The organism is Mesorhizobium sp. M0772 (genome assembly GCF_040320135.1).
Classification (GTDB): Bacteria; Pseudomonadota; Alphaproteobacteria; order Rhizobiales; family Rhizobiaceae; genus Mesorhizobium.
Window position 1 is genome coordinate 114,408 of record NZ_JAMYPB010000004.1, and the last position, 54,512, is coordinate 168,919.

A 54,512-nucleotide genomic window follows, 5' to 3' on the forward strand; every position below is an offset into this window, starting at 1 on the left:
GCGATGGCTCGGCCGACGTGATCCAGATCGCGCCCGGCCAGAAGAAAGCGCCGAACCTCGTCAGCCTGCTCCGCAACCGCGGCATATCGAAACTGTTCCACTACGGCCGTTTCGACCTCGCCGTGCTCTACAACGCCTTCGGCGTCATGCCGGAGCCGGTGTTCTGCACCAAGATCGCCTCGCGGCTGACCCGCACTTATACCGACCGGCACGGCTTGAAGGACATCTGCTTCGAACTGCTTGGCGTCGGCCTGTCGAAGGCGCAGCAATCGTCGGACTGGGCGGCCGAGACCCTGTCGCCCGAACAGCTCGAATATGCCGCTTCCGACGTTCTCTATCTGCACCGTCTGCGCGAGGTGCTGGCTGGACGCCTGGCGCGGGACGGGCGCACCAAGGAAGCCGACGCCTGCTTCCGCTTCCTGCCGACGCGTGCCAAGCTCGATTTGATGGGTTGGGACGAAGAGGATATTTTTGCCCACAGCTGATGGCCTTCGGATAACGCTTCCGGCAGCCTTGCAACCAGACACGCGTCGTGGCGTTCTGTCGACTCAATGAGGGGGATGACGTGGCAGACCGCAAACCGATAGCGACCGCCCCGACGGATGGATCCAAGGTCACTGTTCTGTGGAAGGACGGCGCCGGCGTCGTCAGCGAATCCGTCGGGCAATATCGCGACGGCGCCTGGTGGGTCTACACCGACAGCGATACCCAGAAAAAGGTCGACCCGACCAGCTGGCGGCCAGTCTCCAGCGACGATGACGACGATCAATGAGCGCCGCTGGCGGGTGCAACTGCTTTCGCATAGCCTGAAGTCGTTGATATGGAGGCCGATTCGGGGCCTTCCGCTCCGTAGCCTCTCTTCCTGGAGGAACGCGTCATGGGCATCGAAAGCCTTCTCATCTTCATCATAATCGGCGCCATTGCCGGCTGGCTCGCCGGCCTCATCGTCTCGGGCTTCGGCTTCGGCCTCATCGGCAACATCATCGTCGGCATTATCGGCGCCCTGATCGCCGGCTGGCTATTTCCAAGGCTCGGCTTCGCTATCGGCGGCGGCATTCTGGCTGCCATCATCAACGCCACGATCGGCGCCGTCATCCTGCTGGTGCTGGTCAAGGTTCTGAAGCGAGCTTGACGCTCTAAGTTTTCATTCAACGCAATTCCTCAGGAGAAAGCCTGTGCTTTCCTGGAATTGCTGCCAAAGGAGCGCGCCGTGAAACAGAACACTCTCTATCTCCTTGTCGGCGCGCTCGTTGTCGTGGTCATCGCGCTCCGGTGCATATGTCTATCACGAACAGACCAAGCCCAAGGGCGTCGAACTGAAGATCGACGACAAGGGCATTTCGATCCAGCAGAATTGAAATATTCGGGGTAGCCAGGGCCTCTGCCTTTTGCGGCAGACAGGCCGCGAGGATGCGCCTTTCGGACCCAGTTGGCGGCAGCGGATTTTAGAAATTCTTAAGGAATTCCAGAAGGGTGCATAAACCCTGCTTTAACGCGCCCTTAAACCGCCGCATCTACCCTCCAACCCGAGCGCCATTGATACCGGGAAGACAGCGCAACGCATGGCGAACCGCAGAGACAGTCGCATCGAACCCAGCTTCGAGGGATCGCCAAAGGCGAAATCCGCGGCCGGTTTTTCGGTGAACGAGGAGGATCGGGTCGTGCCGGCCAATCGCAAATCATCTTCGGCGCGCAAAACCTCCAAGGCAAAATCATCGTCACGCGGCAAGCGAGGCAAAGCCCGGCGCGGCCTTTTCGGCGTGATGGCCCGGATGTTCTACTGGTGCTTCGTGCTCTGCATCTGGGGCGGCATCGCCGTGGCCGGCATCGTCGTCTATTACGGCGCCAAGATGCCGGCGGCGACCACCTGGTCGATCCCCGACCGTGCGCCCAACATCAAGATCGTCTCGGTCGACGGGCAACTGCTTGCCAACCGCGGCATGAGCGGCGGCGAGGCGGTCGGCCTGCACGAAATGTCGCCCTACATTCCGGAAGCCGTCATCGCCATCGAGGACCGCCGCTTCTATTCGCATTTCGGCATCGACCCGATCGGCCTGTCACGCGCCATGGTGACCAATGTTCTGGGCCGGCGTTTCTCGCAGGGCGGCTCGACGCTGACCCAGCAACTGGCCAAGAACCTGTTCCTGAAGCCCGATCGCACGCTGGAGCGCAAGGTGCAGGAAGTGCTGCTGGCGCTGTGGCTGGAGCACAAGCATACCAAGGACCAGATCCTCGAAATGTACCTCAACCGGGTCTATTTCGGCTCCGGCGCCTATGGCGTCGAGGCGGCCTCGCGCCGCTATTTCGGCAAGAGCGCGCGCGATGTCACTCTGTCGGAGGCGGCCCTTCTCGCCGGCCTCTTGAAGGCGCCGTCGCGACTGTCGCCGGCGCGGGATCCGAAGGCGGCGGAGGAGCGTTCGCAGCTGGTGCTCGCCGCCATGCGCGACGAAGGCAAGATCAGCGCCAAGGAACTGGCCTCGGCGATGAGCGCGCCGGCAACGCGCGCGCCATCCTACTGGACCGGTTCGGAAAACTACGTCGCCGACACCATCATGGAAGAGCTGCCCGATTTGATCGGCGACGTGCGCAGCGACATCGTCGTCGACACCACCGTCGACCTCAACCTGCAGAAGCTCGCCGAAGAGTCGATCCGCCGGCTGATCGACGAGAGCGGCAAGAAGCTCAATGTCAGCCAAGGCGCGCTGGTCTCGATCGACAATTCCGGCGCCGTGCGCGCCATGGTCGGCGGCTACGACTATTCGACGAGCCAGTTCGACCGCGCCTCCGAAGCACGCCGTCAACCGGGCTCGGCGTTCAAGCCGTTCGTCTATATGGCCGCGCTGGAAGCTGGTCGCACGCCCGACAGCGTGCGCAACGACGCACCGATCAAGATCGGCAAGTGGACACCGGACAATTACGGCGGCAAATATTTCGGCAAGGTGACGCTGGCGACCGCGCTGGCGAAATCGCTGAATTCTGTCGCGGCACAGCTGACCATGGAGGTCGGCCCCGACGCGGTGGTCGAGGCGGCGCACCGCATGGGCATCCAGTCCGATCTGATCGCCAACACCTCGATCGCGCTCGGCACTTCGGAAGTGACGCCGCTGGAGCTGACATCGGCCTATGTGCCGTTCGCCAATGGCGGCTACAAGCCCGACATCCATTTCATCCGCCGCATCACCACGACCGAAGGCAAGGTGCTCTATGACGACAATGGCGGCAGCGCGCCGCGCGTCGTCAAGCAGAACATTGTCGGCATGATGAACTCGATGATGACTGGCACGGTCGAGATCGGCACGGCGAAGAAGGCGGCCTTCGCCTGGCCGTCTGCCGGCAAGACCGGAACCAGCCAGAATTCGCGCGACGCCTGGTTCGTCGGTTACACCGCAAACCTCACCACCGGCGTATGGTTCGGCAATGATGACGGCACGCCGATGAAGAAGGTCACCGGTGGCGCGTTGCCGGCACAGGCCTGGCACGAATTCATGGTGGCGGCGCATGAAGGCGTGCCGGTCAGGCCGCTGCCCGGGACCTGGAAATCGACGCCTCCAGATACCATCGTGCCCGACGATATTCCGTCAGTCGATAACAATCAGGCGGCGCCGTTGCCTGCCGTGGCCGTCAGCCGTTCGGAGCCTGCTGCCGCGCCGGCACCTGCTGCTGCACCGGCACAAGCACCGGTCCGCCGTCCGGCCGAAACGGTCGATGCCGACGGTTTCAACATGCCGGGCGACGGCGGCACCACGGCCTCGATCAAGCACCCGGTACCGCCGGGCAGCGTCGGCGGCCCGGCCAAGAAGCGGAAAACCTCAATCCTGGATATTCTCGGCGGCGGCTGAGCGGCTCGTCATTCTGGCTTCAAACCAATGGCTAGCTGGCAATCCGTTCCTCATATGAGAGCTGCGGTGACAATTCGGCCTCTCGCCACCTCCGCGGCATTCGGCTACATCTCCGGCCGGAGTGACAGACATGGCTGAGACCGACACCAGAAAAACCATCGTGCTGACCGGAGCCAGCCGCGGCATCGGACATGCTACGGTCAAGCGCTTTTCGCGTGAGGGTTGGCGCGTCATCACCTGTTCGCGCCAGGCCTTTGCCGAGGATTGTCCGTGGCCGGCCGGTCCGGAAGATCACATCAAGGTCGATCTCGCCGACCAGGAAGATGTCGGCATCGCCGTCTCGGAGATCCGTCACCGGCTCGAGGCGCATGGCGGCCAGTTGCACGCTCTGGTCAACAATGCCGGCATCTCGCCAAAGCTCAAGGACGGCAACAGCCGGATGGATTCGATCGACACGCCGATGCATGTCTGGCGCGACGTGTTCCAGGTCAATTTCTTCGCGCCGATCATGCTGGCGCGTGGCCTCTTCAAGGAGCTTGCTGCAGCGAAAGGCTCGATCGTCAACGTCACCTCGATCGCCGGCACGCGCGTGCATCCTTTTGCCGGCACCGCCTATGCGACCTCGAAGGCGGCACTCGGCTCGCTGACGCGCGAGATGGCGCATGATTTCGGCCCGCACGGCATCCGCGTCAATGCGATTGCGCCGGGCGAGATCGACACCGCGATCCTGTCGCCTGGCACCGACAAGATCGTCGAGACGATCCCACTCAGGCGCCTTGGCGCCACCTCGGAAGTCGCCGACATCATCTTCTTCCTGTGCTCGCAGCAGGCGTCCTATGTGACGGGCTCGGAAATCCACATCAATGGCGGCCAGCACGTCTGAGCACTGACAGACTGCTCATTCAGCGATGGTGAGAACAGCCTTGCCGCCGAAGCTGCGCTGTCGCAGGGCGTCCAGAGCCCGGGCGATGTCTGTCCACGGCACGGTCATGGACACACGGGTTTCCAGCCGGCCAGCCGCGACCAGAGCGAGCAGCGAGGCGATGTCCGCGCCAATGGCTGGACCGGATGTGTAGTAGGCGAAAGTCTGAAGCCTCGCTCCCTCATGGCCCGGAACGAACTGTCTGAAGCCAACCGGCGTGAATTCGCCGCTGCTCGAACCGAACATGACGATGGTGCCGCCGGGGGCGACGCGTTCGATGGCATGGGCGAGGCTTTGGCCGCCGACCGACTCGGTGATCAGAGAGAATGGCCCTTCGGCCAGTTCGATCGACTCGACGACTTCGTGAGCACCAAGACCGCGGAGATCCTCGGCGTGCCGGGCGGCGGCGATTGCAGTCACCGCGGCGCCTTGCTCGCGGGCGATCTGGATCTGGAAACGGCCGACCGCGCCGCTGGCGCCGGTGATCAACACCTGCTGTCCCGCGAGGTCGCCGCCATGGCGCAAGACCCTGAGCGCCGTCGTGCCCGCGACCGGAAGCGTGGCGGCGGACCCGAAGCTGACCTCGTCCGGGATGACGGCGAGACGGTCGGTCGGAACGGCCGCCCGTTCGGCCCAGCCGGCCTCGTCGACCAAAGCCACAACCCGGGCGCCGATGGCAGGCCCGGAGCCATCGGCTGCCGCCCGCTTGATCACTCCAACCACGTCCTGGCCAGGTATCCAGCCTTCCGGGCGTATGGTGAGCAGGCGCAGTTCACCGCGGTTCAACGAGGTAGCGTGGACTGAGACAAGCGCTTCGTTGGGGAGGGGCCGAGGGTCCTCGACCTCGGCGAGCGTCAGTCTGGTGGGGTTGTCGGGAGACATGACGAGCGCGCGCATGGGAAGCCCTCCTGATACTTTGTGACATGCCAGCCACGAACCGGAGCCTATCGACTTCCCGCATCAAAGAATTTAGCTATCATGGCGAATGGTCGCTAAAATCGGTCAATTGTGAGACAGCCTCTCCGCTACCCCTGGGTCGATTTCGATGTCGATGATGTGATCGCTCCTGCAATTGCGGTTCGCGTCGATGTCACCGAAACCAAAGCGGAAGTGGCGACCCATTGGCACCGCAAGGGCCAACTCGTCTTCGCGCTCGGCGGTGGCGTCACATGCCGCGTCCCGAGCGGCCTGTGGATGGTGCCGCCACATTGCGGGGTGTGGATTCCCGGCGGCATGGAACACAGCAATATCGCGACCGCCAATGCGCGGATTTTCTTCGTCTATATCGAGCCGGGAGCCGCCGATCTGCCGGACCGGTGCTGCACGCTGTCGATCTCGCCGCTGCTGCGCGAATTGGTCATCGAGCTGGCCGACCGCATGGAGGAAGACGAAGGGAAGGACGCGCTTTTGACTGGGATGCTGCTCTCCGAACTGCCGCGCATGCCTGTCCAGCAACTGCATCTGCCGATCTCCGCCGAGCCGCGCTTGCGGCGGATCGCGGAAGCATTGGCGCAGGACCCTGCCGATCGCAGCACGCTTGCAGAGTGGGCCAGTCGCGTCGCGCTCTCAGAAAGCAGTCTCGCCCGTCTTGTGGTGAAGCAGACCGGACTGAGCTTCGGCCGCTGGCGCCAGCAATTGCACCTGATCGTCGCCATACGGGAGCTGGCCTCCGGTGCGAGTGTCCAGCAGGTTTCGGGCGATCTCGGCTACGCCTCCGTCACCGCCTTCATCACCATGTTCAAGAAAGCGCTCGGCAAGCCGCCGGCAAAGTATCTCGCCAGCGTCGCGCACAATGGCGGCTCCGCCTTCGTGGCGTGATCAACGCGCCTGTGGGCAAGCCTCAGGCCGGGGAGGGCTCAATGGCTTCGGGACGCGGCATCGGCTTTTGCTCCAGCACTTCTTGCACGATGCCGCGGGCGATTTCGCGTTCGCCCATGATGACGGCGTCGGCGCCGAGGCCTTTGAGATGCTCGACCTCGGCATCGGAATGGGCCCTCGCTATGACGTTGATGCCGGGATTCGCGGCGCGTGCCCTGAGCACGATCTGCCCGGCCTCGAACGCGTTGGGGATGGCAAGGATCAAGCGTTTGGCCCCCTGCGGATTGGCGGCGGCAAACACGCCCCCATTGGCCGCATTGCCGGAGACGATTTCGACGCCGTCGTCTCTGAGCCTCGCCAGCGTCTTGTCGGCGTCCTCGATGACCAGGAAGGGCAGCGATGCCTGTTTCAGCGCCGCGCCGACCAGGCTGCCGACGCGGCCGTAGCCGATCAGGATGGTGTGGCCCGAAAGCGTCGTGCGCGGCGGCGGGCCATTCTCTTTTGCCGCGGCGGCCACCGAGGCCACTTGTCCGGGCTGCGTCGCCGGGCCGACCGGCTTGGCCTCTTCCGGTGGTGCTGCCTTGGCGGCGCGCGCGTCCAGCCATGGCTTCATCCAGTCGAGGGCGAGGAACATCAGCGGATTGACCAGGATCGACAGGATGGCGCCTGCCAGGATCAGGTCGCGTCCCTGTTCGGGCAACAGCTTCAGCCCGACGCCGAGCTCCGCCAGGATGAAGGAGAATTCGCCGATCTGCGCCAGGCTGGCCGAGATCATCAAGGCGGTTCCCAGCGGATAGCGGAAGGCGATGACGATAACGAAGGCGGCCAGCGACTTGCCGATGACGATGATGGCCAGCGTCGCCAGGATCGGCCAGCCATTGCTCATCAGGCTGAACGGATCGAACAGCATGCCGACCGAGACGAAGAACAGCACCGAGAAGGCGTCGCGCAGCGGCAGTGATTCCTCCGCCGCGCGGTGGCTGAGCTCGGATTCGCTCATGATCATGCCGGCGAAGAAGGCACCGAGCGCCAGCGAGACGCCGAACAGTTTGGCGGCGCCGAAGGCGACGCCGAGCGCGATCGCCAGCACCGCCAGCCGGAACAGTTCGCGCGAGCCGGTATGGGCGACGTAATGCAGGATCCACGGAATGACGCGGCGGCCAACCACCAGCATGACGATGACGAAGGCGACGACCTTGGCCAGCGTGAGGCCGACGACGCCCCAGATGCCGAAGCTGGCCGGCAGCAACAAAAGGCTCGCATGGTCATCGACCTGCAGCTGGCCGCCGAGCACGCCGGCCAACGCCGGCAAAAGCACCAGCGCCAGCACCATGGCGAGGTCCTCGACGATCAGCCAGCCGACGGCGATGCGGCCGCGCTCGGTCTCGATCAGCCGTCGCTCCTGCAACGCGCGCAACAGCACCACTGTGGACGCGACGGAAAGCGCCAGGCCGAAGACGAGGCCTGCGCCCATCGACCAGCCGAGCATCCAGGCAAGGCCGGCGCCCAGCGCGGTGGCAAAGCCGATCTGGACGATGGCGCCGGGTACGGCGATGGCGCGGACGGAGAGAAGATCCTTCAGCGAGAAATGCAGGCCGACGCCGAACATGAGCAGGATGACGCCGATTTCGGCCAGCTCATTGGCAAGACCGGCATCGGCGACGAAACCCGGCGTGTTCGGTCCAACCAGCACGCCGGCGACGAGATAGCCGACCAGCGGCGGGATGCGAAAACGGTTGGCGAGCGCCCCGAAGATGAATGCCAGCCCCAGACCGGCGACGATGGTGGCGATAAGGGGCGTGTCATGCGGCATTGTCTATAGAGCGCCTTTCGGGAAATGTCGGGTGTGCGCCGCCCGCAGCCGCCGCCTTTGCAATATGGTGGAGGGAGTGCGGGCGACGCAACCCGCGAGACGTAAATTGGTGGCCAGAGGCGCCGAAAAACCAAAGGCGCGCGCACCGAAAACGCTGCGCGCGCGAATGATCTATGAGATAGCGTCAGGCTGCCTGCTGCAGCATGGCCTCGATGTCGATCAGCGGGCGGTTGGTCAGTGTCTTTGGGATCTCCGCCTGCACCTTGTCGGTGACTTCCTTGTGCAATTTCTTGCGCATGGTGCCGAGCACCAGCGGTGGCGCGACCAGCACGATGTCGTCGAAGACGCCGTGATGGGCGAGCTTGTAGAGCCGGTCCGCGATCTCTTCGGCAAAGCGTTCCTTGCCCTGCCGGTGCCAGTCGGTTTCCTCAACCGCGCTGCGATGCACGGAGGGGCCGTCATTGTAGCGGCCGGGACTGTCGCTGCCTTGTTCGCGCGTTGCCGGATTGTCCTGGTTCATCTCTTGGAAGAGCTGCAGGTGCGGATAGAGATTGTCGCCCTCGTTCTTCAGGAACAGCGCTTTCTCGCCATCGGCCACCATGACCAGAAGGCCATGTTTCAGGTTGATCTTGCTCATTTGCGGGCTCCTGCTTGAAGGTTCAAATCCAGCCGACGATTGTCTGTTACGGCAGGGGCAGAACGCGTGGCGAAGCGGGAACGTTCCACTTCGTTCGCCGAGATCGCACGCAGCCACATCGAGCCCGATCTATCGTCCATCGGAGCAATGTCCGAGGTGACGGCTTTAATCTACTAAATTGGTAGAATTTAGAAAAAACAATTTTGCAGCTTGGCCGCCTGCCGATAAAAGAGCCGCACAACAAGGCCTGCGGCAGCAGCTTGAATCCGCCTGGTATGCGGATGTGGAATATTTTTCTCTTGGCCCTTTGGCTTGCGGAAAAGCGATTGCCTCCCGCAAGGGGATGCGCGAGTGGGTTCCTTCAGCTTTTTCGCGTCCGCGCCTAAAACTGCCGAATTGTTCCGGAATCTGTTCGTCATGCCGCACGCCAATCCCAAGCTCACCGCGTTCCCGGTCTTCATGCGGGTCGAAGGCGAAGCCGTGGCCATCGTCGGCGGCGGCGTCGAAGCGTTGGCCAAGGCGCGGCTACTTGATCAGTCGAGTGCTGTGCTTCGCATCATCGCCGATGTTGCCGACGCCGAATTGCTGAGCTTCATCGCCGCGACCGGCGCCATCCGTATCGACGCCCCCTACGACGCCGCGCATCTCGAAGGCGCGGTCCTGGTGTTTGCCGCCAGCGGCGACGAGAGGCTCGACCGCCGCGTCGCCGACGATGCGCGCCGCCTTGGCATTCCGGTCAATGCCGTCGACCGGCCGGAGCTGTGCGATTTCTTCACCCCGGCGCTGGTCAACCGCGCTCCGGTCGCCATCGCCATCGGCACGGAAGGCGCGGGTCCGGTGCTGGCGCAGATGCTGCGCAGCCGCATCGACCGCATGCTGTCGCCGTCGCTCGGGCCGCTGGCAGCGCTCGCCGCCTCGTTCCGGGGTGCCGCCGAAAAGCTGCTGCCGAAAGGCAACGCCCGCCGCCAGTTCTGGAGCAGTTTTTTCCAGGGTGCACCGGCGCGTGCCGTCGAAGCCGGCGAGCTTTCGCAGGCGCATGACGCCGCCGCCGATCTGTTGCTGTCGAAGGCTCCGGCTTCGGGCCATATCGCGTTGGTTGGCGCCGGGCCAGGTGCTGAGGATCTTCTGACGCTGCGCGCGCATCGGCTTTTGATGGAAGCCGACGTCATCGTCTATGACGCGCTGGTGCCGGAGGCGATCGTCGCCATGGGCCGCCGCGACGCCGAGCGGCTGCCGGTCGGAAAACGCAAGGGATGCCACACCAAGAGCCAGGCCGAGATCAATGCGCTGCTGGTCGATCTCGGCAGGCAGGGCAAGCGCGTCGTGCGGCTGAAGTCGGGCGACCCGCTGGTGTTCGGCCGCGCCGGCGAGGAGATGGCCGCACTGCGCGATGCCGGCATCGCCTATGATGTCGTTCCCGGGGTCACCGCCGCCTTTGCCGCCGCCGCCGATTTCGAGCTGCCGCTGACGCTGCGCGGCGTCTCCTCGTCGATGGTGTTCACCACCGGCCATGATCTGAAGGGCAATTCGCTGCCGGATTGGGCCAAGCTCGCCATTTCCGGCGCCACCGTAGCCGTTTATATGGGCCGCTCGGTCGCCGCCGAAGTCGCCGGACGGCTGATCGAGGCCGGCCTGTCGCCGGACACGGCGGTTGCCGTGGTCGAGAATGCCAGCTTGCAGAACCGCCGCCGTTTCCACGGCACACTGGCCGATTTGCCGTCGCTGGAAGAGCGCGCCGATCTGGCCGGTCCGGTGATGACCATCATCGGCGACGCGGTTGCCGGCGCCAACTTTGAACGTTCCGAGCCGCTCGCGGCACATAACTATGAGGGCGCCGCCAACGCGGCCGACGCAGAGGTCGAGCCATGAAGATACTGACCGCAAACCGCCTCTCCGACGGCATCGCCGTCTGGTATGCCGATGGCGGCTGGGCCGAGACGGTCGACCATGCCGACCTTGCCCATGGCCAAGCGGCAGAGGACAGGCTGGAAGCAATCGGCGCCAAGGCCAACGCCAACAATCAGGTTGTCGACGTGAATCTGATCGACGCTGAAGTCGTCAATGGCGTCGTCGTGCCGGTGCGGCTGCGCGAAAAGATCCGCGCCGCCGGCCCGACCATCCGGGAAGATCTGGGCAAGCAGGCTGCGCGGGCAGCTTAACAAAATACGGGCGGACGCGCCCTGAAAGACGAAACATGTACCGCTACGATGAGTTCGACCACGATTTTGTCCAGGCCCGCGTCGCCGAGTTCAGCGACCAGGTCGAACGCCGCCTGTCCGGCGAGATCACCGAGGATCAGTTCCGGCCGCTGCGGCTGATGAACGGCGTCTACCTGCAGCTGCACGCCTACATGCTGCGCATCGCGGTGCCCTATGGCACGCTGAACAGCGCGCAACTGCGCATGCTCGGCCACATCGCGCGCAAATACGACAAGGGCTACGGCCACTTCACCACGCGCCAGAACATCCAGTTCAACTGGCCGGCGCTGTCCGACATTCCGGCGATCCTGGCCGATCTCGCCAGCGTCGAGATGCATGCCATCCAGACCAGCGGCAATTGCATCCGCAACGTCACCGCCGACCATTTCGCCGGCGCCGCCGCCGACGAGGTCGCCGATCCGCGCCCCTATGCCGAGATCCTGCGGCAATGGTCGTCTGTGCATCCGGAATTCTCGTTCCTGCCGCGCAAGTTCAAGATCGCGGTGACCGGGGCCGAGCGCGACCGCGCCGCCATCCAGACGCATGATATCGGTCTGCATCTGAAGAAGAACGCCGCCGGCGAGCTCGGCTTTGCCGTCTATGTCGGTGGCGGCCAGGGCCGCACGCCGATGGTGGCGCGCAAGATCCGCGACTTCCTGCCGGAAGCCGACCTGCTTTCCTACTGCACGGCGATCCTGCGCGTGTACAACCTCTATGGCCGCCGCGACAACAAGTACAAGGCGCGCATCAAGATCCTCGTCCACGAGACAGGCGTCGAGGAAATCACCCGCCAGGTCGAGGCCGAATGGCAGGAGCTGAAGGACGCCGAGCTGAAGCTGCCGGAAGCCGACATCCGTGCCATCGACGCCTATTTCGCGCCGCCGGCACTGACCGCCCGGCCGGAAGGCGACGCGGCGATCAAGCTGGCGCGGCTCGATTCCAAAAGCTTCTCGGATTGGCTCGACCAGAATGTCGTGACGCATCGCCATCCTGACTATGCCGCGGTGACGATCTCGCTGAAAGGCATCGGCGAGGTGCCGGGCGATGCCACAGACAGCCAGATGGAAGCGGTCGCCGACATCGCCGAGAAATACGCGTTCGACGAACTGCGCGTCAGCCATGAGCAGAACCTGATCCTGCCGCATGTGGCGCGCGCCGATCTCAAGGCTGTCTATGATGCGCTGGTCGATATTGGTCTGGCGACGGCCAATTCCAACCTGATCAGCGATATTATCGCGTGCCCTGGCCTCGATTATTGCGCGCTGGCGACGGCGCGCTCGATCCCGATCGCGCAGGAGATTTCGCTTCGCTTCGCCTCGCTGGAGCGGCAGCGCGAGATCGGCGAATTGAAGCTGAAGATTTCGGGTTGCATCAATGCCTGCGGCCACCACCATGTCGGCCATATCGGTATCCTCGGCGTCGAGAAGAAGGGCTCCGAGCTCTACCAGGTGACGCTTGGCGGATCGGCCGACGAGAACACCTCGGTTGGCGAAATCATCGGCCGCGGCTTCTCTTCGGAAGAGATCACCGACGCCATCGAGCAGATCGTCGACACCTATCTCGGCCTTCGGCTCGGTCCCAGTGAACGTTTTATCGACGCCTACCGCCGTGTCGGTCCCGCGCCGTTCAAGGAGGCGCTCTATGCTGGCGAAACCAAGGCCGCTTGACCGCATCCTCGACGTCGACGACAGCATCGCCGCCAAAGCGGCGGGCTTCGACGCGCTGTATGGACATCTGAGCCCGCTCGACATCATCGAACGCGCGGCGAGCGAATTGTTTCATGACGAGATCGCCGCCGTGTCGTCCTTCGGCGCGGATTCCGCCGTCCTGCTGCATATGATCGCCAAGGTCGACCGCACGCTGCCGGTCATCTTCCTGGACACCGGCAAGCATTTCGAAGAGACGCTGGGCTACCGCGATGCGCTGGTCGCCGATTTCGGGCTGACCAACATCAGGGTGATCAAGCCCGAAGACGCAGCGCTCGAACGGGTCGATCCGACCGGCAATCTGCACCAGAGCAACACCGATGCCTGCTGCGACGTGCGCAAGGTCGAGCCGCTGGCGCGCGGCGTCGCCCCCTTCCGGGCCTGGCTGACCGGCCGCAAGCGCTTCCAGGCGGCGACGCGAGCCGCGCTGCCGGTGTTCGAGGCGGTCGGCCCGCGCGTACGCATCAATCCGCTGGCGCACTGGACGACATCCGATCAGGCCGACTACATGCGCGCGCATGCGCTGCGCGAAAATCCGCTGGTTGCGTACGGCTATCTGTCGATCGGCTGCTTCCCATGCACGCAGCCGGTGCAGCCGGGCGAGGATGCGCGAAGCGGACGCTGGGCCGGTCATGCCAAGACCGAGTGCGGCATCCATCTGTCGGGACTGGAAGTATCGCTGACCGACGCATCCCTTTAAGCTATGGTGATATTCAGGTGAGGCTGGCCTGCAACGGCGGCTTCCGCTCGGAGGCCGCCGGTTTCGTGTGGACCGGCTTTCGCGGACTTTCGATTTTTAGGGCTTTAGGAATTTTCTATGACTGAACAGACCACAGCGGAGACCCGCCTCTGGACCCGGACGGGGTTTCGCGAAGACGAGTGGACACATGCCGAAAGTGCGGATGCACTGGCGGGCAATGGCCGCTTCATCCTGCCGTTGCAGGCATTTCTCGGCCTTGATGCCGAGGTGCGGCGCTCGGCCAAGGAGCGGCTGGGCGTCGCATTGCTGCCGGGCGACCAGCTGGAAAAGATCGTGGATCTGCTCGACCAGCTGTCGCTGGTGGCGCTGGCCTTTCCGGCCTTCAGCGACGGCCGCTCGTTTTCCAAGGGCGAATTGCTGCGCAGCCGCTACGATTTCGAGGGCGCGGTCCGCGCCACGGGCCAGGTGCTCGTCGACCAGCTGCCGCATATGCTGCGCCTCGGCTTCGACGAGTTCGAGATCTCCAACCCGGTTCTGCTGAAGCGCCTCGAAGAAGGCCGCACAGGCGGGCTGGGCCTTTACTATCAGCCGACCGAAGCGTCGGAGCCGAAGGGGCCGAAATACTCCTGGCGGCGCGTTCGCAACAGCTGACGCGACGGTAATTCCGCCTGTCTTTACAAAGACTGTGATCGGGCCTTCTCCTGGCTGTCCGGACGGAAATATCCGCCGGGCGCGAGGGAGGAATCGGCGCTCATCGGCGGCAACACCAATGCACCGTCCATCATGATCGCCGAAAAGGCGCCTGACATGATCAGGGCTGCAAGGTCTGGATGCGCGAGGAGCGCAAGGCTGCCTGAGCCGGTTTTTGGGAGATGCCGCCGCGCCTTCGGTGCGGCGGTTTTTTTCTTTGTCTTACGGAATTCCCAAGCGAAAGCCCGGAAAACCGCCTCACACTTTGCTGGAATGCTTTCAGGCCAAGGCCCGCGCTTCGCGAAACGAGACCAGCTTGCGGCGGTTCTCGTCCCACAACGCAAGCTTGACGCAGCGCAGGCTGTCGAGGAGCGTGACGCGGCCGATGCCGCGCAGTTCGGGATAGTCGCGCAGCACTTCCTGCAGCCGGTAGCCCGGCACCTTGGCCGAGAGATGGTGCACGTGATGGACGCCGATATTGCCGGTGAACCAGTTCAGCACCGGCGGCAAATCATAATAGGACGAGCCGTGCAGGGCGGCACGCTGGAATTCCCACTCTTCGTCCTTCGCCCATTCCGTCTCCTCGAACTGGTGCTGGACGTAGAACAGCCAGATTCCGGCCGATCCGGCCAGGATCACGATCGGCAAATGGACGATCAGGAAAGCGCCGGGGCCGACCAGCCAGATAAGCAGCGCTGCCGCGACCGCGATGCCGAGATTGGTGGTCATCGACGACACCCAGGGCGTCAGGCCGCCGCGCATCATGCCGACCGGCAGCCTCTGCTCGAAGATGAACAGCCAGATCGGGCCAAGGCCGAACATCACCAGGGGATGGCGGTAGAGACGATAGGCAAGGCGTCCCCGCCAAGACAGCTGCCGGTATTCAGCAACCGTCAACGTCCTGATATCGCCCATGCCGCGCTCGTCAAGATTGCCGGCGCTGGCGTGATGGGTGGCGTGCGCGCGCCGCCAGCAATCGTAAGGGGTCAGCGTCAGCACGCCGAGCGCGCGGCCGATCCAGTCGTCGGCAGTGCGGTTGGCGAAGAAGGAGCCGTGGCCGCAATCGTGCTGGATCATGAAGATCCGCACCAGAAAACCGGCGGCGGGAAGGATCAGGATCAAGCCCCACCAGTGGCCATAGGAATAGGCTGCCGAAGACAGCGCCCACAGCGTAACGAAAGGAATAAGGGTGATGGCGAGTTCAAGAGTGCTGCGTCGCCGGTCGGGCTTCTTGTAGCGCGCCAGGATCTTCAACCAGGCGCGCTTGCTGTTGGCGGCCGTCTCGGGGGAAATCATGTTCATCAGGAAGCATAGGCGGGGCGTCCCGCTGCCGCAAGGAAAAGCTCACGCAAAATTACCGCGCGTAATTGTCGCGCGATTGCATCGCTATTGGCGGCGTTGGCCGCCGGCCATGCTGGCTTCTATGCCGTCCAGCCGGTCGAGCAGGTCCCGGAAACGGGCGGGAATGTCGGCCTCGGTGCGGAAGGCCGGCAAGGTGCGCAAGAAGCGCGTCGTCGCCTCGGTGCCGAACTGGCGCCTGATGTCGGCGGCGAGCTCTTCGCTTCTGTTGCCAGTATTGCGGTCCATTGTCTCAAATCCTGTGTCGGTTTCAAAACTCCTCCAAGCTTTGAATGGTTCCCCATAGCGGGGTATTGGCAAGCAAAGGCTGCCGTTACGGTAAAGTTTGAATTAATTTTGAACGTCCTTGCGCGCCGCACCAAGTCCGACGGGCAGCCCGCAACATTGCCTGCTGTTGGGCGTCCTCCTGGGCTTGCCCCTTGATTTTTGGCCGCCAAACCTCGATATCGGGCGCAAATCCAAACCATTCGAATGACGGGAAATGGCGATGAGCGACCAGACAAAAGACGAACGCGCGCCCGAGGATATCGAAACGGCCGAGGCCGAGCGCACGCAAGGCGGCATCGACGGCGACTATGAAGCGCTGGTGCGGCTGCTGAAGGAAAACGAGGAGCTGAAGGACCGCGCGCTGCGGGTCGCGGCCGAGATGGAGAATCTGCGCCGCCGCACCGCCCGCGACGTGCATGATGCGCGCGCCTATGCGGTGGCCAATTTCGCCCGCGACATGCTGTCGGTATCGGACAATCTGCGCCGCGCACTCGATGCTATCCCCGCCGAGGCGAAAGCGGCCGGAGATGCCGGCTTCAAGGCGCTGATCGACGGCGTCGAGATCACCGAGCGCGCCATGCTGTCGACGCTGGAACGGCATGGGGTGAAGAAGCTCGAACCGGAAGGTGAGAAGTTCGACCCGAATTTCCACCAGGCGATGTTCGAAGTGCCCAATCCCGATGTGCCGGCCAACACCGTCGTCCAGGTCGTGCAGCCGGGCTATTCGATCGGCGAGCGCGTGCTGCGGCCGGCCATGGTCGGGGTCGCCAAGGGCGGCCCCAAGATCGCGGCCACCGAAGCGCCGGTCGAGCCGGGGCCGGTGAACGAGCAGGCCGAGAAGGATGCGTGAGTAGGAATAGGCAGTAGGGGATAGGGAATAGGGAATAGGAATAGGGAATAGGGAATAGGGAATAGGGAATAGGGAATAGGGAATAGGGAATAGGGAATAGGGAGGCGTATCAATCGCGCGGCTTCGTGTTATTCATTCTTTCCCTAATTCCCAATCCCTACTACCTCATGTCCCTGACACCCATCGACCTCCTCGACTATGCTGGCGTCGCCGTCTTTGCCGCGACCGGGGCGTTGGCGGCTTCGCGCAAGCAGCTCGACATTATCGGCTTCCTGTTTCTGGCCAGCGTCACCGGCATTGGCGGCGGCACGCTTCGCGACGTCATCCTCAACCTGCCCGTCTTTTGGGTCGCCAACTCCGGCTATGTGCTGGTTTGCGCGGCGGTTGCGGTGCTGGTCTTCTTCATCGCCCACCGCGTCGAATCCCGCTGGAAATGGCTGCTCTGGCTCGACGCCATCGGATTGGCGGCCTTTTCCGTAATGGGCGCGGCCAAGGGGCTGGCCATCACCGGCTCGCCGGTCGTCTCCGTTGTTATGGGCGTGTTGACCGCCACATTTGGCGGCATCCTGCGCGATCTGCTGGCCGGCGAGCCATCGGTGCTGCTCAGGCCCGAAATCTACGTCACCGCCGCACTCGCGGGCGCCGGCCTCTACACACTTGGCGATCTTGCCGGCCTGCCGCCGCTCGCCTCGGATATCGCCGGCTTCGTCGCGGCTTTCCTGGTGCGCGGCGGCGCGCTGAAATTCGGCTGGACCTTTCCGTCCTACAAGAGCCGCCCGGGACGGCGACCGGAGGATATTCCGTAGGGAGAGGGATTAGGGAATAGGGAATAGGGAATAGGGAATAGGGAATAGTCGGTAGTCAGCAATTCGCGGCAGCCTTCACTACTGCCTACTGCCTACTGCCTACTGCCTACTGCCTCACGCCGCAAAGCGCTGCGCTTCCCCGCCATAATAGTTGACGTAGCGGGCGCCGATTTCCTTGACCGGCATCACCACGAACACATCGACGGTGGAGAACTCACGGTCGATGACGCAGCCGTCGCCGATGCGGGCGCCGACGCGCAGATAGCCCTTGACCAGCGGCGGCATGGCCGCGATCGCCGCCTTGGCGTTGACCGCCTCGATCGGCATCAGATCCATCGAGCAATAGCGGCCGGAGACCGCCCGCACATCCCAGGCGGAGTTGGTCCGGCAGTGATGGGCAAGGTAGGTGAGCGCCTCGGCATGCGCAGCCGGCACCGTGCCAGGGAACGAGGCACAACCGGTCATCACGCCGATCTCATAGTGGTTGATGTAGGCCCAGATGCCTTGCCACAGCGCCTCGATGGTGCGCTTCGAGCGGTATTCCGGCAGCACGCAGGAGCGGCCGAGCTCAAGGAAGCGCTGGCCAGGATGGCGGGCGATCAGCTTGGTCAGTTCGAACTCGCCTTCGGAATAGAAGCCGCCGGCGGTCGCGGCAATCTCTTGCCGCAGCAGGCGGTAAGTGCCGACGATGCGGCGATGCTCGGGGCCGGAGATCGAAGTGTCCAGCACGAGGAGATGGTCGCACAGCGGGTCGAAGCGGTCGGCGTCGCGCCGGTCCTGCGCCTGGAACAGGTCCTTCCTGGCGCCAAGCTCGTCATAAAACACCCGGTAGCGCACTTCCTGGGCGGCGGCGATTTCGGCCTCATTGCGGGCAAGCCGCACTTCGAGATTGCCGATACGGCCCAGCGGTGCGCCTGTTGCGACGGCATCGGCGTTCCGCGCGGCGAGCAAAGCGCCGCCTGCGCTGGGCCGAGTGTCACATTCCGGCATAACTGTATGCACGAGTGATTCTCCTTCGAGCCATCCCTCTTGGCACGGGGATACGGTGTAGGTGCAACAGGATTGTGACAGTACCGTGATACGGCGCGACGGGCAATACTTCGTCGGCTGGCGAAAACCCTCATTCGGCTACCTACGTGACGCGAGGATTGCGCCAGCGTCGCCTTGAAGCGCGTCGCGCTGGGACGATTCACGCGACGCGCTTCAAGTCTTTGTTTTGTGCATGTCGTCTTCTCAAAACCGGGGCCACTTTTGAGCGACATGAATTCAGGCGGCCACCTGGCCCTCGACGGCATGGACCAGCGCGTCGGGATCGAGCGGCTTGGTGACAAAGCCGCTGGCGCCATGGGCGAGCACGGTGTGGCGGGTCTTTTCCTGGCTGTCGGCCGAAAGCACCATGATCGGAACCGGCGGCACAGCCATTTCCTCCTCGTGGCGGCGGATGGCGGCGATCGCGTCCAGCCCGTCCATAACCGGCATGTGCAAATCCATCAGCACCACATCGAAGCGATTTTTCAGCCCGGCTTCGGTCACCGCCTCGACCGCGGCCTTGCCATTGCCGACCACTTTCACGCGATGTCCCGCCTTCAAAAGCGTGGCGCGGGCAAGCATGGCGTTGATGTCGTTGTCTTCGGCGATCAGCACCGACAAACCTTGCTGGCGCCCGCCATGGGCACGAAGCGAGGACGCGCCGGTCTTTTCCGGCTTGGGCGGCGGCAAGGCAGGGGCATGACTGGTCAGCAGCACGCGCAGCAGGGTTTCGCCGCGCACCGGCCTCGCCAAGAAGGTGGCGTAGCCGCTGGTGCGGAATTCGCCAAGCATGCCGCGGTCGGTCGGCGCGATCAGCGTGATCGCCTCGCAATCGGCAAAGCCACTCTGGCGCAGGCGCTTGAGCAGTCTGCCGTCGCCGTCCTCCAGGGCCGCGTCGATCAACAGCACATCGCAATGTTCGGCGAAGGGCGTCGCCTGGGAAGCGGTTGCGGCGACGTCGACGGCGCCGCCATGGGCGCGGATGGTGCGGGCGATGGCGTCGGCCTCGACGGCGTTCTTCGACACGATCACGGCGCGCCGGCCGGCCAGGATGTTCTGCCGGTTCTGCGGTGCTTCGGTTGCTCCTGCGGCCGGGATCTCGAAGACGAATTCCGATCCCTCGCCAAGCCGGCTCGACACCGAAATGGCACCGCCCATGGCGGCGACCAGGCGCCTCGATATGGCCAGACCGAGGCCGGCGCCGCCATGGGTGCGGGTCGAGGTGCCGTCGGACTGTTCGAACTCCTCGAAGATGCGCTCCATATCCTCTTCGCGCAGGCCAGGGCCGGTGTCGGCGACGGTGAAGCAGATGCGGTCGCTGGTCTCGGTGCGGGCCCGTGCAACCGAAACCAGCACGCCGCCGGTGTCGGTGAACTTGATCGCATTGCCGATCAGGTTGAGCAGCACCTGCCTGACTCTTCCCGGATCGGCCATGATCATCTGTGGCACGTCGGGCTCGACATGACAGCCGAGGCCGATGTTCTTGGCGAAGGCTTTCGCCGCCATCAGTTCGATGATGTTGTCGGCGATTTCGCGCAGCGATGTCGGCTGCGGCTCCGGGTCGAAACGGCCGGCCTCTATCTTGGAATAGTCGAGCAAATCCTCGATGAGCGCCAAAAGGGCGCTGGCCGAGGTCGAGACAGCGCCGACATAGGTGCGCTGCTCGGGCGACAGATTGGTGTCAGCCAGAAGCTTGGCCATGCCCATGATGCCGTTCATCGGCGTGCGGATCTCATGGCTGACGGTGGCGAGGAAGCGCGACTTGGCCTGGCTGGCATATTCGGCGCGCTCACGCGCGGTGATCAACGAGGATTCGGCGCGCTTGCGGGCGGTGATGTCACGGGCAATCGCCCGGTGCGAGACGGCGCCGCTATCCTTGTCGCGCACCGACAGTTCGATCCACGAGAACCAGCGCGGACCGTTCGGCGTGCGGATGGAGACGTCGGTGGAACTCAGGCATTCGTGATCCGAAAAGGCGGCGTCGGGAACGATACCGACATCGATGCCGAGGTCGGCCAGAGTCCTGCCGGCAAGGTCGCGCTGATCGGTTCCGACGAGGCCGGCGAAAACCATGTTGGCATAGACGATGTGGCCGTCGCGGTCGCGGTGGACGACGAGATCGCCGAGCGCATCGATCAGCCCGCGAAAACGCTCCTCGCTCTCCTGCATCTCCCACATGCGGTCGGCCAGCGTCTCGATCTCGGCGCGGCTGCGCGCGGCGGTTTCGTCGAGCAAGGCCGTCGCGCGGTGGACGGTGCGGCGGTTGCGCAGGTGCATGGCGACGCCGGCAACGCCTGTCGCCAGCAGGCCGAGGGTGATGAAGATCGGCGCACCGGTGAGGTGGGAGAGGCCCGCCAGCACGACACTGGCGACCACCGTCAGGAACGGCAGGCCCTCGGACGTGGGGCGCGGCAAATCCGGCGCCAGCGGCGGCGCGGCAACATGCTGCCGCTTGGGCGTCGCCGGGTTCGGCCCGTCGATGCTTTCGGCGCGGCTCTTCTCTTTCCTGGCGGACTCCGCGATCATGCGGAAATCCTTGCCAGATAGAGATTATGGAAAAGCGCGGCGGATCGTTCGAATTTTAGCGGTCATGCATTTTTGCCGCCCGTTCTGGCGGCTTCGGGGCCTCACATATCCACGACCATGCGCCCCCTGATCTTGCCCTCGACGATGTCGTGGGCGGCGGCGATGATGTCGTCGAAGCCGATGGTCGTCGACAGGCCGGCGAGCTTTTGCAGATCGAGATCGCTGCCGATGCGGCGCCAGGCTTCGAGGCGCACGGCCTTGGGCGCCATCACCGAATCGATGCCGAGCAGCGAGACGCCGCGCAGGATGAACGGGGCGACGCTCGACGGCAGATCCATGCCACCCGCCAGGCCGCAGGCGGCGACCGCGCCGCCATAGGCGGTCATCGACAGCACATTGGCCAGCGTGTGGCTGCCGACGGCATCGATGCCGCCGGCCCAGCGCTCCTTGGCCAGCGGCTTGGCCGGCTGGGAGAGTTCCTCGCGCGAAATCACTTCGGCGGCACCGAGGTCGATCAGATAGGAGCTTTCGGCGTTGCGGCCGGTCGAGGCGATGACGTGATAGCCAAGGCTGGACAGGATCGAGACCGCGACCGACCCAACGCCGCCGGCTGCACCCGTCACCACCACCGGGCCGCGATCCGGCAGGATGCCGTGCCGCTCCAGCGCCATGACGCTGAGCATGGCCGTATAGCCGGCGGTGCCGACCGCCATCGCATCGTGCGCGCTGATGCCGTCGGGCAACGGCACCAGCCAGTCGCCGTTGACGCGGGCGCGCCCGGCATAGGCGCCGAAATGCGTCTCGCCGACGCCCCAGCCATTGAGGATGACCTTGTCGCCCTTGCGCCAGTCGGCATGCGATGAGGAGAGGACGGTTCCGGCGAAATCGATGCCCGGCACCAGCGGCCAGCGGCGGATCACTGGCGCTTTCCCAGTGATGGCCAGCCCGTCCTTGTAGTTGACCGTCGTCGCCTCGACCGCGACGGTTACGTCGCCTTCCATCAGATCGGCTTCGCCGAAATCGACGATCTCGACCGACTGCTTCTTTTCGGCGTCGCGCGAAACGAGGATGGCTTTGAAGGTTTCAGGCATCTCTTCTCCTCGGCTTCGCAAAGGCTGGCTCTGGCCGAACTGTGCGGCGACCGTCCGGCGAGGTCAATTGGTCAAAAGAGTCGGGCCGTCAGGCTTCTGGGCCTTGCGGCTTGGCCTCGCGCCGCCAGCCGATGAACTCGTCGAAGACGACCAGCGCCGCGCCGGCCGAAATGAAGGCATCGGCGAGGTTGAAGACGGCGAAGGACCATACCGGCGTGTGGAACAATATATAGTCGATGACGTGGCCGTAGACGGCGCGGTCGATCAGATTGCCGATCGCGCCGCCGATGATCAGGGCAAAGCCGATGCGGGCCAGCACATGGCCGGATGGCGTACGCGTTGCCAGATAAAGCACGAAGGCGACGACGACGACCGCGATGACGACCAGGCCGGTGTCGCCGAAAGACGAGAACATCGAAAAGGCAATACCGGTATTGTAGGTGCGAAACAGCGCCAGGAACGGCATCAGGTCGAGCTTTTCCTGAAAGGCGAGGCCGGTCTCGATCAGATGCTTTATCCACTGGTCGAGCGCGATTGCCACCACCACCAGCAGCGCATAGGGAGACCATGATTTCACGATGTGGCGTCCTCGGGGGCAAGTTTCAGAGCGCCGCGCCGGATCTCGAACAGCATGATTCCGGTGGCGACCGCCAAATTGAGCGAATCGGCGCGGCCGGCCTGCGGAATCCGCAGCAGCCGGTCGCAGCTTTCCGTCAGATTGTCGGGCAGGCCCTGCTGCTCATTGCCCATCATCAAGAGCACCGGTCCTCGGGAGAAATCGACCGAGCGGTAGTCGACCGCACCCTTCAGATGGGTGCCGACCACCAGGCCCGAGAAGCTGTTTCGCCAAGCCAGAAATGCTTCCGGCGTCGCCTTGGTCACCGGCACGGCGAAGATCGAGCCCATGGTGGCGCGCACGGTCTCGACAGAAAAAGGATCGGTAGTCTCGCCGACCAGGATGACGCCCTTGGCGCCGACGGCATCGACGGTGCGGATGACGGTGCCGAGATTGCCGGGATCGCGCACCCGGTCGAGCGCCACCCAGACGTCGCCGTCGTGAGCGCGGATGTCTCTTAGCGGCAGCAGTTTTTGCCGGAAGACGCCGACCACCATTTGCGGATTGTCACGGCGGGTGATGGCGACCAGCACTTTTTCGGACACTTCGAGCACGGTGCCGCCGGCGGCAACCGTGCGCGCCGCCACCTTTTCGACCGCCGCATTGCCGCGTCCGGCCTTGGCGAAAACCAGCGTCCTGATCGACCAGCCGAGGTCGAGGGCGTCGATGACCAGCTTCAGCCCTTCGGCCATGAAGGCGTTCTGCTGGTCGCGGAATTTCTTCTGGGCGAGCGCCTTGATGTCCTTGATCAGCGGATTGGCAAGGCTGGTGACTTCCTTGACCTGCCCGGGCGCGCCGGCGTGCCGCTCATTCATTCGGGACTCCCGGGCATTCAGGTCTCCGGGGCATTCAGGCCACCCAGCGCGAAAACAGCGATGTCGACAGCGCCCGCCCGGCGGACTGCTCGCGGATGATCAGTTCGCCTGATTCAACCGTGCCGCCCATGCCGGCAAAGGTGTCGCGCATCAAGGCATGGATGGCGAAGAAGGAGGCGCGGATGGAATAGGCGGTCAGCACTATGGCGACCGGTTTCGGCGTCAGGATCGCGCGGCAAAGGTCGGTCAGGCCGGGCAGGTCCTCGAACAACTGCCAGACCTCGCCCTTGGGTCCGCGGCCATAGGCAGGCGGGTCGAACAGGATGATGTCGTAGCGGCTGCCGCGGCGCTCTTCGCGCTCGGCGAATTTCACTGCATCGTCGACGATCCAGCGGATCGGCTTGCTGCCGAGACCGGCCATTTCCTGGTTTTCGCGCGCCCAGCCGACCGCCTTCTTGGAGGCATCGACATGGGTGACCTCGGCGCCGGCGCGGGCGGCCACCAGAGACGCGAGCCCGGTATAGCCGAACAGGTTCAGCACCTTGATCGGGCGCTTGGCCGCCGCGATCAGGCTGGCCATATGGTCCCAGTGCGAAGCCTGCTCGGGGAAGACGCCGACATGGCGAAACGAGGTGAAGCGGCCGAGATAGTCGATGCCGTCATGCTTCATCGGCCAGGTCTCGCCCAGCGGTACCTTCGGGAACCGCCAGCGGCCGATGCCTTCCTCGTCGGTGTCGCCGGTGAAGATGGCGTCGGCGCGGTCCCAGTCCCTGGCCGGTAAGGCCTTTTGCCAGATCGCCTGTCCCTCGGGCCGCACGATGCGGTAGGGGCCGTATTGTTCGAGCTTCTCGCCGGCACCGCTGTCGAGCAGTGCATAATCCTGATTGGGCGCCACTTCGAGGATCACCGGCAGGCGCTCAGTGGGCAGGATGCCTTCGCGACGCGCCAGGACACGGGGGGCGGGCTTCGGATCAGACCGGTCGTCCGGTTTTGTTTCGTGGCGTTGCTGTCTGGCTTCGGGTCGGATTGGTACGGTCTCCGGCTGTGGCCGCGCATGTTCGGTCCTGCCTTTTGCGGGCGGACGGTTGTCGCGGCGTTTGTCGCGAAAAGACTTCAAGCAGGAGCGTCTCCGGAGGCGGCAGGCCGCTTTTGGCATAGGGTCACCGGCTGCGCAAACAAAATGGTCGAGCGTGCGAATGTCTGAGGTGGTGGACCTCGCTGAGGAAACAGGCAAATCTCGAATCATGTCCCGTTCCGAACGCCTGCTCGACCTGATCCAGATCCTGCGCCGGCATCGCCGGCCGGTGAGCGGTCGCACGCTTGCCGGCGAGATGGACGTTTCGATCCGAACGCTCTACCGCGACATTGCCACGCTGCAGGGGCAAGGCGCGCCGATCGAGGGCGAGGCTGGGCTGGGCTATGTGCTGAAACCCGGCTTCATGCTGCCGCCACTGATGTTCACCGACGAGGAGATCGAGGCCATCGTTCTGGGATCGCGTTGGGTTGCCAGACAACCGGACAAGCGGCTGTCGGCCGCCGCCACCGACGCGCTGGCCAAGATCGCCGCTGTGCTGCCGGATGATCTGCGCGAGGACCTCGATGCGACCGCGCTTTTGGTCGGGCCGCACGGCGATGCTGTCGAAAGCATCGACCTTGGCCTGGTGCGCCAGGCGATCCGCAACGAGAGAAAACTCGGCTTTCTTTACCGCGACGCCGGCGGCGCCGCCTCCGAGCGCTTGATCTGGCCATTCGCGCTCGGCTTTTTCGACAAGGTGCGGGTGGTGGTGGCCTGGTGCGAGACGCGGCAGGATTTCAGACATTTTCGCTCCGACCGGATGTCGGGGCTCAACACCACGGATATCCGCTATCCGCGTCGTCGGCAGGCGCTGCTGAAGGAATGGCGCGCGACGCTGGACGCACCGAAGCGCCAGCCTGGCGCTTAATGCTCCTTTCCACGCGCCCACAAGACGCTGCTGCCAGAATCTGACAGTGGGGTCACCTATGCTCCTCCAATCGAAACCCTGGAGAGCAGACATGAACCCCCCCAATTTCGTCATCCTTTATGTCGACAGCCCGGAGCGGAGCGGCGCCTTCTACGGTGCGCTGCTGGGACGCCAGCCGGTGGAGACGTCGCCGACCTTCGTGCTGTTCGTGCTCGACAATGGCTTCAAGCTCGGCCTGTGGTCGCGCCACACGGTGGAGCCGTCGGCCGCGGCCGCGGGCGGCGGTGCGGAGCTCGTCTTCGCGTTGGACCGGCCTGATGCGGTGGACGCCGCCTACACGGACTGGGCAGGACGCGGCTTGACCATTCTGCAGACGCCGACCGACATGGACTTCGGCCGCACCTTCGTTGCGCTCGATCCCGACAAGCACCGGCTGCGCGTCTACTGGCTGAACGACGGAGAACAGGCCAATGGGGAACAGGCCAATGGAGAACAGAAATGAGTGCGCACTGGATCGCGGTCGCTTCCGCCGAACATGTCCGGCGCGGCCGCGAGGCCGGCTTCATGCAGGTCAACCACGGCAAGGCGGCACCTTTGCGCCGCATGAAGCCCGGCGACGGCATCATCTACTACTCGCCGACCACAATTCTGCGCGAGAAGGACGGCCTGCAGGCCTTCACGGCAATCGGCACCGTGCGAGAAGGCGAGCCTTACCAGGGCGACATGGGCGGTGGCTTCACGCCGTTCCGCAGGGATGTCGAATGGGCCAAGGCCGAGGAGGCGCCGATCAAGCCGCTGCTCGAGCAGCTCGACTTCACCGCGGGCAAATCGAACTGGGGTTATCAACTGCGCTTTGGGCTGTTCGAAATTACGGCGCATGATTTCGCGCTGATCGCCGAGGCGATGGGCGCTGCCATGAAGGCCGACTGAAGCATCCAGCCGCCGGATCGGCAAGGCACCGTGACAACGCTGCTGACACCAAGTTGTCAGCAGCCTTGTGCGACAAGCGATTGTCTTCAGATAGCGTCGCGCTTGCCCCAGGAGAATAAGATGGACTTCGTCTCGATCCGCATCATTACCGATCAGATCAAGCCCTTGGTGGCATTCTACGACACGATCACCGGGCTTACCGCAACCTGGTTCACAGACGATTTCGCCGAACTGGCAACGCCGTCCTGCACACTGGCGATCGGCAGCACCCACACGCTGGCCCTGTTCGGAACTGATGTGGCGCAGCCGGCCGCCAATCGCTCAGCGATCATCGAGTTTCGCGTCGCCGATGTTGATGCTGAGTACAGCAGGCTGGCGAAAATCATCGGCGATTTCGTACAGACGCCGACGACGATGCCATGGGGTAACCGGTCGCTGCTGCTGCGCGATCCCGATGGCAATCTGGTGAACTTCTTCACCCCGGTCAGCGCGGAAGCGATCAGGAAGTTCGATCGCAGAACCGGCGCAGACGCTACTGCTTGAGCGCGTTGTAGACGGCAATGCCGGCGGCAAGGTCCTCAAGCGCGGCGCCGACCGACTTGAACAGCGTGACCTCAGTGGGGCTCTGCCGGCCCTGTTTTTCCCCGCGCGCCAGCTCATGCAGATCGGCGACGATGGCTTCCGGCTTCAGCACGCCGGAGGCGAGCGGCTGGACGATGTCGCCGGCTTCCTTGGTGGCGCCGGCGCGGGTGTCGACATAGACGCGGGCGCGCGCGAGCGCGTCGTCGTCGCTCTCGCGCATGGTCGGCGTGAAGCCGCCGACCAGATCGACATGCGCGCCCGGCTTGAGCAGCGCACCCTTGACCAGCGGCGTCGTCGTGATCGTCGCCGATGAGACGATGTCGGCCTCGGCGAGTTCGGCGTCGAGATCGCTTGCGGCCTCGGCGTTGAAACCGTCCGCGCGCAAATCAGCCGCGACCTTTTCGGCATTGGCGGGCGTGCGGTTCCAGATGCGGATGGTCTTGATCGGCCGCACCGCGGAGTGCGCCTTGGCGAGGAACGGCGACAGCGCGCCGGCGCCGACCACCAGAAGCCGCGATGCGTCCTCGCGGGCGAGATAGGAGGCCGCCACCGCCGAGGCGCAAGCGGTGCGCCACTGTGTCAGCCGTTGGCCGTCGATCAGCGCTTCGGGCTCGCCGGTGGCGCCGTCGAGCAGGAGGTAGAGCCCCATTACCGCCGGTTTGCCGATGGCGTTGTTGTCGGGCGATACGGTGACGATCTTGACGCCGATATGACCCCCGACCGACGTGCCGGCCGCATGGAAGTCGGACCACGCCGGCATCAAAAGCAGCGTGGATGTGGCACCGTCGGGCCGCTCGACCCCGTGATGATGGCGGACGGGTTGCACAGCACCCTCGCGGAAGGCCGCGCGCAATGTCTCGACCAGCCCGGGAAAGGTCAGCGCCTGGTCGACAGCGTCGGCCGAAATGGTCAGCATGCAAAACTCCGCGAAGATAAAAGCGCCGGCTTCAGGCCGTTGGCTTCGGCAGCGCCGGCCCCTGGCCCGAGCCTTGCGGTGCGGCGGGTACCCGGCTGACCGCCTGGCGCAAATTCTCGGCCTCGACGCCGCGCTGGCGCGCCAGCTTGCGGTAGCGGCCCTGCTTGACCCAGGTCGCCAGGCTGCCGACGACCATGCCGATGGCGAGCGCCACGAACAGGAAGATGAACAGCGGCAAGGTCAGCGTCAGTTTCGGATTGCCGGGGTTGAACGGGTCGAGCGTGAAGGCGACCAGCTCGCGGTTGGCGACGGCCAGCGCAATCAGGATGACGGCGAGCGGCACGAAGACCACGATAAGTATGAAGCGGTTCAACATAGAAATTCCCTGGAGAAGGCAGGCCTTGATAACGCCGGCGCGTTGGTCCGCGCCTACTTGCCGCCATTCAGCCTTTCACGCAATTCCTTGCCGGTCTTGAAGAACGGCACCCACTTCTCCTCGACGTCGACGGATTCGCCGGTGCGCGGGTTGCGGCCGGTGCGGGCAGGGCGATTTTTCACCGAAAAAGCGCCGAAGCCACGCAACTCGACCCGATTGCCTTCCGCCAGGGCATCGGTGATCTCGTCGAAGATCGCTCCCACGATGTTTTCGACGTCGCGCAGGAAAAGATGCGGGTTGCGCGTGGCAATGATCTGCACAAGCTCGGATTTGATCATCAGAAAGGTCCCCGTGAAAGCGCTGCGGTCAAATTATCAGGATGATTTTATTTGCTTTTTTACTCGCCCCAACCGGCAGATCAAGGGTGCCAGACGGAAACGAGACCGTCAAGAAACAAGCGGTCCGCGCCAATTTCGTGAAGCACGTCGCTGCCGGCCTCCGACAGGCCGAGCGCGCTGCCGACGCTGCGCGCTATTGCTTTCGAGAACAGGAAGCCGCCACGCCGCTCGGTGTCCTTCCATTCCACCACCTTGAGCTTGGCGTCGACACCCTTGGTCGCCAGCCAGTCGATCGCCACGCTCTCGCCGCCGACAGCGTCGATCAGACCGTTGGCAAGGCCCTGGCGGCCGGTGAAGATCGAGCCGTCCGCAAGGGCCAGTGCCTGATCGCGGGTCATTTTGCGGCGCTCGGCGACGATGCCGACGAACCAGTCATAGCTGTCGAGGATGAGCTTGCGGACCATGGCTCGCTCGTCTTCATTGGTCGGTTTGAAGGGCGAGGGCGATGCCTTCAGCGGGGAGGATTTCACTTCCTCGAGCTTGATGCCGACCTTGTCCATCAGACCGCTGACATCGGGATACTGGATGAGCACACCGATCGAGCCGACGATCGACGTCTTGCGGGCAACGATATGGTCGCTGGCACTGGCGATCATATAGCCGGCCGATGCGGCCAGCGTGCCGACCTCGGCCACCACCGGCTTGTCGGCGGCAAGCTTGCGCACCTCCTCGTAGATCGATTCGCCGCCGACCGTGGTGCCGCCGGGCGAATCGATCGCCAGGATGACGCCCTTGACCTGCGAGGACGTGCGGATGGTTTCCAGCCGCTTGATCAGTTCCTCGTCCTCGGTGATTGTGCCTTCGATCCTGACCTTGGCGATGTGGTCGACGGAAGAACCGCCGAGGTCGCCGCCATAGAACCAGCTTGCAAGCGCAATCACCCCAAGGGCCACGACGGCAATGGCGGCGCCGCGCCAGAAGGTCAGCTTGCGCCGCAAGCGGCGGCGGTCGATCAGGTCGTCGGCTCTCAGTGCCATGGTCTGCCTCACAGTCGGTGGGAAGCGATGCTTTTAAAGCAAGCGTCCGCGCCCGGCTACCTCTTCCTCAAGGGCCTGCGACGAAGCGACCTTCACGACGGAGGCATTTCAGGAAAAAATGACGCGGCGCGTTCGTTTCTGCTATGAAGTGACGAAATTGTGTCGCCTGAGTTCCGTCTGTAAAACAGCGGCCGTCACATTTTTGCGGTTTTCCTCCGCTTGTGCTTGCTTGCGGGGGCCGGCAACCCACCTATAGCAGGTGTTTTGGCGGACAAGGGTTTATTAGAAGTCAGTCATGCTTGCGCGATCGAACGAACCGACCAATGCCGATGCGGCCTTGGCGCCCACGGCGCCAGCGGGCACGCGCGGCGACGCCTTCGACCGCGCCCAGCGCCACTCGCGCCGCGTGCGCGTGCTTAAGTTTGCCGTGCCGGTGCTTGCCGCCGGGATCGCGGTTGCGTTTCCGGTCTATTCCTATCTGGCGGCGCCGATCAATATTTCGATACAGGCAGACGGCACCGCTTTCGCGGATGGCAAGCTGGTGATGGCCAATCCGAAGCTCAACGGCTTCACCAAGGACAAGCTGCCCTATTCGCTGACGGCCTTGCGCGCCATCCAGGATGTCGGCAAGCAGGACATCATCGAACTCGAAGGCATCCATGCCAAATTGCCGCTGACGGCCGACAATGTGGCGACCGTCGACGCCAAGCGCGGGATCTACAACAGAAACGCCAACACGATGGACATGACCAGCGACGTTACCGTCACCACCACCGACGGCGTCGCTGCCATCTTCAAATCGGTCTTCCTCGATATGGGCAAAGGCTCTATGAAGACAGGTGATGCGGTCGATGTCAGCCGTAACGGCTCGCGGATCACCGCGGGTTCAATGTCGGTAGAAGACAATGGCAAGGTCATCGTTTTCGAGAACAAGGTAAGCGTTCACATCGATCCGGCCACTATGAAGGCGGCAGAGGCAAAGAGCGGAGAAACGAATGCGTCCCAGTAATTCGGCACGGCTTGTCGCCGCAGCTTCGGCCTTGCTGTTGCTGGGTATGGCGCCGTCCTGGGCTCAGTCCAGCGCCAGCAGCCAGTCCGGGCTCAAACTGTCGGGCGACCAGCCGATCCAGATCGAGAGCGACAAACTTGAGGTCCGCCAGGCCGACAGCATGGCGCTGTTCAGCGGCAACGTCACCGTCACGCAAGGGCCAACGCTGCTCAAGGCCGGCAGCATGGAGGTCTACTACGTCAAGGACCCCAACGCCGCCAAAGGTGCTGCCGCCGGCGCTTCGGCGATGACCGGTTCGGCCAATATCGACCATCTGGTGGTCAAGAACAAAGTCTACATCAAGTCGAATGACCAGATCGCCACCGGCGACAACGCCACGTTCGACATGAAGACGCAGGTGCTAGTTCTGTCGGGCAAGGAGGTCGTCTTGTCCCAAGGACCCAACGTCCTCAAGGGCTGCAAGCTCACCGTGCAGATGAAAAGCGGCCTTGCTCAGGTCGATGGCTGCGGCGGGCGCGTCATCATGTCGATGACGCCGCCACCGAAATCAGAGGCCCCGAAGCCCGAATGACTGGCGTGTCTTCGCTGCTGACCCGCCTTCCGGGACGGGCGGCCAGTAAACTTGCAGCACCGGCCACAGTCACCGTTGATTCCTCGAAGTTCAAGGGCACCCTGATCGCCAAGGGTCTGACCAAGAGCTACAAGGGCCGCAAGGTGGTCAGCGGTGTCACCATCGGCGTGCGCGCCGGCGAGGCTGTCGGGCTGCTCGGGCCGAACGGCGCCGGCAAGACCACCTGTTTCTACATGGTCACCGGCTTGGTGCCGGTCGATGAGGGCACGATCGAGATCGACGGTTTCGACGTCACCTCGATGCCGATGTACCGCCGCGCCCGCCTCGGCATCGGCTATTTGCCGCAGGAAGCCTCGATCTTCCGCGGCCTGAATGTCGAGCAGAACATCCGCGCCGTGCTCGAAGTGGTTGAGAAGGACCGCAAGGTGCGCGAGCGCAATCTCGACGAACTGCTCGAGGAATTTCACATCAGCCATCTGCGGAAGTCGCCGTCCATGTCGCTGTCGGGTGGCGAGCGGCGGCGTCTTGAGATCGCCCGAGCTTTGGCGACGCGCCCGGCCTACATGCTGCTCGACGAGCCGTTCGCCGGCATCGACCCGATTGCCGTCGCCGACATCCAGCAGCTGGTTCGTCATCTAACGGCGCGCGGCATCGGCGTGCTGATTACCGACCACAATGTGCGCGAAACGCTCGGCCTCATCGACCGCGCCTACATCATCCATGCCGGCCAGGTGCTGACTCATGGCCGTGCCGACGAGGTGGTGGCGAACCCCGATGTGCGCCGGCTCTACCTCGGCGAAGGTTTCACGCTCTGAGCGTGAAATTTGTTTCCTGACGTGATTTTTGCCGCCCCGCCGGGCTTTTTTGTCCGGTTTTGCGTGAGATAATGCTTCCGTAGGGGCCTTTTGCCATCGTTCGCCTTGACAAGCAAAAGCCGGGCCAGTTTCTATGGAAGGTCGGAAAATTCATTTTCCGGCAGCTTCTGATGTGTAGGCTTCCGGGTGCAGAAGGGCGTTTGAAACCGAACCATGGCGTTGGCGGCGAAACTACAGCTACGACAATCCCAGTCGCTGGTGATGACGCCGCAGCTGATGCAGTCGATCAGGCTGTTGCAGCTCACCCATGTCGAGCTCGACCACTTCATCGACGACGAGATCGAGCGCAATCCGCTGCTGGAGCGCGCCGAGCCCCAGGATGACGCCGCAAGCGACCAGGTGCAGAAGGGCGATGCCGCTCCTGAGCCTGCCGCCGATGGCGACTGGTTCGAAAACGACACGGCGTGGAGCGCCGAAGCGATCTCCGACAAGCTCGACAGCTCGCTGGAAAATCTGTTCCCCGACGATCCCGGCACCAGCGAGCGGCTCGGTCCGGACCTGACGGCGCAGTGGAAGTCGGCCACCGGCAAAAGTTCGTCCGGTTCTTCCGAAGGCTTCGACGTCGGCGACATGGCCGCCGCGGCGATCACGCTGCGCCAGCATGTTGGCGAGCAGATCGCGCTTGCCTTTGCCGATCCGGCCGCAAGGCTGATTGCAGCCGAACTGGCCGACGGCCTGGACGAGGCCGGCTATCTGCGCGCCGATCCCGCCGAGATCGCCAAACGGCTCGGCGCCGATCAGGCGATGGTGGCCAATGTGCTGGCAGCCTGCCACACATTCGAGCCGGTCGGCCTGTTTGCGCGCGACCTTGCCGAATGCCTGTCGCTGCAGCTTGCCATGCGCGATCGTCTCGATCCGGCGATGAAGATGCTGGTCGGCAACCTCGAACTGTTGGCGCGGCGCGATTTCCAGACGCTGAAGCGGCTTTGCGGGGTCGACGAGGAGGATCTCCTCGACATGTTGGCCGAAATCCGCGCGCTCGATCCGCGTCCGGGCACGGCATTTTCAGGAGGCGCCAGCGACGCCATCGTCGCCGATGTCGAAGTCCGCGCCGCCAATGACGGTAGCTGGACGGTCGAGCTCAATGCCGAGACGCTGCCGCGCGTGCTTGTCGATCACATCTATTTCGCCCAGGTCTCGCCGCATGCGAAGAATCAGGCGGAGAAGGATTTCCTGGCCGAATGCCTGCAGAATGCCAACTGGCTGACGCGCAGTCTCGACCAGCGGGCAAAGACGATCCTGAAAGTGGCGTCGGAAATCGTGCGCCAGCAGGACGCTTTTCTCGTCCATGGCGTGCGCCAGCTCAGGCCGCTCAACCTGCGCACGGTGGCCGATGCCATCGGCATGCATGAATCGACCGTCAGCCGGGTGACGGCCAACAAATACATGCTGACGCCGCGTGGCGTGTTTGAGCTGCGTTATTTCTTCACGGCTTCGATCGCGGCGTCGGGCGGCGGTGATGCGCATTCCTCGGAAGCGGTGCGCGACCGCATCAAGCAGCTGATCGACGAGGAAAAGCCCGCCGATGTGCTGTCCGATGACGCAATCGTCGATATGTTGAAGGAAAGCGGCGTCGATATTGCCCGGCGCACGGTGGCCAAGTACCGGGAGGGTATGAATATTCCCTCGTCGGTGCAGCGGCGGCGTGAAAAGCGCGCTCTGGCGAGCGCGGGGCGCTAGGTCTGCTTGCCCGGCAAGGCTTTTGCTATGGCTGGATTCCACAACTTTCCGACCTTAAAGCGCATCGCGCTGAAACGGATTCATACGACGCGCTTTAAGTCTTTGTTTTGATGCATGTCGTTGTCCCAGAACCGCAGCGCACTTCTGGGCGACATGCATTAATTGACAAGCTGCAATGAAGTGTCTAGAAGCCCGCCCGCATGAGAAGGGCTCGCGGCCCGCATGCGGATGGTCCGTCACGATGAAGGCCACGGGACGGCCAAGAAGGCGGATTGTGATCAACCGGAAAGTTCGGATCTAAAATCGGCGCGAGTTGACGCCGCAAAGCTTGTGCGCACGGATCACGAGTATAAACTCTGGCCAGTTTGAAGCCTGAGCAAGGAAGGTCAGTTTTCAGATGAAATTGCGCATATCGGGTAAACACATGGATATCGGCGATGCGTTGCGTACGCGCATTACCGATCGTGTCGGCGAGGCGATTGGAAAATATTTCGATCGCGGTTTTTCAGGGCACGTCACGGTCATCAAATCGGGGTCGCGTTACTCGGCCGATTGCATGATCAGGCTGGATTCCGGCGCTTCGCTGCAGGCAACCGGCGATTCCCAGGATCCGACACTTGCCTTCGAGGCGGCCGCGGACCGCCTCGAAACCAGGCTGCGGCGCTACAAACGCCGTCTGAAATCGCACAATTCAGGCACTGGAAATGGTGAAATCACCGACATCGCCTATATGGTGATGGCGCCGCTGACCGATGACGATGAGGACATTCCGGAGGACTACGCCCCGGCCATCGTCGCCGAATCAACCATGACGCTGCAGACCATGTCGGTAGCGTCGGCGGTTATCGAACTCGACACCAAGGACAGCCCGGTTTTCGTCTTCCGCAACGCCGGAAACGACCACCTCAACATCGTCTATCGGCGGCCGGACGGAAATATCGGCTGGATCGACCCGTCGACGACCAAAGTCGCACAGGCGTGACGACAACGACAATGGTCGCACAGGTGACGACAATGGTCTCGCGGAGATAATAGCCAGCCGCGCGAGGGGCGAGGACTGGCGACGGCAGGCGAATAAGGGATTTCAAATATGGATCTGAGCGATCTTCTCAACGTTCCGGCGATCTTGCCGGCGTTGAAGGCGAACTCCAAAAAGCAGCTTCTGCAGTTGCTGTCCGAGAGAGCGGCGGCGATTTCCGGCATTCCGGAGCGCGAAGTGTTCGACACTATCCTGCAGCGCGAACGGCTGGGCTCCACCGGCGTCGGCAACGGCATCGCCATTCCGCACGGCAAGCTCGCCGGGGTGAAGCGCATCGCCGGCGTCTTTGCCCGGCTGGAGACGCCGGTCGATTTCGAGGCCCTGGATGACCAGCCGGTCGATCTGGTGTTTTTGCTGCTGGCCCCGGAAGGCGCCGGCGCCGATCATCTCAAGGCACTGTCGCGCATCGCCAGGGTTTTGCGCGACGCCGACACGGTGGCCAAGATCAGGGGTACGCGCGACGCGGTCGCCATCCACGCGCTGCTTTCGGACACGCAGGCCTCGCACGCCGCCTGAAGTTCTTCGGATTTAAGTCTTCCAGGGGCCGCCGAAGGCGGCCCTCTCCATTTCAACCGCCAGCAGTCGCCTTAGTGAATGGCGACAGTGGTCAGGTCGTTTTCCATGGCGCCGGCCAAAGCCCGGTCTTTCGCATCCGAAAGCAGGATCGGCTGGCCGTTGGCGGCAAACAGGGCCCACAGGACCATACCAGGCGCTATTTCGCCGAGGTTGGGGAAGCGCCCGAGCAGCTCGTCGCTCGAGACCTTGCGGAGATAAGCGACCGAGCCTTCGCCGAGATGGGCGAATTCGCCGCTGGTCATGGTGATGGTTTCGTCAGTTCTGGTCATTTCAAGCCTCCTTGGCGCGAGGACGCCGCTCAAGGCCATCCCGCATGAGAGCCATCGGTAAAGATCAGTCTTTCACCGATATATTTATTTTCCGTACCAGCCGTTCGGTATCCGGCCGATCGAGATCGATCGACAAAAGGCCGTTCTTCAGTTCCGCTGCGATCACCCGCATGCCGTCGGCCAGCACGAAACAGCGCTGGAACTGGCGCGCGGCGATGCCGCGGTGGAGGAATTCGCGCTCGGTGTCGTCGGTTTGACGGCCGCGCACGACCAACTGGTTTTCCTCCGTGGTGACATCGAGATCGCTTTCGGCGAAACCCGCGACAGCCAGCGTAATGCGCAGCCTTTCGGCCTTGCCGTCAGCACCGCTGAGGCGCTCGATGTTGTAGGGAGGATAACTGTCACCGGATTTCGCCAGTCGTTCCAGGGTCTTTTCCATGGCATCGAAACCAAGGAGAAGCGGGCTGGAGAAGGGCGTCATTCGGCTCATGTTACACTGTCCTCTTTGGAGCGACATAAACTGGAAAAACCCGGATGGCATTTTTTCCGATGGTCTTGATATGGTCCGCGCCGCGGCCAAGTTCAAGCCGCCGAACACCCCCGCCAAAAAGACTCCCCCGCATAAGGAAATGAAATGCCCCAGACCCGCAAGATCATCATCGACACGGATCCCGGCCAGGACGATGCCGTCGCCATATTGCTGGCGCTCGGCAGCGCCGAGTTGGAGATCGTCGGCATCTCTGCTGTTGCCGGCAACGTGCCGCTGAAATTGACCGAAAAGAACGCCAGGAAAATCTGCGAACTGGCCGGACGGCCCGATATCAAGGTCTATGCAGGCGCCATCCGCCCGTTGGCGCGCGAGCTGGTCACCGCCGAGGAAGTGCATGGCAAGACCGGCCTCAACGGCCCGCAACTGCCCGATCCGAAGATGAAGCTGCAGGGCCAGTATGCGGTCGACTTCATCGTCGAGACGCTGATGAAGGAAGAGGCCGGCACGATCACGCTGTGCGCGCTCGGCCCGCTCACCAATGTCGCGCTGGCGCTGATCCGTGAGCCGAAGATCGCGCCGCGCATCGAGGAAATCGTACTGATGGGCGGCGGTTTCTTCGAAGGCGGCAATGTCACGCCGACCGCAGAATTCAACATCTATGTCGATCCGCAAGCCGCCGACCTGGTCTTCAAATCCGGCATTCCGATCGTCATGATGCCGCTCGACGTTACCCACAAGGCGCTGACCACGGCCAAGCGCACGCAGGCCATCCGCCAGCTCGGCACCCGGGTCGGCACCGCGACGGCCGAGATGCTGGAGTTCTTCGAGCGCTTCGACGAGGAGAAATACGGCACCGATGGCGGCCCGCTGCACGACCCCTGCGTCATCGCCTATCTGTTGAAGCCGGAGCTGTTCAAGGGCCGCAACTGCAACGTCACCGTCGAAACGACCTCCGAACTCACCATGGGCATGACCGTGATCGACTGGTGGGGCGTGACCAAGCGGCCGAAGAACGCCATGGTGATGCGCGACATCGACCATGACGCGTTTTTCGCGCTGCTGGTTGAGAGGTTGGCGCGGCTTTAGCTCTGTCTTTCCTTTCTCCCCATTGTGGGTTCCGAAGGGACGGGGCGAGACAAGTGGCTCGCCCCCGGGCGGTGTCGCCGAAGGCGACGGATGTGGGGTGTTCCAGGGAACGCCCACGTCTCACTCCGCTGGAACACCCCTCATCCGTCTCGGCGCTATCGCGCCGATCCACCTTCTCCCACAGGGGAGAAGGAAGGCGCCGCCGCCGTTCACTTTGCAAATCGATAGAAGACCATTCCATTCTCGCGCGTGACGCGCTCCAATCTTGCCGGCGCGCCGATCAGATGCGGGAGGTCGTCTTCGACCAGAATGGACGAACCGGTTTCGAGTGCAACCAGATAAAGCGTGCGGCCGTTGTCTGAATGGGTACTTTTGACCGTTGCGTCGATTGGCTCGATGGACCGGATGGGGCTCGCATCATTCGTCCATTTGTAGAGAGCCGAAGGAACCATCACCGCAAACAGGACGACGATCAGGACCACGCCGGGCGCGTCCCTTTTTATGCCAGCGTAAGTCCATGACATCGACGTGAATCCCCCACGCCGATTCATGTGGTGGCGTAAAGGCAGACTTTCAATCAGCCTTTCTATTCCGGCTCATACTGCATCGGGATACCCGTCCACGGTTGTTACTTCGCCTTCGAAAAAGCCAGCCACAGGCCGCCGCCGACCAGAAAGCTGCCGCTGATCCTGGACATCAGCTTGATGCGGCTTGCCGAGAGCAGGCGGCCGGCGCGGCTGGCGGCGAGAGCATAGGTGGAATCCGAGACGGCGGCGAAGATCATGGCGGTGAGGCCCATGACGACGATCTGCAGGGTGTAATTGCCCTGCGGGGCGATGAATTGCGGGAAGAAGGCGCCGAAGAACACCAGGGTCTTGGGGTTGCTCAGCGCCACCAGCAGGCCCTGCAGGAAGAAGCCGCCGCGCGGCTTTCTCGCGGTGCCGTCGGCATTCAGCGCGCCCTTGGAACGGAACATCTGCACCCCCATCCAGATCAGATAGGCGGCGCCGATCAGGCGTACCCATTCGAACCAGTGGCCCATGCCCGATATCAGCGTGTTGAGGCCGATGCCGACAATGGCGATCATCACGGCGAGCCCAGCCTGCGTGCCGGCGACATTGGCAAGGCCGGCGCGGTAGCCATGGCGGATGCTGTTGGCGATGATCAGCGTGACAGTCGGACCGGGCACCAGGATGATGACGATGCAGGCAAGGACATAGGCGGCGTAGAGTTCCAGCGACATGGGGATTTCCTCGAGGATGCGCTTAGGCGGATGGCTGCAATCAATGCATGGCGGCGGGGCTGGTGCAAGCCGGTCGCAGACCGTGCCGCCCCTCGCGTCAGGACGCCCCCACCTGCCAAGGCAGGGTCGCCTCATAGGCCGCTCCGGCCCTGAGCACGGCGAGGTCGCCGCGCGGCCGGCCGATCAGCTGCATGCCCAAGGGGCGGCCTTTGTCGTCGAAGCCGACGGGCACGTTGAGCGCCGGACAGCCGCCGAGCGTGGCGAAGGCCGAAACCTGCATCCAGCGATGGTAGCTGTCCATCGTCCGTCCGGCGACCTCACTTGGCCAATGCGTGCCGACTTCGAAAGGAAAGACCTGCGCCGTCGGCAGCGCGATGAGATCGAAGTGCTCGAACAGCGACAGCAGCGTCCGGTGCCAGGAGGTGCGGATGACCGAGGCCGCGCGGATCTGCGGCGCCGTCAGCCGCATGGCGTTCTCCACCTCCCAGACGGCTTCCGGCTTCAGCAGGGCGCGCTTGTGCGGGTCGTCATAATGGACTTTCAGCGCCGAGCCGCTGCTCGCCTGCCGCAGCGTCACGAAGGCTTGCCACAGTGCCTCGAAATCGAAATCCGGCAGCAAGGGCTCGGTCAGGAAGGATGCCTCCGCGAAGCGGCCGAGTGCGGCCTCGCACAGATCGAGGATGCCAGGCTCTACCGGCAGGTGACCGCCGAGATCACCGAGCCAGCCGACGCGGCCGCCGCTTGCCGGCGTTGCCAGCCCTTCGAGGAATGAACCAGGCTTTTCCCAGGACAAGGGCGCATGCGGATGGTAGCCCGCCTGCACGTCGAGCAGCAGCGCCATGTCGCTGATGCTGCGGCCCATCGGCCCGTCTATGCCCATCTGAGCATGAAAGACTTCCAGGTCCGGCCCTCCGGGGACAAGGCCCTGCGACGGGCGGAAGCCATAGACATTGTTCCACGCCGCCGGATTGCGCAGCGAGCCGCCGAAATCGCTGCCGTCGGCGACCGGAACCATGTCGAGTGCAAGGGCGACCGCTGCGCCGCCGCTCGACCCGCCTGCGGTGAGCGCCGGATCGAAGGCGTTCAGCGTCGGGCCGAACACGTTGTTGTAGGTGTTGGATCCCAGCCCGAATTCGGGAACATTGGTCTTGCCGATGATGATGGCGCCGGCCTTGCGGATGCGCTCGACGAAGAAATCGTCCTCCTGCGGCACGAAATCGGCAAAGATCGGCGAGCCGAAACTGGTCCTCAAGCCGCGCGTCATGGCGAGGTCTTTTATCGCCATCGGCAGGCCAAACAGCGAGCCGGCCGGCCCGCCTTGCGCTAGATGCGCGTCCGCCGCGTCGGCCTCGCGCAGGATGTCGGAGCGCTCGCGCAACGAGACGATGGCGTTGACCAGCGGGTTTACCGCGTCGATGCGGTCGAGGAATGCGGCGACCAACTCGCGCACGGACAGGCGGCGCAGCCGGATCGCCTCGGCCAGGTCGACAGCGGACATCCGGCAGATGTCGCCGGCGGGGGGCACGGCGTGCTTCGTTGTAGGGCGCAGGGCAGTCATCCGGCGTTGTTGCGCAGGGCGGTGTCCACATCCGCGGCCAGCGGGATGGCCGGCTGGGCGCCGGGCTTCAGGCAGGCGAGTGAGCCGGCGGCTGCGGCGCGGGTGAGAGCCTGCTCCAGCGGCAGGTTGGACGCCAGCCCGGCAGCGAGATAACCGCAAAAAGTATCGCCGGCCCCGACCGTGTCGACCGGCGTGATTTTCAGCGCCGGCACGGTCAGGAAATCCTCCGGGGTCGCCGCCAGCACGCCCTCGCCGCCGAGCGTGACGACGATGGTGCGGCCGGTTTTGCCGGCGAAGTCGCGCATGCGCGCCGGGCGGTCGCGGCCTTTCAGCGACAGCGCCTCGCCGTAAAGGTCGAATTCGGTTTCGTTGGCGACGGCGTAGTCGGCCTTGCCGAGCAACGCTGCCGCCTCGCTACGGAACGGCGCGGTGTTGAGCACGGTGACGGCGCCGGCGGCGCGTGCGGCGTCAAGCGCTGCATCGACGGTCTGCAGCGGGATCTCGTGCTGCAGCAGGACGACGTCGCCCTTCGCAAGGAAAGCCTTGGCGAGATCGCCGGGCAGCACCGAATCATTGGCGCCCGGCACCACGGCAATGACATTCTCGCCATCGGCGCCGACGAGGATCAGCGCCGTGCCGGTGGAGGCGAAGCTCTGGCCGACGCCGGAGAGATCGACCTTGCCGGCCACGAGCAAAGCCAGGGCTTCGTTTGCGAAATTGTCCTTGCCGACGGCGCCGACCATGCGCACCTTGGCGCCGGCGCGCGCCGCAGCCAGCGCCTGGTTGGCGCCCTTGCCGCCGGGCGCGGTGGTGAAGCCGGAGCCGCGGACCGTCTCGCCCGGCGAAGGCAGGCGGTCGACATTGGCGATAAGGTCGAGGTTGATCGAGCCGACAACGATGATCAAGAAAGCCTCCTGCGGAATGCGCGGGAAGCTAACCTGTAAGCCGGCGGCTTGCCAGAGCGTGCGGATGTTTTGCGCCGGGAGCTCGCAAAAAGAAAAACACCGGCGAAGGGATTTCGCCGGTGTTGTTTGATGCGGGCAGCTTCAGGACGCGGTCTGGCCCGCTTCCCAACCGAGGATGGCGCGTTTGCGGGTCAGGCCCCAGTGGTAGCCGGTGAGTGCGCCGGACTTGCCCAGCGCCCGATGGCAAGGGACGACGAAGGACAATGGGTTGGCGCCGACCGCCGCCCCCACCGCCCGGCTGGCGTTTGGCGCGCCGATCCTGGAGGCGATCGAAGAATAAGTGCAGGCCTTGCCCATCGGGATCCTGAGCAGCGCGTCCCAGACGCGCAGCTGGAAGTCGGAGCCGATCATCACCACGCGCAGCGGCTGGTCGGCGCGCCACAATGTCGGATCGAAGATGCGCGCCGCATAGGGCTGGGTGGCGCTCATGTCCTCGACATAGGTGGCGTTCGGCCAGCGGCCCGACATGTCGGCGAAAGCCGCCCGCTCGCCGCCCGGATCGTTGAAGGCGAGCCCCGCAAGGCCACGGTCGGTGACCATGATCAGGGCGATGCCGAAGGGCGAGATGTGGTAGCCGTAGCGGATGGTCAGGCCGGCGCCGCGCGTCTTGTAGTCGCCCGGCGACATCGCCTCGTGGGTGACGAACAAATCGTGCAGCCGGCCGGGGCCGGACATGCCGAGTTCGAACGATGTTTCGAGGAGCGGCATGCCGGAATCGAGCAGTTTGCGGGCATGGTCGAGGGTGACCGCCTGCAGGAAGGCTTTTGGCGACAGGCCGGCCCAGCGGGTGAACAGCTTTTGCAGGCCCGTGGGTGTCTCGCCGACATCAGCGGCCAAGGCTTCCAGCGAGGGCTGGTCGCGATAGTCGAGGCTGATCTTCTCGATGGCGCGGCGCACGACCTCGTAGTCGCTGCCGTTGGGGGTGATGTCGTGCTGCAGGATCGCTGTCGGTTTCATCTGCGTATTCGTGGTCATCTGGGCGTTCATGGCAATATCTCCTTGACCGCGAATATCGGTCTTTCCGCCCCTTGCAACCACCCGAAACTTGCCTTGTTGCCGCCTGTTCCCAGATAAATACTGGATTGCGCCCCGGGAGATGCCAATGGCCGGCGAAAGGGTGAATCTGAGCGGAGCAAGGGAGACCTTGCTGATGACGCTTTATGGCAAGGCACTGGAAAGCCGGCTGCCGCATTCGCTGCTCGGGGATCGCTTCGCCGACGAGGCCGTGCGCAAGATCGACTATGATTTCTCGCGCCTCAAGGTCGACACCAATCTCGGCATCGGCCTGGCGATCCGGGCCAAGACGTATGATGTCCGCGTTCAGGACTTCATCGCCAGAAATCCCGGCGCCATCGTGCTGCATCTCGGCTGCGGGCTCGATACGCGCATTTTCCGTGTCGATCCACCCGAAGGCGTGGAGTGGTTCGATGTCGATTTTCCGGATGTCATCGCGCTCCGGCGCAAGCTTTACCCGTCCCGGGACCACTACCACCTCGTCGGCTCTTCGGTAACCGACCCAGACTGGCTGGCAGAAGTGCCGCGCAATCGTCCGGCCGTCGTGGTGATGGAGGGGTTGACGCCTTATCTCCCGGTAGAGGAGGGGCCACGGCTGCTGTCACGCCTTGTCGCGCATCTTGCCGGCGGCGAGCTGATGTTCGACGCCTACAGCCACTTCGGCCTGAAGATGCTGCGCCTCAATCCGACCATCAGGGCGACGGGCGCCGAGGTTCACTGGGCGATCGACGACCCGCAGGTACTGGAGCGTGCCGTTCCGAAGCTGCGCTTTGTCGACGATATCTCGGCCTACAGCGCGGAATGCACAGCGCATATGAGCTGGTCCGCAAAACTGTTTATCGGGCTCTGGAGACACATTCCCGCATTGCGCAAGGTCGGCAGGATTCTGCGCTTCCGTTTCTGAGAGAGTGCTGGACGCTCCAAGCGCTTTCGCCAGTGCTTATAAACATTGTGCCTTCTATATAGCTCCATCGTTATTTTCCGGATGCCATTGTCGGCGATCACTCGAACTTGCTCTACAAGCATTATCCAACTATCCTGCCTGTTGCTCGCCTAGGGGGAGGTAAGCTTGGTCAAAATAGGATATTGGGCTTTTTTCGCCAGCGTCGCAATCGGGACGGTTCAGTCCAATGAAATTGCGAATGCTGGGAATTTTCGAGACAAGGATTCGTGGTGCAAACAAGTCGCTACCCTTGACAGCGCATTAGGGGCGACCTCTTCCCTCGCGAGGGTCGCGGGGCTTTCAGATGGTGATTTGGTACGGGCCCGACCAAAATCAGTACTCGTTGCTGCTGGTCAGACTGTTTCAGATATTGTCGCCAAGAATGGCTTTTTACCTGACCAGAGTAATCTCGAAATTGTGTCCTATTTAAATCCATCGATAAGAGACATAAATAATATTAATAAAAACGAAAGTATAATTATACCCTCTTTCGAGATTTTTAGGGACAGCAAGTGGGTCGAATACAAACCAAATTCACCTATTGATGGATTTGCTCTCAATCACAGGACGGCTCCGAGGTTAAAATACGCACTGCAAGTCGATTCAAGTGAGTTAAAGAAAAATATTGATTCGTTGTATGCGAACGGAAATTTAAATATAGATGAGAAGAGTATTTTCGATAAATATCTTGCAGAAGCTGGGAAAATTGAAAAACCGACCTGGACGGACTATACGGGCTCCGTCGCGGTCAGCGATTCTTACATCGCGTTTGCCCAGCAAAGCAACGATATTGCGCGGACGCTTGTTGACGCAAAGGGCGAAGGCGTTACTCTGCCGCATGACACGCTGATGACTATGGCTGCGTTGCAGCAGTCCGCTTCAGACACTGGGAAGCCTTCAGATGTTGTTGCGGTGAGCATAAATACGGAAGACGCTTCTGGTAACAAGATAGAGGGCTTAAATTTGAAATACATGTCCTCGGGAGCTTTCGAGATTGGGTGTGATCGGAAAAGAGATGCTCATGGTTTTGCTACTCCGAGCTACAATGCCACTCAGGCACTAAAAAGATTGAAATGGTATATTTGGGCGGAAGACGGTACTTCGTCTGTGGTGACCGAATACCGAGAGATAGATTTAACGACTGTTTCCGATGTGAAGTTTGTTAATAAAACAGTAGCAAAAAAGTGAATGAATTAATCGACAAGTCTATTGGTCCGATTTCAGCATTGTTTGCCGAAATCGGCGGCCTTGCTTTCTCGCCAATCGCTATCATTGCAATTGGTTTAGGGGTATACCTTGGAGCTATGCTTAGCGGCGGGATAAAAGTAATTTTTCTTGTTTTTTCGCTTGTGATCTACTTTGGGTGGTCGTTGCTATTCGTCTTCTCTTATGAGTATGCACCAGGACAATCTCGGCACATGATCTCCGGATGGCGCCTAAATCCTCCGGCCGAGGAATACATGCGGGAGAACGCCGCACTTAATTCCATGAGCCGGGACTTTGTAAGCGCCGAGCTTGTCAGGAATTTCAAGGGCCCCGAGTATGTATGGGATGGAACGGATTTGTTTTTGTCGAAATTGGTAGGCTGGGTCTCGATGACGGCCGTCTTAGTGTCGGCCGGTGTGCTCCTGTCGAATTTCAACAAAGAAAAATAGAATTCTGTTTTGAGTTAACTTGCCTTGGCAGTCGCCAGCGCACGTGAAAAGGCTGCAGCAAAACTTTCGCGGGAGTCTGGGTCCAGGAATGACCCGATCGGCACATTCTGTCCCTGTGCTTCCACCGCCATCCGGGTGATACCGATCTCGGCGTGGCGGGCGACGGAGAAGCGCGCCCAGAACGGGTTGAAGCGATGCGCTTCCGACTTTCCCGAGGGCGCCGTCTTGCGGATGTCGAGGCTGGTGCGCGACACCGACACTTCCTCGCGGGCACGGGCGGCACGATAGTTGGCGCGGAAGGCGATGTAGACGGCGATGACGTCGAGGCCGAAGAAGCCGAACACCGGCCAAGCGCCGCGCGACAGGAAAAACGCCCCGGTCACCACCCAGCCGAACAGCAGCGCGCCCATCAGCACGGCAAAGCCGGTGCGGCCCAGCGAGCGGTGCGGTGTCAGCAGCGCCTGGAAGAATGGCTCGTCGGCCTGAAACGAGGCGTTTGTGTCGCTCATCCCAGGATATTATAGGAGGGAAATGGCCAGCCCCAAGTCCAAAAATCTTTCCCTATCCAAAAGTGAACTGCCGCCCGGGCGGCGCGACGGCTCGAATGCCAAGCCGCGACCGCGGCCGGCGCGGGTCCGTTCGCTCTACAGCGCGGCCGAGGTGCATGAGATCTTCCGGCGGTTTTCGGTGCAGCGGCCCGAGCCGAAGGGCGAGCTCGAGCACGTCAACGCCTTCACGCTGCTGGTGGCCGTGGTGCTGTCGGCGCAGGCGACCGATGCCGGCGTCAACAAGGCGACGCGGGCGTTGTTCAAGGTCGCCGACACACCTGAAAAGATGCTGGCGCTGGGCGGAGCCAGGGTCGGCGAGTACATCCGCACCATCGGACTCTGGCGCAACAAGGCCAAGAATGTCGTGGCGCTCTCGGAGGCGCTGATACGCGATTACGGCGGCGAGGTGCCCAGCGAGCGCGATGAGTTGGTCAAGCTGCCGGGGGTCGGGCGCAAGACCGCCAATGTCGTGCTCAACATGGCGTTCGGCCAGCACACGATGGCGGTCGACACCCATATTTTCCGCATCGGCAACCGCCTCGGCCTGGCGCCAGGCAAGACGCCCGAACAGGTCGAGCAAGAGCTGCTGCGGATCATTCCGGATGAGTATATGCGCCACGCGCATCACTGGCTGATCCTGCATGGCCGCTATGTCTGCAAGGCGCGCAAACCCGATTGCCCGGCCTGCGTCATCGCCGATCTCTGCAAGGCCGAGGTGAAGACGACCGATGTGCCGGCGCCGCTGGTGGAAATCGTGGCGCCCGGAGTCCCGACAACTAGCTTTCCTCCACGAATACCTCTTCGCGCTTCTTCTTGACCGACGGCAGGAAGACGACGACGAGCACGGCCAGTGCGACGAGCAGCAGGCCGGCGCTGATCGGCCGCGTCACGAAAGTCGAGGGGTCGCCGCGCGACAGGATCATGGCGCGGCGCAGGTTTTCCTCGAGCAGCGGGCCGAGCACGAAGCCGAGCAGCAAGGGGGCGGGTTCGCAGCGCAGCTTGGTCAGGATGTAGCCGAGCAGGCCGAAGAATGCGACCGCGTAGAGATCGAAGGCGTTGGTGTTGACGCTGTAAACGCCGATCGAGCAGAACGCCATGATGATCGGGAAGAGCACATAATAGGGGATCGTCAGCAGCTTCACCCACAGCCCGATCAGCGGCAGGTTCAGCACGATCAGCATCAGATTGCCGATCCACATCGAGGCGATGATGCCCCAGAACAGCGCCGGCTGCTCGATCGCGACATTGGGGCCGGGCACGATGCCCTGGATGATCATGGCGCCGATCATCAGCGCCATGACCGGGTTGGCCGGAATGCCGAGCGTCAGCATCGGAATGAAGGAGGTCTGGGCGCCGGCATTGTTGGCCGATTCCGGGCCGGCGACGCCGGCGATGGCGCCCTTGCCGAACTCCTCCGGGTGTTTCGACACGCGCTTTTCGACCGTGTAGGAGGCAAAGGCCGCAAGCACCGCGCCGCCGCCGGGCAGGATGCCGAGGGCCGAACCGATGATCGTGCCGCGCACGATGGGTGCTGCCATCGCCCTGAAGTCGTCGCGGGTCGGCATTAGTCCGGAGACCTTCTTGATCATCACCGAGCGCTCGTGCTCGTTTTCGAGATTGCGCAGGATCTCGGCGACGCCGAAGACGCCGACCGCCACCGCGACGAAGTTCAGCCCGTCGGCATATTCGCGGATGCCTAGCGTGAAGCGCGGCGTGCCGGTGTAGATGTCGGTGCCGACAATGCCGAGCAGCAGGCCGAGCACGACCATCGCCAGCGCCTTGACGATCGAGCCGTGGGCGAGCGCGATGGACGAGACGAGGCCGACGATCATCAGCGAAAAATATTCGGCCGCGCCGAATTGCAGGGCTATTGCCGTCAGCGGCGGGGCAAAGACGGCGACCAGGAAGGTCGACACCGTGCCGGCGAAGAACGAGCCGATCGCGGCGATCGCCAGAGCCACCCCGGCGCGACCGTTCCTGGCCATCTGGTAGCCGTCGATCGCGGTCACGGCCGAGGAGGATTCGCCGGGCATGTTGATGAGAATGGCGGTGGTCGAGCCGCCATACTGGGCGCCGTAGTAGATGCCGGCCAGCATGATGAGGGACGACACCGGGTCGCCGATCTGGAAGGTGATCGGCAGCAGCATGGCGATGGTTGCGGTGGCGCCGATGCCGGGCAGGACGCCGATCAGCGTGCCGAGCAGAACGCCGATGAGGCAAAAACCCAGATTGGCCGGCGTGGTGGCCGTCGAAAAGCCGAGTTCGAGGTTCCTGAGGAGGTCCATCTCAGCGCCTCACAATGCCAGCCATTGGGGCAACCAGGGGCCGAAGCGCTGGAATGGCAGCCCGAGCGCGTAGCTGAAGACCAGCACCGAAAACAGCGTCAGGCCGGCCGACAGCAGAAGTGCCGTCAGCGGCTTCATGCGGGCGCTGGCAAAAGAGGCGATCAGCGCCGTCAGTAAGATCGACGGGACGAAGCCGAGGCCGCGCACGGTCATGCCGAAAAAGATCGGCGCCGGCAGGATGAACAGCATGCCGCGCCACGCAATGGGGCCGATCGGCTCGCCCTCGACGCGCACCGCCTGGACGAGGATGATGGCGCCAAGCACGATCAGCACGATCGCCAGCACCAGCGGGAAATAGCCCGGTCCCATGCGGAAGGCGGTGCCGATTTCGAGGCCGAGCGATTGTATCGCGAAAAAGGCGCCGAAAAAGATGAACAGCGCGGCGCACAGGCCGTTTGTCCTGTCGATGGCGAAAGGTTTCATGGCGGTCCTCCCCTGACCCTTGCAACGGGCTTGCCGTTGCAAATGTGAAAACGGACGTCGAAGCGAAAACGGGGCACCGGCAGCGCCCCGTTCAAGCCTCAGTCGGCGTATTGGCCGGCGGCTTCGATGATCGGCTTCCAGCGCGTGATCTCGCCTTCCAGCTTGGCCTTCAGCGCTGCCGGCGTCGCGTCGGCCTCGGACGACGGCTTGGTGCCGAGTTCGGCGAAGCGGGCGATTACGTTGGGGTCCTTCAGTGCGACCTGGAGCGATTTCGACAGTCGGCCGGTGATCTCGGCCGGCGTGCCCTTCGGCGCATAGAGGCCGTGCCAGATGCCGACCTGCACCGCGGGCAGGCCGGCTTCGATGGTCGTCGGCACGTCCTTCAGCACGTCGAGGCGCTCCGGCGTCGTGACGGCATAGGCCTTGATCGTGCCGCCCTGGATTTGCTTGGTGGTGTTGGTGGTCTGGTCGCACATGATGTCGACCTGGCCGCCGAGAAGGTCGGTCATGGCCGGGCCGGTGCCCTTGTAGGGTACGGTGACCAGCGGCGTGCCGATGGCCCTCATGAACAGCATGCCGCACAGATGCGAGGCAGCGCCGATGCCGGCGTTGGCGACGGTGATGGTGTCCTTGTTGGTCTTGGCGTATTCGACCAGCCCTTTCAGGTCGACCGGCTCAAGGTCCTTGCGGGCGACGATCGCCATCGGCACCTCGGTGACGAGGCCGACATACTCGAAGGCGTTCAGCGTGTCGTAGGCGAGTTTCCTGTAGAGGGTCGCGCTGGTCGCCATGCCGATGTGATGGAGGAGCAGCGTGTAGCCATCCGGGTCGGCGTTGGCGACGCGGCCGGCGCCCAGCGTGCCGCCGGCGCCGCCGACATTTTCGACGATGATCTGCTGGCCGAGATCCTTCGACATGGCTTCGGCGACGAGCCGCGTGACCGTGTCGGTCGGACCGCCGGCCGCAAACGGCACGACGACGGTGATGGTGCGCTCGGGATAGGTCTGTGCGCTGGCGGTGAACGAATAAAGCGTGACGGCCGCGGCGGCGGCCAGGGCGGCTACAATTTTCCTCATCGTAATTCTCCTCCCAGGATATCAATCTCCGATCGCTGTGCAGGTCAGGCAGCGAGGGTGCAACAAAGGCAAGCTAACAGATTGTCGCCTGACGCAAACTGCAAAATACAGTCGTGCGCAACCATGGCGATCAGTGGGGAGTATGCCCGGAGGAGATGGGTTTGGTGTTGGCGTTGCTTCAATAACCGTAGCCGCGCGCCATCGCCGCCGCGAAGATCGGGATCAGCAGGAAGATGAAGGCTTCGGCGCGCACATAGGTCTTCACCGAGGCGAGTTCCGCAACCGGCACCTGAAAGCCGGGATTTGCACTGGCTTGCCGGTTCCAGGAGATGAAGCGGATGGTCGGGATGATCGACAGCAGGCCAACGATGCCGAATGCCGCCATCTTGGCCCAGAACACCCAGTTGTAGACGTAGAATTCCCAGCCCTTCAGGCCGTAGATGACGCGGCAGATGCCGATGATGATGATCAGCATGGCGATGATGCCATAATGGCGGTCGATGCCGGCAAGCCGCTTGAGCGTGGCGGCGGAGAGGTCGCCGCGGATCAGGACAAATTCGGCGCCGATGATGCCGGCCAGCGAGAACACCAGCAGATGATGGAAAATGGCAAGCACGAGATCGGTGGTGTCCATGGCGTTCTCCTCCCATTGGCGGTATCGAGACCGGCCCTTGCCGGACCGGTTGCGAAAGGTAGCATCGTTCGGCAGAATTCCCAGAGGCGGACCTGGGTTGGACCATCGGCGTCGCCATCCTGACAGCTGGGGTTTTCTGAAATGACCGGACTGAAGCGCGCCCTGAACCCGATGCCGGACGACATCCGCATCGCCCTGACCGAAAAAGGACTGACAGCGGCCTACGAGGCGCGGCCGGACTACCAGAAGAACGATTATCTCGGCTGGGTCGCCCGCGCCAAACGCAGCGACACCAGGCAGAAGCGGCTCGACCAGATGCTGGACGAATTGCGGCGCGGTGGGCTCTACATGAAGATGGTCTGGCACGGCTGAAAGTAAGCCGACGCTGTTCGCTTCGACCGCCTGGTCGCGCCAGGCCGTTCGGAAGCTTCCCTGGCTGAATGATGATCCGGCTTGGCCCTTGTCCGGGCGCGCTGGTTTGCTAAGCGCTGACCGTCAACGGAGGCAGAGTTTCATGGGCAGTCCAAAAACAGCCGGCGTCCCGGTTCTCGAAACGGAACGGACCATCATGCGGGCGCACCGGATCGAAGATTTCGACGACTATGCCGTCATGTGGGCCGACCCCGTCACCACCCGTTTCATCGGCGGCAAGCCGCGGACGCGGGAGGAAAGCTGGATGCGGTTCCTGCGGCATGCCGGCCTCTGGTCGCTGCTCGGCTACGGCTTCTGGGCGGTCGAGGACAAGGCCAGCGGTCGCTTCATCGGCGAGGCCGGATTCCACGATCTGAAGCGCGACATCGAGCCGTCGCTCGAGGGCATTCCGGAAGCCGGCTGGGCGCTGGCGCCGCAAGCACATGGCAAGGGTCTTGCCAGCGAAGTCGTCAGAAGGGCCCTGGCCTGGGGCGACGAAACCTTTGCCGGCGCGAGAACCGTCTGCATCATCGATCCGGAAAACACCGGCTCGTTGAACGTTGCGGCAAAGTGCGGCTACACCAAGGTCCTGGAAACGACCTATCACGACGGGCTGACGATCCTGCTCGAACGGCGGGTGTGAAGCGCTTCATCGACGCAATTTCCACGTTCTGCCAGGGTTGGCTATTCTAATCTAGCTACGCAATTCCTGTGGGAAAACCGCTCACACTTTTCCTGGAATTGCTCTTTGGGGGAGCCGACCATGCGTGCGATCAATGCGATATTTCTGAAGCTTTTCTGGGCGGGGCTGCTGCTCCTGGCGGCCGTGCAACTGGCGGGCGCCGATGCGACGGTGCCGACCGCCGACATCGAGGGCGGTGCCGACAATCATCTGGCCAAGCGCTATGAGGGGTCGTTCATCGTCTCCTACGAAAAATTCGCCTATACCGATTTTACAGTGCCGCTGTCGCCGCTGAAGCCGAGCGCCGATCCGGATGCCCGTGACACGATGAACAACCGTGTGTTCGCGCCGGACAAGAAGGCTGAGGTCGAAGGCGCGCTGACCCGCATCGCCTATGTGCTGCCGGCCGAGCGCTCCCCGCTCGAAGTGCTGCGCAACTACCAGGATGTGATCGCGGCCGCCGGCGGCGAAGTCCTGTTCGAATGCAAGAAGGAAGAGTGCGGCGGCGCCGCCGACCGGGCGTCGAGCGGTGGCGGCGGCGACATGAGCCTGATGATGTATTTCTTCCATGAAAGCGACGTCAAGGACGCGGCCTTTTCCAATGGCGCCTGTGCGGTAACCACCGGTATCAACGACCAGCGCTTCTTCGCCGCCAAGCTGCCGCAGGACGGCGGCGACGCCTATGTCACGGTTCAGGCCTATTCGCTGATCGACGACCTCTACTGCAAGGAACTCAACGGCCGCACCATTGCCGTCGTTCAGGTGCTGGAGCCCAAGGCGCGCGACAAGAAGATGGTGGTGGTCGAAGCGGCCAAGATGGCGGATTCGCTGTCGGCCACCGGCTCCATCTCGCTCTACGGCATCTTCTTCGACACCGACAAGGCCGACATCAAGCCGGAATCGGAACCGACCTTGAAGGAGATCTCGACGCTTCTGACCAACGAGCCCGGCATGGCGGTGATCGTCGTCGGTCATACCGACAACCAGGGCGCGTTCGACTACAATATCGATCTGTCGTCGCGGCGGGCGCAGTCGGTGAAGGCGGCGCTGGTCTCAAAATACGGCATCGATGGCGGCCGGCTGACCGCCGCCGGCGCCGGCATGATGGCGCCCGTCGCCAGCAATGACGGCGAAACCGGCCGCGCCAAGAACCGCCGTGTGGTGCTGGTCAAGGCGAACTGAGACCGGTCACGGTTTCAGCGCCGGCTAGGCGCCTTGCCTGCTCCAGCATCGAGGCATCCTCGCCGAAGGCGCGGGTGGCGCGAGCGGCGGCCTCCAGCAGGTCCGGTGTCATGCGGCGCAGGAACGCCGTATCGACGCGTGTCGACGGGCCGGCCAGCGTCAAGGCGCCGAGCAGAACGCGGCCCGGTCCGAACACCGGCACCGAGACGCCCGCCGTCTCCGGGTCGCGGTCGCCGATCGACAGATAGTGGCAGGCCTTGCGGATGGTCTCGTATGGTTCGCCCGGCTGGCCCGAAAACGCTGCCAGCACGCGGCCGCCAGAGCCGGCGAGCAACGGCAGCTGGTCACCTTCCCGGATCGTGTAGCGGATCGGGTGCTTGGACTCGACGCGGTAGAGACAGGTGCGGGCGTCGCCGGAGCGGACATAGAAGGCGACGCTTTCCCAACTCCGCTCGGCGAGATCACGCATGATCGGCAGCAGGATGTCGACCGCCACGACCGACCGCTGGTAAAGCGCGCCAAGCCTGAAGGTGGCAGGTCCGATGCGGTAGCGGCCATCGTCGAGCCGCTCCAGCAACTGCCCGCGCAGCAACGAGTTCGCCAGCCTCAAAATGGTGCTTTTGTAGAGCCCGGTGCGCGCCGCGATCTCGGCCAGGCTGAGCGAGCGGTCGGCGGTCGCGAACGCGTCGAGAATGGCGATCGCGCGGTCGAGCGCGGCAACACCATCGGCCGGCAACGGCTGGGATCGCGCTTCGGTCATCTCACGAACAGTTTCATTCCAGTTTACCTGCTCGGACAAAGGCCAGCCGAAGCGATTGTGCCGCACATCCATGGTTCTGTCTAGTAGAACAGCGTTCCTGTTGACAGAACGTACCGAAATCGGCATGAATTTTTGCCGAGCGGGTCTGTTTTCAGGCTACGTTTCTGGCAGGCACCGGAGGAGGTGTCGTGATTTGGAGGAATCCCATGCTGAACAGACGCAGATTTTTGATGAGCACCGCGGCCGCAGGCGCTGCCGGATTCGTTGCAACGCATTTGACGCCCGCCCTCGCTCAGGATGCACCGCAGATCCAGATCTTCGTGCCGGCCGCGCCCGGCGGCGGCTGGGACCAGACGGGGCGCACCATCGACCAGGTGCTGCGCAGTGAAAAACTGATCTCCGGCTCGCAGATCACCAATGTCGGCGGCGCCGGCGGTACTGTCGGCCTGCCGCAGTTCATCAGCCAGTGGAAGGGCAAGGGCAATTCGCTGATGGTGGCCGGCATGGTCATGGTCGGCGCCATCATCGCCAACAAATCGGCCAACAACCTCTCCGAAGTGACGCCCATCGCTCGCCTCACCGGCGAGTTCGAGGCGCTGGTGGTGCCGGCGGATTCGCCGTTCAAGACGGCCGGAGATTTCGTCGCCGCGCTCAAAGCGGATCCGACCAAGGTTCCGGTGGCCGGCGGCTCGGCCGGTGGCTCCGACCACATCCTGTTCGGGCTGATCGCCAAGACGGTCGGCGTTCCGGCAACCAACCTCTCCTATGTGCCTTTCGCCGGCGGTGGCGAGGCGCTGTCGGCGCTGCTCGGCAACCAGGTTGCGGCCGGCATTTCCGGCTTCGGCGAGTTCTCCGAGCAGGTCAAGGCGGGCGCGCTTCGGCTGTTGGCGATCTCCGCCGACAAGCGCCAGGACGGCATCGACGCACCGACGATGAAGGAAGCCGGCATCGACGTCGAACTGTTCAACTGGCGCGGCGTCTTCGCACCGCCCGGCGTCTCCGACGCCGACAAGGCGGCGATGGTCACGATGATCGAGACCATGGCCAAGAGCGATGCCTGGGCAGCCGAATGCAAGAACCGCAACTGGACGCCCATCCTTCTGACCGGCGACGATTATGCGAAATTCCTCGTCGACGACACCGCCCGTATCACCGCGATCCTCAAGGATCTCGGCCTCGCCTGATGTCTTCAGGGGCGGCCACGGCCGCCCCTTCCGACATTCGCCTGCGGCATGGACATATCATGCGCTGGGAGTGAAACTGCGGATGCGGCCGGCGGGAGGATGCCGGCCATCTCGGGAGGACATCGATGAGCACCAGCGACCAGCAGCCGGCGCCCCCGCGCCTTGCCATGCCCGAATTGTTGATCGGCATCGGGCTTCTCGCCTGTGCTGCGGCCGTGGCGTGGCAGACCCTGGCGATCCCGGTTTCGCCGCTCTATTCCAAGGTCGGGCCGACCGTCTTCCCCTACATCACCATGACCGGCATGATCGTGCTTTCGCTGCTGCTCATCGTCGCCGCGCTGCGCGGCGGCTGGCAGCCGCAGGAGGAAAAGGAAACGCCGACCGACTGGAAGGCGATGGGCATCGTCGTTGCCGGCCTGGTCGCCAATCTGGTGCTGATCCAGCCGCTCGGCTTCACCGCCGCCTCGGTCATCATGTTCGTGCTCGTCTG

At 63.3% G+C, this 54,512-nt stretch carries 61 protein-coding genes (2 of these 61 cut by a window edge); 33 read left to right on the forward strand and 28 right to left on the reverse strand.

What is annotated here, in order from left to right:
* The 5 genes from NKI06_RS04210 to NKI06_RS04230 form a co-directional block, all read left to right on the forward strand.
* Positions 1–485 carry the 3' portion of a ribonuclease D gene (locus tag NKI06_RS04210; protein WP_023698188.1) on the forward strand. The gene continues 136 nt to the left of window position 1, outside the view, so 485 of the gene's 621 nt are visible here — the last part of the coding sequence; the start codon falls outside the window, past its left edge; it ends in the stop codon at positions 483–485.
* An 80-nt stretch (positions 486–565) separates the two neighbouring features.
* Complete coding sequence (locus NKI06_RS04215) at positions 566–772, forward strand: hypothetical protein (RefSeq protein ID WP_023683046.1); 207 nt, start codon at positions 566–568, stop codon at positions 770–772.
* 105 nt (positions 773–877) lie between these two features.
* Positions 878–1,132, forward strand: coding sequence for a GlsB/YeaQ/YmgE family stress response membrane protein (locus NKI06_RS04220; protein ID WP_023704219.1), 255 nt, complete (start codon positions 878–880; stop codon positions 1,130–1,132).
* 430 nt (positions 1,133–1,562) lie between these two features.
* Entirely contained in the window at positions 1,563–3,839 is a 2,277-nt protein-coding gene (locus NKI06_RS04225) for a transglycosylase domain-containing protein (protein WP_023704218.1), read from the forward strand.
* A 130-nt stretch (positions 3,840–3,969) separates the two neighbouring features.
* Positions 3,970–4,722: an SDR family NAD(P)-dependent oxidoreductase gene (locus NKI06_RS04230; RefSeq protein ID WP_023669777.1), complete on the forward strand. Its 753-nt coding sequence runs from the start codon at positions 3,970–3,972 to the stop codon at positions 4,720–4,722.
* 15 nt (positions 4,723–4,737) lie between these two features.
* Here NKI06_RS04230 and NKI06_RS04235 read toward each other — a convergent pair whose 3' ends face one another.
* The gene (locus tag NKI06_RS04235) at positions 4,738–5,658 is read right to left on the reverse strand and encodes a zinc-binding dehydrogenase (protein WP_352984184.1); all 921 of its coding nucleotides are present in this window, start codon (positions 5,656–5,658) and stop codon (positions 4,738–4,740) included.
* A 111-nt stretch (positions 5,659–5,769) separates the two neighbouring features.
* On the opposite strand from NKI06_RS04235, the gene NKI06_RS04240 reads away from it, so the two are divergent.
* Complete coding sequence (locus tag NKI06_RS04240) at positions 5,770–6,579, forward strand: AraC family transcriptional regulator (protein WP_023740826.1); 810 nt, start codon at positions 5,770–5,772, stop codon at positions 6,577–6,579.
* Positions 6,580–6,601: 22 nt separating this feature from the next.
* Here NKI06_RS04240 and NKI06_RS04245 read toward each other — a convergent pair whose 3' ends face one another.
* Entirely contained in the window at positions 6,602–8,392 is a 1,791-nt protein-coding gene (locus NKI06_RS04245; protein ID WP_352984185.1) for a cation:proton antiporter domain-containing protein, read from the reverse strand.
* 184 nt (positions 8,393–8,576) lie between these two features.
* Positions 8,577–9,029, reverse strand: coding sequence for a baeRF12 domain-containing protein (locus NKI06_RS04250; protein WP_352984187.1), 453 nt, complete (start codon positions 9,027–9,029; stop codon positions 8,577–8,579).
* A 417-nt stretch (positions 9,030–9,446) separates the two neighbouring features.
* On the opposite strand from NKI06_RS04250, the gene cysG reads away from it, so the two are divergent.
* The 5 genes from cysG to NKI06_RS04275 all read left to right on the forward strand — a co-directional run bounded on the left by cysG (position 9,447) and on the right by NKI06_RS04275 (position 14,284).
* Complete coding sequence (cysG, locus tag NKI06_RS04255; RefSeq protein ID WP_352984188.1) at positions 9,447–10,898, forward strand: siroheme synthase CysG; 1,452 nt, start codon at positions 9,447–9,449, stop codon at positions 10,896–10,898.
* Entirely contained in the window at positions 10,895–11,188 is a 294-nt protein-coding gene (locus tag NKI06_RS04260; RefSeq protein WP_352984190.1) for a DUF2849 domain-containing protein, read from the forward strand. The genes cysG and NKI06_RS04260 overlap by 4 nt, the downstream gene beginning before the upstream one ends.
* A gap of 35 nt (positions 11,189–11,223) precedes the next feature.
* A complete protein-coding gene (locus NKI06_RS04265) occupies positions 11,224–12,894 on the forward strand; it encodes a nitrite/sulfite reductase (protein WP_023683051.1) in 1,671 nt (556 codons plus the stop codon).
* A complete protein-coding gene (locus NKI06_RS04270) occupies positions 12,869–13,633 on the forward strand; it encodes a phosphoadenylyl-sulfate reductase (RefSeq protein ID WP_023691979.1) in 765 nt (254 codons plus the stop codon). Before NKI06_RS04265 ends, NKI06_RS04270 begins: the two co-directional genes overlap by 26 nt.
* A 117-nt stretch (positions 13,634–13,750) precedes the next feature.
* On the forward strand, positions 13,751–14,284 hold the full coding sequence (locus NKI06_RS04275; protein ID WP_023669768.1) for a DUF934 domain-containing protein: 534 nt from the start codon (positions 13,751–13,753) through the stop codon (positions 14,282–14,284).
* A 318-nt stretch (positions 14,285–14,602) separates the two neighbouring features.
* On the opposite strand, the gene NKI06_RS04280 is transcribed toward NKI06_RS04275, so the two are convergent.
* Together NKI06_RS04280 and NKI06_RS04285 are read right to left on the reverse strand one after the other, a co-directional pair.
* On the reverse strand, positions 14,603–15,625 hold the full coding sequence (locus tag NKI06_RS04280) for a fatty acid desaturase (protein WP_023669767.1): 1,023 nt from the start codon (positions 15,623–15,625) through the stop codon (positions 14,603–14,605).
* 84 nt (positions 15,626–15,709) lie between these two features.
* Complete coding sequence (locus tag NKI06_RS04285; protein ID WP_023669766.1) at positions 15,710–15,910, reverse strand: hypothetical protein; 201 nt, start codon at positions 15,908–15,910, stop codon at positions 15,710–15,712.
* A 259-nt stretch (positions 15,911–16,169) separates the two neighbouring features.
* Here NKI06_RS04285 and grpE point away from each other — a divergent pair, with 259 nt between their 5' ends.
* Entirely contained in the window at positions 16,170–16,799 is a 630-nt protein-coding gene (gene grpE, locus NKI06_RS04290) for a nucleotide exchange factor GrpE (protein ID WP_023691975.1), read from the forward strand.
* A 173-nt stretch (positions 16,800–16,972) separates the two neighbouring features.
* A complete protein-coding gene (locus tag NKI06_RS04295; RefSeq protein WP_023683056.1) occupies positions 16,973–17,605 on the forward strand; it encodes a trimeric intracellular cation channel family protein in 633 nt (210 codons plus the stop codon).
* 114 nt (positions 17,606–17,719) lie between these two features.
* Here NKI06_RS04295 and olsB read toward each other — a convergent pair whose 3' ends face one another.
* From olsB to NKI06_RS04325, 6 genes are all read right to left on the reverse strand, one after another.
* A complete protein-coding gene (olsB, locus tag NKI06_RS04300) occupies positions 17,720–18,595 on the reverse strand; it encodes a l-ornithine N(alpha)-acyltransferase (protein ID WP_023683057.1) in 876 nt (291 codons plus the stop codon).
* Between the two features lie 276 nt (positions 18,596–18,871).
* The gene (locus NKI06_RS04305; RefSeq protein ID WP_023817162.1) at positions 18,872–21,160 is read right to left on the reverse strand and encodes a response regulator; all 2,289 of its coding nucleotides are present in this window, start codon (positions 21,158–21,160) and stop codon (positions 18,872–18,874) included.
* A gap of 101 nt (positions 21,161–21,261) precedes the next feature.
* Positions 21,262–22,251 carry an acrylyl-CoA reductase (NADPH) gene (gene acuI, locus NKI06_RS04310; protein WP_023814711.1) on the reverse strand — a complete coding sequence of 330 codons (990 nt, stop codon included), beginning with the start codon at positions 22,249–22,251 and terminating at the stop codon, positions 21,262–21,264.
* 88 nt (positions 22,252–22,339) lie between these two features.
* A complete protein-coding gene (lspA, locus tag NKI06_RS04315; RefSeq protein ID WP_023686576.1) occupies positions 22,340–22,828 on the reverse strand; it encodes a signal peptidase II in 489 nt (162 codons plus the stop codon).
* Positions 22,825–23,682 (reverse strand): TrmH family RNA methyltransferase, encoded by an 858-nt coding sequence (locus NKI06_RS04320; RefSeq protein ID WP_352984192.1) that lies wholly within the window; start codon positions 23,680–23,682, stop codon positions 22,825–22,827. Before NKI06_RS04320 ends, lspA begins: the two co-directional genes overlap by 4 nt.
* 34 nt (positions 23,683–23,716) lie before the next feature.
* Entirely contained in the window at positions 23,717–24,799 is a 1,083-nt protein-coding gene (locus NKI06_RS04325; RefSeq protein WP_023686575.1) for an RsmD family RNA methyltransferase, read from the reverse strand.
* A gap of 127 nt (positions 24,800–24,926) precedes the next feature.
* Here NKI06_RS04325 and NKI06_RS04330 point away from each other — a divergent pair, with 127 nt between their 5' ends.
* The 4 genes from NKI06_RS04330 (at position 24,927) to NKI06_RS04345 (ending at position 27,098) form a co-directional block, all read left to right on the forward strand.
* Positions 24,927–25,625 (forward strand): helix-turn-helix transcriptional regulator, encoded by a 699-nt coding sequence (locus NKI06_RS04330; RefSeq protein WP_023698199.1) that lies wholly within the window; start codon positions 24,927–24,929, stop codon positions 25,623–25,625.
* A 91-nt stretch (positions 25,626–25,716) separates the two neighbouring features.
* Positions 25,717–26,127, forward strand: coding sequence for a VOC family protein (locus NKI06_RS04335; RefSeq protein ID WP_352984194.1), 411 nt, complete (start codon positions 25,717–25,719; stop codon positions 26,125–26,127).
* Positions 26,124–26,555 carry an EVE domain-containing protein gene (locus NKI06_RS04340; protein ID WP_352463569.1) on the forward strand — a complete coding sequence of 144 codons (432 nt, stop codon included), beginning with the start codon at positions 26,124–26,126 and terminating at the stop codon, positions 26,553–26,555. Before NKI06_RS04335 ends, NKI06_RS04340 begins: the two co-directional genes overlap by 4 nt.
* Before the next feature lie 120 nt (positions 26,556–26,675).
* On the forward strand, positions 26,676–27,098 hold the full coding sequence (locus NKI06_RS04345; RefSeq protein WP_352711715.1) for a VOC family protein: 423 nt from the start codon (positions 26,676–26,678) through the stop codon (positions 27,096–27,098).
* Here the strand turns inward: NKI06_RS04345 and lhpI are convergent.
* From lhpI to sppA, 4 genes are all read right to left on the reverse strand, one after another.
* A complete protein-coding gene (gene lhpI, locus NKI06_RS04350; protein WP_352984196.1) occupies positions 27,088–28,053 on the reverse strand; it encodes a bifunctional Delta(1)-pyrroline-2-carboxylate/Delta(1)-piperideine-2-carboxylate reductase in 966 nt (321 codons plus the stop codon). The two genes, NKI06_RS04345 and lhpI, sit on opposite strands and share 11 nt — an antisense overlap.
* A gap of 31 nt (positions 28,054–28,084) precedes the next feature.
* Positions 28,085–28,429 (reverse strand): lipopolysaccharide assembly protein LapA domain-containing protein, encoded by a 345-nt coding sequence (locus NKI06_RS04355; protein ID WP_023698203.1) that lies wholly within the window; start codon positions 28,427–28,429, stop codon positions 28,085–28,087.
* 53 nt (positions 28,430–28,482) lie between these two features.
* Complete coding sequence (locus tag NKI06_RS04360) at positions 28,483–28,767, reverse strand: integration host factor subunit beta (RefSeq protein ID WP_023700102.1); 285 nt, start codon at positions 28,765–28,767, stop codon at positions 28,483–28,485.
* An 80-nt stretch (positions 28,768–28,847) separates the two neighbouring features.
* A complete protein-coding gene (sppA, locus tag NKI06_RS04365) occupies positions 28,848–29,804 on the reverse strand; it encodes a signal peptide peptidase SppA (protein WP_023820573.1) in 957 nt (318 codons plus the stop codon).
* Between the two features lie 295 nt (positions 29,805–30,099).
* Here sppA and lptC point away from each other — a divergent pair, with 295 nt between their 5' ends.
* The 6 genes from lptC (at position 30,100) to ptsN (ending at position 35,494) form a co-directional block, all read left to right on the forward strand.
* Positions 30,100–30,813: an LPS export ABC transporter periplasmic protein LptC gene (gene lptC / locus NKI06_RS04370; protein WP_023669748.1), complete on the forward strand. Its 714-nt coding sequence runs from the start codon at positions 30,100–30,102 to the stop codon at positions 30,811–30,813.
* Entirely contained in the window at positions 30,800–31,384 is a 585-nt protein-coding gene (locus NKI06_RS04375) for an LptA/OstA family protein (protein WP_023683069.1), read from the forward strand. The genes lptC and NKI06_RS04375 overlap by 14 nt, the downstream gene beginning before the upstream one ends.
* Positions 31,381–32,199: an LPS export ABC transporter ATP-binding protein gene (gene lptB / locus NKI06_RS04380; RefSeq protein WP_023669746.1), complete on the forward strand. Its 819-nt coding sequence runs from the start codon at positions 31,381–31,383 to the stop codon at positions 32,197–32,199. Before NKI06_RS04375 ends, lptB begins: the two co-directional genes overlap by 4 nt.
* Before the next feature lie 213 nt (positions 32,200–32,412).
* A complete protein-coding gene (gene rpoN, locus NKI06_RS04385) occupies positions 32,413–33,939 on the forward strand; it encodes an RNA polymerase factor sigma-54 (protein WP_352984198.1) in 1,527 nt (508 codons plus the stop codon).
* 397 nt (positions 33,940–34,336) lie between these two features.
* The gene (gene hpf / locus NKI06_RS04390) at positions 34,337–34,921 is read left to right on the forward strand and encodes a ribosome hibernation-promoting factor, HPF/YfiA family (RefSeq protein WP_352984199.1); all 585 of its coding nucleotides are present in this window, start codon (positions 34,337–34,339) and stop codon (positions 34,919–34,921) included.
* A 108-nt stretch (positions 34,922–35,029) separates the two neighbouring features.
* Positions 35,030–35,494: a PTS IIA-like nitrogen regulatory protein PtsN gene (ptsN, locus tag NKI06_RS04395; protein ID WP_023669743.1), complete on the forward strand. Its 465-nt coding sequence runs from the start codon at positions 35,030–35,032 to the stop codon at positions 35,492–35,494.
* 71 nt (positions 35,495–35,565) lie between these two features.
* Here the strand turns inward: ptsN and NKI06_RS04400 are convergent, their stop codons facing one another.
* Positions 35,566–35,823: a BQ00720 family protein gene (locus NKI06_RS04400; protein ID WP_023683072.1), complete on the reverse strand. Its 258-nt coding sequence runs from the start codon at positions 35,821–35,823 to the stop codon at positions 35,566–35,568.
* Between the two features lie 64 nt (positions 35,824–35,887).
* Positions 35,888–36,313, reverse strand: a complete 426-nt coding sequence (locus NKI06_RS04405) for an Hsp20 family protein (RefSeq protein WP_023669741.1) — start codon at positions 36,311–36,313, stop codon at positions 35,888–35,890.
* Between the two features lie 144 nt (positions 36,314–36,457).
* On the opposite strand from NKI06_RS04405, the gene NKI06_RS04410 reads away from it, so the two are divergent.
* Positions 36,458–37,399 carry a nucleoside hydrolase gene (locus NKI06_RS04410; protein WP_352984201.1) on the forward strand — a complete coding sequence of 314 codons (942 nt, stop codon included), beginning with the start codon at positions 36,458–36,460 and terminating at the stop codon, positions 37,397–37,399.
* A gap of 209 nt (positions 37,400–37,608) precedes the next feature.
* Here the strand turns inward: NKI06_RS04410 and NKI06_RS04415 are convergent, their stop codons facing one another.
* The 5 genes from NKI06_RS04415 to NKI06_RS04435 all read right to left on the reverse strand — a co-directional run bounded on the left by NKI06_RS04415 (position 37,609) and on the right by NKI06_RS04435 (position 42,152).
* Positions 37,609–37,881 carry a hypothetical protein gene (locus tag NKI06_RS04415; protein WP_245266146.1) on the reverse strand — a complete coding sequence of 91 codons (273 nt, stop codon included), beginning with the start codon at positions 37,879–37,881 and terminating at the stop codon, positions 37,609–37,611.
* A 146-nt stretch (positions 37,882–38,027) separates the two neighbouring features.
* Positions 38,028–38,642, reverse strand: coding sequence for a LysE family translocator (locus tag NKI06_RS04420; protein ID WP_023669737.1), 615 nt, complete (start codon positions 38,640–38,642; stop codon positions 38,028–38,030).
* 97 nt (positions 38,643–38,739) lie between these two features.
* A complete protein-coding gene (locus NKI06_RS04425) occupies positions 38,740–40,200 on the reverse strand; it encodes an amidase (RefSeq protein ID WP_352597566.1) in 1,461 nt (486 codons plus the stop codon).
* Entirely contained in the window at positions 40,197–41,105 is a 909-nt protein-coding gene (locus NKI06_RS04430) for a ribokinase (RefSeq protein WP_352984202.1), read from the reverse strand. Before NKI06_RS04430 ends, NKI06_RS04425 begins: the two co-directional genes overlap by 4 nt.
* A 141-nt stretch (positions 41,106–41,246) precedes the next feature.
* The gene (locus NKI06_RS04435; protein WP_031242721.1) at positions 41,247–42,152 is read right to left on the reverse strand and encodes a methylated-DNA--[protein]-cysteine S-methyltransferase; all 906 of its coding nucleotides are present in this window, start codon (positions 42,150–42,152) and stop codon (positions 41,247–41,249) included.
* Positions 42,153–42,267: 115 nt separating this feature from the next.
* Between NKI06_RS04435 and NKI06_RS04440 the strand changes: the two genes are divergently transcribed.
* From NKI06_RS04440 to NKI06_RS04450, 3 genes are all read left to right on the forward strand, one after another.
* Entirely contained in the window at positions 42,268–43,083 is an 816-nt protein-coding gene (locus NKI06_RS04440) for a class I SAM-dependent methyltransferase (RefSeq protein ID WP_352984203.1), read from the forward strand.
* Between the two features lie 165 nt (positions 43,084–43,248).
* On the forward strand, positions 43,249–44,310 hold the full coding sequence (locus NKI06_RS04445; protein ID WP_352984204.1) for a hypothetical protein: 1,062 nt from the start codon (positions 43,249–43,251) through the stop codon (positions 44,308–44,310).
* Entirely contained in the window at positions 44,307–44,777 is a 471-nt protein-coding gene (locus NKI06_RS04450) for a hypothetical protein (protein ID WP_352984207.1), read from the forward strand. The genes NKI06_RS04445 and NKI06_RS04450 overlap by 4 nt, the downstream gene beginning before the upstream one ends.
* 14 nt (positions 44,778–44,791) lie before the next feature.
* On the opposite strand, the gene NKI06_RS04455 is transcribed toward NKI06_RS04450, so the two are convergent.
* Positions 44,792–45,286, reverse strand: coding sequence for a DUF2244 domain-containing protein (locus NKI06_RS04455; protein WP_352984209.1), 495 nt, complete (start codon positions 45,284–45,286; stop codon positions 44,792–44,794).
* A gap of 22 nt (positions 45,287–45,308) precedes the next feature.
* On the opposite strand from NKI06_RS04455, the gene nth reads away from it, so the two are divergent.
* Positions 45,309–46,142 carry an endonuclease III gene (gene nth / locus NKI06_RS04460; protein WP_352984211.1) on the forward strand — a complete coding sequence of 278 codons (834 nt, stop codon included), beginning with the start codon at positions 45,309–45,311 and terminating at the stop codon, positions 46,140–46,142.
* On the opposite strand, the gene NKI06_RS04465 is transcribed toward nth, so the two are convergent.
* From NKI06_RS04465 to NKI06_RS04480, 4 genes are all read right to left on the reverse strand, one after another.
* Positions 46,102–47,610, reverse strand: coding sequence for a tripartite tricarboxylate transporter permease (locus tag NKI06_RS04465; protein WP_352984213.1), 1,509 nt, complete (start codon positions 47,608–47,610; stop codon positions 46,102–46,104). The two genes, nth and NKI06_RS04465, sit on opposite strands and share 41 nt — an antisense overlap.
* A gap of 9 nt (positions 47,611–47,619) precedes the next feature.
* Positions 47,620–48,093, reverse strand: a complete 474-nt coding sequence (locus NKI06_RS04470; protein ID WP_352984215.1) for a tripartite tricarboxylate transporter TctB family protein — start codon at positions 48,091–48,093, stop codon at positions 47,620–47,622.
* Between the two features lie 98 nt (positions 48,094–48,191).
* Positions 48,192–49,169 (reverse strand): tripartite tricarboxylate transporter substrate-binding protein, encoded by a 978-nt coding sequence (locus NKI06_RS04475; protein WP_352984217.1) that lies wholly within the window; start codon positions 49,167–49,169, stop codon positions 48,192–48,194.
* 178 nt (positions 49,170–49,347) lie between these two features.
* Positions 49,348–49,803 carry a DUF2214 family protein gene (locus NKI06_RS04480; protein ID WP_352624832.1) on the reverse strand — a complete coding sequence of 152 codons (456 nt, stop codon included), beginning with the start codon at positions 49,801–49,803 and terminating at the stop codon, positions 49,348–49,350.
* A gap of 141 nt (positions 49,804–49,944) precedes the next feature.
* Between NKI06_RS04480 and NKI06_RS04485 the strand changes: the two genes are divergently transcribed.
* From NKI06_RS04485 to NKI06_RS04495, 3 genes are all read left to right on the forward strand, one after another.
* Positions 49,945–50,175 (forward strand): YdeI/OmpD-associated family protein, encoded by a 231-nt coding sequence (locus NKI06_RS04485; protein WP_023683083.1) that lies wholly within the window; start codon positions 49,945–49,947, stop codon positions 50,173–50,175.
* Between the two features lie 142 nt (positions 50,176–50,317).
* Positions 50,318–50,857, forward strand: coding sequence for a GNAT family N-acetyltransferase (locus NKI06_RS04490; protein ID WP_023686555.1), 540 nt, complete (start codon positions 50,318–50,320; stop codon positions 50,855–50,857).
* Positions 50,858–50,977: 120 nt separating this feature from the next.
* Entirely contained in the window at positions 50,978–52,078 is a 1,101-nt protein-coding gene (locus NKI06_RS04495) for an OmpA family protein (protein WP_352984220.1), read from the forward strand.
* Here the strand turns inward: NKI06_RS04495 and NKI06_RS04500 are convergent.
* Positions 52,065–52,838 carry an IclR family transcriptional regulator gene (locus NKI06_RS04500; protein ID WP_352984222.1) on the reverse strand — a complete coding sequence of 258 codons (774 nt, stop codon included), beginning with the start codon at positions 52,836–52,838 and terminating at the stop codon, positions 52,065–52,067. The genes NKI06_RS04495 and NKI06_RS04500 overlap by 14 nt on opposite strands.
* Positions 52,839–53,044: 206 nt before the next feature.
* Here NKI06_RS04500 and NKI06_RS04505 point away from each other — a divergent pair, with 206 nt between their 5' ends.
* Positions 53,045–54,022: a Bug family tripartite tricarboxylate transporter substrate binding protein gene (locus NKI06_RS04505; protein ID WP_023686552.1), complete on the forward strand. Its 978-nt coding sequence runs from the start codon at positions 53,045–53,047 to the stop codon at positions 54,020–54,022.
* Between the two features lie 125 nt (positions 54,023–54,147).
* On the forward strand, positions 54,148–54,512 hold the 5' portion of the coding sequence (locus NKI06_RS04510) for a tripartite tricarboxylate transporter TctB family protein (RefSeq protein WP_023700086.1). It continues 172 nt past the right edge of the window; the window shows 365 of its 537 coding nt (coding positions 1–365); the start codon lies at positions 54,148–54,150; the stop codon falls past the right edge of the window.

Bases quoted from the DNA above. Each gene is read 5' to 3' on its own strand.
- NKI06_RS04500 (WP_352984222.1), bottom strand. From the start codon at position 52,838: ATGACCGAAGCGCGATCCCAGCCGTTGCCGGCCGATGGTGTTGCCGCG.
- lhpI (WP_352984196.1), bottom strand. From the start codon at position 28,053: ATGCTGACCATTTCGGCCGACGCTGTCGACCAGGCGCTGACCTTTCCC.
- NKI06_RS04340 (WP_352463569.1), top strand. From the start codon at position 26,124: ATGAGTGCGCACTGGATCGCGGTCGCTTCCGCCGAACATGTCCGGCGC.
- NKI06_RS04250 (WP_352984187.1), bottom strand. From the start codon at position 9,029: ATGAGCAAGATCAACCTGAAACATGGCCTTCTGGTCATGGTGGCCGAT.
- NKI06_RS04485 (WP_023683083.1), top strand. From the start codon at position 49,945: ATGACCGGACTGAAGCGCGCCCTGAACCCGATGCCGGACGACATCCGC.
- NKI06_RS04270 (WP_023691979.1), top strand. From the start codon at position 12,869: ATGCTGGCGAAACCAAGGCCGCTTGACCGCATCCTCGACGTCGACGAC.
- NKI06_RS04480 (WP_352624832.1), bottom strand. From the start codon at position 49,803: ATGGACACCACCGATCTCGTGCTTGCCATTTTCCATCATCTGCTGGTG.
- NKI06_RS04495 (WP_352984220.1), top strand. From the start codon at position 50,978: ATGCGTGCGATCAATGCGATATTTCTGAAGCTTTTCTGGGCGGGGCTG.
- NKI06_RS04220 (WP_023704219.1), top strand. From the start codon at position 878: ATGGGCATCGAAAGCCTTCTCATCTTCATCATAATCGGCGCCATTGCC.
- NKI06_RS04330 (WP_023698199.1), top strand. From the start codon at position 24,927: ATGTCCCGTTCCGAACGCCTGCTCGACCTGATCCAGATCCTGCGCCGG.
- NKI06_RS04465 (WP_352984213.1), bottom strand. From the start codon at position 47,610: ATGGACCTCCTCAGGAACCTCGAACTCGGCTTTTCGACGGCCACCACG.
- NKI06_RS04275 (WP_023669768.1), top strand. From the start codon at position 13,751: ATGACTGAACAGACCACAGCGGAGACCCGCCTCTGGACCCGGACGGGG.
- lptB (WP_023669746.1), top strand. From the start codon at position 31,381: ATGACTGGCGTGTCTTCGCTGCTGACCCGCCTTCCGGGACGGGCGGCC.
- acuI (WP_023814711.1), bottom strand. From the start codon at position 22,251: ATGCCTGAAACCTTCAAAGCCATCCTCGTTTCGCGCGACGCCGAAAAG.
- olsB (WP_023683057.1), bottom strand. From the start codon at position 18,595: ATGCCGGAATGTGACACTCGGCCCAGCGCAGGCGGCGCTTTGCTCGCC.
- ptsN (WP_023669743.1), top strand. From the start codon at position 35,030: ATGGATCTGAGCGATCTTCTCAACGTTCCGGCGATCTTGCCGGCGTTG.
- NKI06_RS04260 (WP_352984190.1), top strand. From the start codon at position 10,895: ATGAAGATACTGACCGCAAACCGCCTCTCCGACGGCATCGCCGTCTGG.
- NKI06_RS04400 (WP_023683072.1), bottom strand. From the start codon at position 35,823: ATGACCAGAACTGACGAAACCATCACCATGACCAGCGGCGAATTCGCC.
- NKI06_RS04280 (WP_023669767.1), bottom strand. From the start codon at position 15,625: ATGAACATGATTTCCCCCGAGACGGCCGCCAACAGCAAGCGCGCCTGG.
- NKI06_RS04235 (WP_352984184.1), bottom strand. From the start codon at position 5,658: ATGCGCGCGCTCGTCATGTCTCCCGACAACCCCACCAGACTGACGCTC.
- NKI06_RS04420 (WP_023669737.1), bottom strand. From the start codon at position 38,642: ATGTCGCTGGAACTCTACGCCGCCTATGTCCTTGCCTGCATCGTCATC.
- rpoN (WP_352984198.1), top strand. From the start codon at position 32,413: ATGGCGTTGGCGGCGAAACTACAGCTACGACAATCCCAGTCGCTGGTG.
- NKI06_RS04470 (WP_352984215.1), bottom strand. From the start codon at position 48,093: ATGAAACCTTTCGCCATCGACAGGACAAACGGCCTGTGCGCCGCGCTG.
- NKI06_RS04410 (WP_352984201.1), top strand. From the start codon at position 36,458: ATGCCCCAGACCCGCAAGATCATCATCGACACGGATCCCGGCCAGGAC.
- NKI06_RS04425 (WP_352597566.1), bottom strand. From the start codon at position 40,200: ATGACTGCCCTGCGCCCTACAACGAAGCACGCCGTGCCCCCCGCCGGC.
- NKI06_RS04435 (WP_031242721.1), bottom strand. From the start codon at position 42,152: ATGAACGCCCAGATGACCACGAATACGCAGATGAAACCGACAGCGATC.
- NKI06_RS04345 (WP_352711715.1), top strand. From the start codon at position 26,676: ATGGACTTCGTCTCGATCCGCATCATTACCGATCAGATCAAGCCCTTG.
- grpE (WP_023691975.1), top strand. From the start codon at position 16,170: ATGAGCGACCAGACAAAAGACGAACGCGCGCCCGAGGATATCGAAACG.
- NKI06_RS04490 (WP_023686555.1), top strand. From the start codon at position 50,318: ATGGGCAGTCCAAAAACAGCCGGCGTCCCGGTTCTCGAAACGGAACGG.
- NKI06_RS04285 (WP_023669766.1), bottom strand. From the start codon at position 15,910: ATGGACCGCAATACTGGCAACAGAAGCGAAGAGCTCGCCGCCGACATC.
- lptC (WP_023669748.1), top strand. From the start codon at position 30,100: ATGCTTGCGCGATCGAACGAACCGACCAATGCCGATGCGGCCTTGGCG.
- NKI06_RS04335 (WP_352984194.1), top strand. From the start codon at position 25,717: ATGAACCCCCCCAATTTCGTCATCCTTTATGTCGACAGCCCGGAGCGG.
- NKI06_RS04265 (WP_023683051.1), top strand. From the start codon at position 11,224: ATGTACCGCTACGATGAGTTCGACCACGATTTTGTCCAGGCCCGCGTC.
- nth (WP_352984211.1), top strand. From the start codon at position 45,309: ATGGCCAGCCCCAAGTCCAAAAATCTTTCCCTATCCAAAAGTGAACTG.
- NKI06_RS04225 (WP_023704218.1), top strand. From the start codon at position 1,563: ATGGCGAACCGCAGAGACAGTCGCATCGAACCCAGCTTCGAGGGATCG.
- NKI06_RS04320 (WP_352984192.1), bottom strand. From the start codon at position 23,682: ATGAATGAGCGGCACGCCGGCGCGCCCGGGCAGGTCAAGGAAGTCACC.
- NKI06_RS04440 (WP_352984203.1), top strand. From the start codon at position 42,268: ATGGCCGGCGAAAGGGTGAATCTGAGCGGAGCAAGGGAGACCTTGCTG.
- NKI06_RS04375 (WP_023683069.1), top strand. From the start codon at position 30,800: ATGCGTCCCAGTAATTCGGCACGGCTTGTCGCCGCAGCTTCGGCCTTG.
- NKI06_RS04455 (WP_352984209.1), bottom strand. From the start codon at position 45,286: ATGAGCGACACAAACGCCTCGTTTCAGGCCGACGAGCCATTCTTCCAG.
- sppA (WP_023820573.1), bottom strand. From the start codon at position 29,804: ATGGCACTGAGAGCCGACGACCTGATCGACCGCCGCCGCTTGCGGCGC.
- cysG (WP_352984188.1), top strand. From the start codon at position 9,447: ATGCCGCACGCCAATCCCAAGCTCACCGCGTTCCCGGTCTTCATGCGG.
- hpf (WP_352984199.1), top strand. From the start codon at position 34,337: ATGAAATTGCGCATATCGGGTAAACACATGGATATCGGCGATGCGTTG.
- NKI06_RS04505 (WP_023686552.1), top strand. From the start codon at position 53,045: ATGCTGAACAGACGCAGATTTTTGATGAGCACCGCGGCCGCAGGCGCT.
- NKI06_RS04405 (WP_023669741.1), bottom strand. From the start codon at position 36,313: ATGAGCCGAATGACGCCCTTCTCCAGCCCGCTTCTCCTTGGTTTCGAT.
- NKI06_RS04360 (WP_023700102.1), bottom strand. From the start codon at position 28,767: ATGATCAAATCCGAGCTTGTGCAGATCATTGCCACGCGCAACCCGCAT.
- NKI06_RS04230 (WP_023669777.1), top strand. From the start codon at position 3,970: ATGGCTGAGACCGACACCAGAAAAACCATCGTGCTGACCGGAGCCAGC.
- NKI06_RS04475 (WP_352984217.1), bottom strand. From the start codon at position 49,169: ATGAGGAAAATTGTAGCCGCCCTGGCCGCCGCCGCGGCCGTCACGCTT.
- NKI06_RS04245 (WP_352984185.1), bottom strand. From the start codon at position 8,392: ATGCCGCATGACACGCCCCTTATCGCCACCATCGTCGCCGGTCTGGGG.
- NKI06_RS04355 (WP_023698203.1), bottom strand. From the start codon at position 28,429: ATGTTGAACCGCTTCATACTTATCGTGGTCTTCGTGCCGCTCGCCGTC.
- NKI06_RS04305 (WP_023817162.1), bottom strand. From the start codon at position 21,160: ATGATCGCGGAGTCCGCCAGGAAAGAGAAGAGCCGCGCCGAAAGCATC.